The organism is Bacillus sp. AFS029637 (assembly GCF_002584985.1).
In the GTDB taxonomy this organism is placed as follows: Bacteria; Bacillota; Bacilli; order Bacillales; family Bacillaceae_G; genus Bacillus_A.
In genome coordinates, this window is sequence record NZ_NUPZ01000039.1 from 1 (window position 1) to 47,673 (window position 47,673).

Sequence of the window (47,673 nt, forward strand, 5' to 3'; positions counted from 1 at the left end):
CCTATAGCAATTGAACAGTTGAAAAAAGAAAAAAGCTCTGCATTATGCAGGCTTTCTTTACGATTTCACCGCTAAATTATTCATAAAATTTTCTATAGAATTCGCCTGAAATATACGTAAATGAGGAGATTGAACGTCGTAATGTTTGTCAGTAATTATAAGGATTGAAGGAAAGAATTTAGAACCTTTCGGTTGCCAGGATTCATTATGCCATTCTTGGCTATGGAAATATAACTCATATCTGTTTATCTTATCTTGCATTATCTTTTTACTATAAACCGAATTTTGAACTTCAATAAAAAATGGGGATCTACGCCATATAGTAAAAGCATCTGGCTCCATATATTCTTTCCCATACTTTGGTTCAACTTTGAATAGTTTAGGATTTTCATAATGAACGAGTTGTTTGTATACGTCCACAATACCAAGGAAATGAGGAATTTTTTGACTTGTCTTTCTGATAGAACTTGGCTGCGGAAAATAAATGTATGGGTGCTGCAATACGTTAGCATCAACATGGCCGTCTCTTCTTAATCGTTTCATAACCGTATTACAGCAAGTTACCGCATTCTTTAAGCCTTGAAAATGCAAGTCAATAATATCGTCACGGGACATGCATCTAAATCGATTCAAATCATTCAAAATTCCTTTATCTCTACTCTTCATCATCTAACACCCCAAATAACGGAATTTCTTCTTGCGATGAATTCTGGAGTATTTTCTCCTCTTTAGACATGCGATATGTTTCAACAATTTGTTTCGCCTTACCTAATTCCAAATAAGGAGCTTGCACTTTCTTTAATCCATTTCGTTTTAAAATCATTTGACCTGATTGCTCTAAATGCTCTGAACCAGGAGTACCCATGATATTACTATTAATTGCACTATCACATTTAAAGCCGATTCTTACGGTCATATTGAGCTTTAACTTACCATCTAACACTTTTGCATCTGGCCTCTGCATACTAAGCATAAGAAAGACTCCAAGTGATCGGCCGACTGCTGAAATCTTTTCAATCGTAGTCATACACTCTGTTTCATCTTTAAGCATAGCAACTTCATCGATAGCAAGTAGAATATATGGTTCTTGATGATTAGGATTTAATTTGTTGTACGCATCAATATGATCAACTTCATATTCTTCCATAAGTTTTCTTCTTTCTCTGATTTCCTTCCATAACTTTTGAAGCATTATTTTCATTTCGATTTCTTCCATACAAACTTCTTTTACATGCTTCACTCTACGCAAAAAATGAAATTCAGAGTTTTTTAGGTCACCAAGATATAAATGCAACTTTTCAGGAGACATATATTGAATGAGTGTAGATAGTACAACACGTACCATACTACTTTTTCCACTTCCCGTTTCTCCTGCTATTAATAAGTGTGGTGTATTGGAATCAACCATATCGTACGTAATCGTTTTTCCGAATTGATCCCGGCCAACCACAACAGGAAGACGGTATTCTTTTAATAATGGCTGCCATTCTTTATAACAGTAATTGTATGGTTTTAGTCCAGCATCTGAACTGAATACATGTAGTACAAACTTTTTCACATCCCCTTCAATCATAATATTCCGTCCTAATATTTGCTGAAAACAAAACCACTTCTTTTCAATCTTCTGTGGATCTAATCCGTTTGGGATGGTAAAAACATACCTCACGCTTTCTGCTGAAGAAGAAACATTATGTACCTTTGGATAAATAGGCACTTTTCCCCCACGGGTTTGATGTTCCGTATATAAACCTGCTTTTCCGAACACCTCCATAAGCTGATTCCTTAACTTTTGCGTACGAAGCCACTCCTTTATAATCCCCATTACTCCCTTCCCTCCTTAAAACATGATTACGATACGAACAAATACATATCCAATCAAGCAAACTCCACCAATTCGCGTTCCGTGATAAATACCTTCGCTTACAAATTTAGCTGCTGATATATAGTCATGTCGCACCAAGTATTTTTCTAACATGACTGCTCCGATTAAAATCGTTCCCATAACTCCTAATGCAATGTAAGTATGTAATACCTGATCCGACATATGAAGGAATGCAAAAGGACTTAATGAATTGTATTTACGGATTTTCTGTTTTTTATCTTTGTATGACCGATTCATAAACTCGCGAAAAGGAATTGTTTCTTTACTAGCACGCATTTAAATGCCCCCTTTATTAACAGAATGAACAAACTAGATGAAATATAGGGTTTATACGCTTATTACCTTGATAGCATTACTTTGCTAGTTAACATGGTAGATACTTTGCTAGTACACAGGCTAGTTTATTTGGTATCTACTTTGATAATAAGTTTGCTAGGTACTTTGATAGCAACCTTGATACATCATATTGCGTGGGGCTTGTACATTATTAACACTTTTGTTTAAAAAAAATGAGCTTTGGCAAAGCTAGAATTACACAAGTATAAAAGAATGGGAGTGTAAAAGGTGTTCGGATTAGGAAAACCTTTATCAAAGTTCGGAAAATTTCTTAGGAAGAATGAAATTACTCAAACAGAATTAAAAGAATGGAGCGGAGTAAACCAGAATACAATTAGCCGCATTACACGATCTAATGAGAATAGGCCATCATTAGGTAATGGCCAAAAGATAATTAGAGCTTTAAAAAGAAAAGGATACCGTGTAGACTTTGAAGATTTTTGGATGTGATAATTCGCACGATAAATATTAATATATCAACAACACACTTCAATGAAAACCATTTTCGAAAATGAACATACCCTAGTACAAAATTCTTGATTTCTTAAAAGAAGGTATTGGAGTTTATTTTTTGTATATACATAATCATTCCATAAAAAAAGACAAATAGATGCCTATGGGCATCTATTTGTCTAAAAACGACTACTTATAATTATTTTACTTCTACAGTATAATTCCCTGTTCCACCGCCATATTTATATACACTTAAGTAATCAATGGATTGGTGCCTCTAATCAACAATTCACTAAAATATTCAATGGTGCGAGACCAAAAACTTTTATTTACATAATTACCTTAAACATCATATAGAACCAAGTTTATCTTATCTATACTATAATAGCTTAGTCCCTCACAACAAGAGAGGATAACATTTACATTTCTCTTATTTATTTTACCACTTGAACAGATACTGGTTTCCAACCCTGATTCTCTACCCAATCAATATCAACCTTATATTTTTTATTACTTTGCTTATCTCGTACATTACCGTAGGCTTTATTATTACCATTATTCCCAATAAAATCAAAAATCAATTGACTCTCTGGAACATCAACAGCATATGAAATTGCTTTTTTCATCTCATTCCAATCTACTGTTCCTTCTTTAAATTTCATTGCAGGTTTTGCTCCTTGCTCTGTACCAATTGGCTTCCAAGAAGGATTAGTTTGAGAACCCTTTTCTTGAGATATCGTTTTTTCTCCCTCTTTATTTTCATTTTCGTTCGTTTTTACAGGTTCTTCTACTTTTTGTTTCTCTTCTAAATGTGCTGTTTCTTTATCTCCGTTTTTCTTTTCTTCTATCTTTACCGCTTCTTTATCTTCATTTTTCTTTTCCTCTACCTTTGCCGCTTCTTTATCTTCATTTTTCTTTTCTTCTACCTTTGCCGCTTCTTTATCTTCGTTTTTCTTTTCTTCTATCTTTGTTGCTTTCTTTTCTTGAGCAATTGCTTTCTTTGGTGTATCAGAAGTGAAAAACAGCTGATATGTCACTATGCCAACTGTTACTAATACCACACTAAATGCGATATTAAATATCCCCTTATTACGACGATTTTGTTCTTTTGCTTGAAACCTGCTTCCTTGTCCCATTTTTCAAACCTCCGTGTTTATTTTCGCCACTAATCTTTACGTATTCTTCCTAAGAATCTTAATATTTTTATTAAATAATAAAAATGAACTACACTTCCCATGCAGAATTCCATATAAAAATAATAAAATTCATGCTTTTTCAAGTATCTGACATATGTTATTCAAAAATAGTTTAATAAATTAAAGATTGATAAGTTGCTGTACTTAAGTATACTTTTTAACAATTAAGCCTCTTCTTCACCGATTTATAATTTCTAAAATCAAATGCCCTCTTTAGTTGGCGCTTTCCAATGGATATGCCGTGAAATTAAAAGAGATTTTACCTCATTTGCCCTCTTTTCAGAATAGCTTTCGCTACTAGGGAATTCTATTATTCCTAATCTAACCTTTAATTCGCTTTCATGACAAAACGAATCTTTATGGAGTTCCCTTATCTTTTGTATAAAGCGCCTTTATTTTTTTCTATATAGAGCATTTTTTCTTTACTTATAACCTTCTTAAAAGCTTCTTCTCTACTGTAAAAGTCATTTAGACTATACAATCCATACCATTTAATATGTAATGTCTCTATTAATTCCACCTCTTTTTCCAGACAATACTATTATTTCTGAATATTTTATTTATTATGAATACACATTCCCGCTTACTTGAATTAAAAATTGCGCTTTTCTATAATACATTTTATTGTTAATAACTTCAATAATGAATATGTACATCTGTAGCATTGAATGGATGCAAAAAACATAGAAATTTTATCTTTCTACGTTTTTCCTAACTTCAGATTATTTTACTATTTAAAAATCTTCCTTCCATTTCACTTTGTGATCGAATTCAAAGTTTTCTATCTCCAAATACCTTACGGGATCTTACTAGAAATGTTGGTTTTGTACAACGTACCAGTAAGTACCAAGCAGAAGATCGATCTAGCAGCTTTATGTGTTTGGGTGAGCCAAAATGTAGCCTTTAAGGAACTTACACTGGATCTTTAGAAAAAAGAAAAATCTTATGTGAAATTAAACTTATATAAGCTTAGCTTGAATCCAAATGTTAGCATAGCAACTATTGTTAACAATAGTAACGGCCAAAAGGTAATTAGAGCTTTGAAAAGAAAAGGATACTGTGTAGACTTTGAAGATTTTTGGATGTATGAATCAGCTCGATAAATCGGGCTGATTTTTTTTTGAGAAATTTATCATTCTTTTTGATTTTTTCAACACTTGTCTCTCTTTTATAAATAAAAGGAAAACACAGAAAGGATTTTTTAATGCAGATTAAATTCAATACTAACGGGAAGAAAATCGAATTCCATGCAGAAGTAAACAAGCCAAAGTTTAAACTGAAACAAAAACACTGGTTAATGTTACTGTGGGGGGGCGAAATTACAACGATGATATCTCGTATCTTCTTTTAAGAAAAGACCAACTAATTAAGTTTTATTTTTTTATAAAAACCCCTTCATAAGAGAACGTATATCCGTGTATAGTAAGAACAGATGTTCTTATCGTTAAGGAGGCGTAAAGGTGTATGACTACTCAATTTTGCCGAATCGAATTGTTTTATGTGTAGATCTTCGAAGCTTTTATGCTTCAGTTAGTTGCATCAAGATGGGATTAGACCCACTACATACCAAATTAGCTGTAGTAGGAGATGTGAACAGAAATGGTTCTATTGTTTTGGCTGCAACACCACCATTAAAGGCATTAGGTGTTAAGAAAATGGCAAGGTTGTACGAAATACCACGGCGTAAAGACATTCTTGTGGTAAACCCAATCATGGGAACTTATATAAAATGCTCCAATTACATAACAAAATTAGCTTTGCAATACGTTCCTATTGAGGACTTCCACCAATACAGCATCGATGAATTTTTTATGGACATTACGGATAGTATCCATTTATTCGCTCAAGATCCATACGAATTTGCTATGCAATTCAAACGTGAAATATATGAACACACACGAATTGAATGTAACATCGGCATTGCTCCTAACCCACTATTGAGTAAGGTCGCTTTAGATATTGAAGCAAAGAAGAACAAAAACGGGATTGCTTGTTGGAAGTACAAGGATGTACCTACAAAGCTATGGAGCATACGACCACTTAATAAATTTTGGGGGATTTCTCACAAAACCGAAGAAAAGTTAAATAGAAAAGGGATACATTCCATCGAAGATTTAGCCAACTATCCCCTTAAATACTTAAAACAAAGCTTCGGTAAGATCGGTGAGGAATTGCACTTACATAGTCACGGAATTGACTTTAGTCGCATTTCAGAAAAATATGTTCCTGCCACAACTTCTATTGGAAAAAGCCAAATTCTAATGCGTGACTACACAATAGAAGAATTTCCGATTATTCTACTGGAACATATTGAAGAAGTTTGTTATCGACTTAGAAGACAAAACAAACTTGCTCAAACCGTTCATTTTTCTGTCGGTTATAGCAAGAGTTATACAGGCGGCATTAGAAAAACACATACTTTAAGCCGTCCGACTAACTTAACAATGGATATTTATAAAATTTGTACATACTTTTTACATCAACAGTATACTGGTGAACCCATACGCAGCGTAAACATCTCTTTAACAAACTTACTTCAAGAAGGAGAAGAACAAATTTCTCTTTTTGATCATGTCGCGCAACGAGAACAAGAAGTGAAGTTAACAAAAGTAATGGATGAAATACGCACAAGGTTTGGGAAGAACAGTATTTTACGAGGGATTTCCTACACGCATAGCGCTACAGCTAGACACAGAAACACACTAATTGGAGGACACAAATCATGAGTAACGCCAATATACCAAAAGGAAGAGAAATGGTGAAATTCACTCCGTTTGCAGCAATGCCTGAACAGTTTGCTGGTATTCGTGAAATCATCAAAGAGAAAAACAAAGTAACTCGGCCGATCTTAACAGATGAAGAAAAAGAACTAATTGGGAACATGTTGTTATGTTCCTTATTATCTGAAAAAGAAATACTAATTACATATTATGAAGATGGTTATTTACTTTCTAGCTACATGACTGTTGTTGGTATTGATCAGCAAAATAGTGCTGTCATATGTACCGATGCTTTTCGTAATAAGATGACACTACGATTTTCTAATATAATAGACATAAAATAGAATAGATTTAAGTGATCAGGTTTGAATTGTTATAAAGGGGTGTATAAAATGCAAGGGAATCAGATAAGAAAGAATACAGCAAGAGCAGTGATTGATAATAATATAAATAACTATCCCTATTTAAATATACCTATGATTATCAACGAAAAAGATGGAATGGTTTACGAAGTTCTAAACGCTGGTTTTCATAATAATGATGCAATAGGAATGATAACAACGGACGGTTTCGCTACTACTAGGGTAAATACACCGATTGTATCAGTAAAAAACAATGATGGTAGCATTCAATTATACCGTTTACCTTTAGAACTTGAATATTGGGTACTTTCTTGTATGCTTGCTGCTTCAACAGGGAAAAATCCATTCCCATGTAAAGTTGCTTTTGGAATCATTGACACTAAATTTCATGTGGAATTTAGATGAAAATTAACCGGTTCACTATACGTAAGGAACCGGTCGCTCAATTTATTACTTTTTCATTGAATCCCTATCTAGATTAGTAAGGTTTGTTTTTTCTTTAAGTTCCATACATAATCCCTTGTTAATGTGATATTCCACTTTGTGTTGTAGTCAGTAATCCTCTTGTTTTCAAACTCCCATCCCCATATATATATCCTAACTATATAAAAAGCCTCAAAAAACTTTGTTTTTTGAGGCTCGGATAATTGTTTAGTATAGACGTTTCAATACTTGTTTCATTTCTGGTTTGATGTTAATACTTGAACGGTTTTCTTTTGCTTTTTGTTCCGCTTCTTCTACGTTAGATGCATGCCCTAATTCTACTAATAATCCAGTTGCAACTGTACCTGTACGATTACGTCCACCGGAACAATGGAAAAATACTCTCTTATCTTGTTCAACAGCTTCTTTGACCGCTGCAATTGCAGTTTTTACTGACTCATCTTGTCCCTCTACACCTTCTACAATCGGACAAGCATGACGTGTAGTTTCTGCTGGAAATCCTTCTGGTTTTTCTCCGTCGGCACGTAAATCAAATACCTCAGTGATTCCATGCTTTTTTACAGCTTCTTGTATCGCGTCCACTCCACCAATATATACTTTTCCTTTTACGAGTTCGTGATAGTTAGTCATGTTTGTTAGTCTCCTTCAATTATTATTTAGCAACAATTCGATCCGCCACTTATTACAAGGCCTGCACCTTGTTGATCTTCTACATAGTCTAGTGTCAATGTATTTACAAGTTCAACAACCTTTGGATCCATAGCAACTTGAATACCGTTTACTGTTTCTGTGACATCATTTTCTTGTGCTTCTCCTAAATTAATACCGTAGCTAGGGCCACAGCATCCAGCACCATCAAATGTAAAACGTAATGTTGTAACACCGTTTTCTTTCATAGCAGTTTCAATAAACTCTTTTGCTTTATCTGTAATATTCATTTTCATTTCTCCCCTTCATAGTAACTAATTAAAAATGTATTATTTTACTAAATCTTTAAGTTTCTCATACCCTACAATATCTTCCGATTGCCAAGGGATGATAACACAGCTATTTTGCGATTCCTTTTGTACCGCTTGAATCCACTGTATTTCAGACTGCGCTCTTCCTCTTAACACTAAATCGGTTGTATGTGTTGCATAAAAGCTTTGATTAATTACCCACCATTTTGGATAAATTTCTGCACGTTTTAAATCCTCTTGTAGACGACTTGCTTCATGAACTGGTGTCGCTTCCGCTAACGTTACAATTACAACACTTGTTTCCTCTGGATTACGAAGACGTGGTAGTAAGTTTTTTACAGACTGTGGTACTTCACCTGAAGATCTTGCAATTTCTTTATGATACGTTTGTGCCGCGTCCAACAACAATAACGTATGACCCGTTGGCGCTGTATCAATAACTACAATTTCATCATTTGCTCTTTCAACAATATCCGCTAAAGCACGGAAGACTGCGATTTCTTCTGTACAAGGAGAACGTAAATCTTCTTCTAAATACGCTAACCCTTCTTCATCTACTGTATCTTTCGCCTGCTCAATAACTTCCTTACGGTAGTTTTCTACTTCTAGTTTTGGATCAATACGACTTATCGTAATATTCCCTTGTTCGCCATGCATAACATAATCAATATGTGCCGCTGGATCCGTTGTAGTTAAATGTACATGATGTCCTTTTTCAGCAAGACCAACTGCAATTGCAGAAGCCACAGTTGTCTTTCCTACTCCACCTTTACCCATTGTGAAAATAACTTTTTTTCCCGTTTCAGAGAGATTTGTAATCAATGCTTGAAGAGAAGGCATCGAAATATCTTGTTTTTCTTCATCCAAGATTAAAATATTTTCCATTGGTTTAACAAGTTTTCTCATATTCTCTATCCCAGTAACATTAAACGGTACTAATGGGATTTCGTAAGTTGGAAGGCTTTTTAATTCTTCCGCCATGTTTTCTAAAGCGTGCGAGTGTCTTGTAAACAATGCTTTAGAGACAGCATCATTTTGCATGTGATTTGTAAGGATACCATTCACCAGTAGGTATTGATTACTAACTCCAATTTCTTTTAACTCTTTGGCTGCACGTTCCGCTTCTTGCAATGGAGAACTATCTGGTCGTGTGACAAGCAATAACATTGTTTGTTTTGGATTAGATAGTGCTTGAACCGTTTGACTATATAACTCTTTTTTATCTCCAAGGCCTGCTAATGGTCCTAAACAAGAAGCTCCATGCGTACTTTCTTCTAGGAAACCACTCCAAGCCGTAGGAAGTTGAAGAAGACGTAACGTATGACCTGTTGGCGCTGTATCAAATATAATGTGATCGAATTTCGATGTTAATTCTTTATTTGTAAGTAACGTAGAGAATTCATCAAATGCAGCCATTTCTACTGTACAAGCTCCAGATAATTGTTCTTCCATTGTCGCAATAACCGTATCAGGTAATTTCCCGCGATATGGACCAACAACACGCTCTTTATATTCATGAGCCGCTGTTTCTGGATCTAAGTTAGCCACTTGTAGATTCGGAACATTAGGAATGACTTTTGGTTTATTGGTTAGTTCTATTTCAAATACATCTTGCAAATTAGAAGCGGGGTCAGTACTAATTAACAAAACACGTTTCCCCATATCAGCTAACGTAATGGCTGTTGCACATGCAGTAGATGTTTTTCCTACTCCGCCTTTTCCAGTAAAGAATAAAAATGGTGTAAATGTCATTGTGCTTGGATTAAATAGGTTTGTCATTGCCTTTCACTTCTTTCTCTATTTTTTTACGTTTAAATTTAAACGTATCTTTGGCTTCTGACTTAACTCTTCTTCCGTTATATTCGTTAATTGTGCTAATTCTTCATTTGTTAAATGAACTCTTTCTTTTACTATTATTCCATCTACTAAAGTAACAGGTAACACATCTGGTCCTTTGTCCATTAATAACTGACTAATGACACTGTTATTAGCAAAAGCGTCTGGTTCACTCGCAAGATTATAACGAGTAACATTCATACCTTTATTCTTCAAATTGTTAATTGCTACTGAAACACGAATTAACTCCGGGTCAACACTCGGTCCACAAACTCCTGTAGAACAACACATTGCAGGATCAAAAATTTCAATTTTTTTCATCTCTGATTTCTCCCCTTCTTTATAAAAAAAGCCGAGAAAGAATTCTCGGCCTATTTTGTTTTCAATTATTCTCCTGTTTCAGCATACTTTTTAATGCGTGCGCCAATTTCATCACGAACTCTTTGGAATACAGACCACTCTTGACCAGCTGGATCATCAAATCCCCAGTGAACTCGTTTTACATGCGGTGGTGTTGTCGGACATACATCATTTGCGTGACCACAAAGTGTTACAACAAGATCCGCTTTGTCTAAAATGTCGCGATCAATAATATCAGATGTTTGATCCGTGATATCAATGTCTACTTCATTCATTGCTTTAATCGCATTTGGATTTACTCCGTGCGCCTCAATACCAGCAGAAAGTACATTCCATTTGTCACCTAAATATTTTTTACCCCAAGCTTCTGCCATTTGGCTACGACAAGAGTTTCCTGTGCATAAGAAATAAATTGTTTTTTTGTTTTCCATGATAATTCCACCTTTTTACGAATAGTTATTTTGGTTGTGTTTGAAAGTATTTACGCTGGAACCAAAGCGCAACATTTACAAGTGCAATCATAACTGGTACCTCTACTAAAGGTCCGATAACTGCAGCAAACGCTGCACCAGACTGGATTCCAAATACACCTACAGCTACAGCAATCGCTAATTCAAAGTTGTTACTTCCAGCTGTAAATGCTAATGTTGTTGATACCCCATAACTTGCACCGATTTTTTTGCCCATAAAGAAGGAGACAAAAAACATGATTACAAAATAAATGAGTAATGGAATCGCAATACGTACAACATCAAATGGTACGCTAACAATCACTTCTCCTTTTAGAGAGAACATCACAATGATTGTAAATAGTAATGCGATTAAAGTAATTGGACTAATCTTTGGAATGAATACTTTTTCATACCATTCTCGTCCTTTCGTTTTTACAAAAATCAAGCGTGTTAGCATTCCTGCAATGAATGGAATTCCTAAATATATAAACACTGATTTTGCAACCTCTGCCATTGTTATATCTACAACAGCTCCTTCAATTCCTAACCATTCTGGAATGACTGTTACAAACACATACGCGTATACTGAGAAAAATAACATTTGGAATACAGAGTTAAAAGCAACTAACCCTGCTGCATATTCTGTATCACCTTTTGCTAAGTCATTCCAAACGATAACCATCGCAATACAACGCGCTAAACCTATCATGATTAAGCCCACCATATATTCTGGCTTATCCTGTAAAAATATAATTGCTAAGGCAAACATAAGAATAGGACCAATAATCCAGTTTTGTACAAGTGATAATACCAATACTTTTACATCTTTAAAAACGCGCCCCATCTCTTCGTAGCGTACTTTAGCGAGCGGTGGGTACATCATTAAAATTAAGCCAATCGCAAGCGGGATAGAAGTTGTTCCTACCTGTAGACTATTCATTCCATCAACGAATCCAGGTGATAGATATCCAACTCCAATCCCTACTGCCATTGCAAGAAAAATCCAAAGGGTTAGATATCGATCTAGGAAAGATAGACGTTTTTTCCCCGTGTTGCTCATCCTCCTCACTTCCCTTTCTAACTATTTATTAACAACCACACCGGAGTGTAGGATTGCTCTTCTCAATTTGTTTAATTTTCTCTGTTTGGTCTGGTACATGTGCTAAAATATCTTCTAAAAGCGTGTATAAATCACTTGCTTGATTTAAAGAATAATAAATCCACTGACCTCTACGCTCTTCCTGCACTAAACCTAAATCCTTTAACTTTCGAAGATGCTGACTGATAGAAGGTTGGCTCATATCAAATACTTCGAGAAGCTCACATACACAGCATTCACGTTGTTTAAGAATTGATACAATTGTTAGCCTTGTTTTGTCTCCTAATAGTTTCAGTAATTGGGATGCTCTTGTTACCTCTACAACTGTTTTTTCCATATCTACACCTACCTTGTTATAATTACATAAGCATATGCTTATATGTTGTGTAAAAATAAAGTGAATTATTCTTTTAAGTTACTTTATTCTCTCTTTCAAAATAAGTATATAACTATCTGCTTATATGTTCAACTGAAAACTCTCACCTTTACAGAATCTTTACATTGGATTTCCTTATTTAAAATTTGTACTCTTTTTCTTATCCCAAAAGATATAAATGATAAATCCTATAGGTCCTGTTAAAAAAATAAAAATTAACCATATCAGAAAGTGTTGCTTACTAATTTTATTTTTCCGATATTCGAGCGTGACATATGAACACATGTAAATTATTAACAGATACATACCTACAATTAACAATTGATCCAACAAACCTATCCCTCCATTCTTTTTAATAAATAATTATTAACCCTTTTTAAAATCATAACATAAGTAAATAATTATATGTCTATATAATTGGCGTTATATCTTATAAATCCCCTGCCAAATCCACTAAGAGTTTATATTACCATTACCTATGAGAGTTATTCCCCCTATAAAACTAAGGGATATGACGTATATTATTTAGTTGAAGTTCTAACATACGAAACTGTAAACAATTGCATTATAAAGGTATTTACTCATCGCATCTAATGTGTAAATACCTTTACCATTTAAAATTCAGATACAACTTTATTTATTCTACAGATAATAATTTTTCCATGATCATCACATCTACATGCTCGCCGTCCATTATTCCCTGCTTTTCAAACACTCCTACTTCACGATAACCCATTTTACGATATAAACCTTGACCTAGATTATTAAAAGAAAAAGTGAACAAAACAAATTTATAGAATTCATTTTGCTGTCCGGTCTTTTCTAAAGCCAAAAGTAATTTTTGCCCCAAACCTTTTCCACGATATTCTCTCTTTATGTATATAGATAGCTCCCCTACACCTCGATAAGCACAACGATGACTATATGGATTAATGGAAGCCCAACCGACAATATGAGAATTCTCTTCCATGACAATTACCGAATATCTTTTTTCTCGTTGAAATAGCCATTCCATCACATATTTATCTGTTTTTATTTCTGTCTCTAAGGTCGCAATACGATCCTCAATACCCTCATTATAAATAGTCATAATTTCTTGTACATCTTGTTCGGTTGCTTTTCTAATCTCCATACCTATCTCTCCCTTATACCCCTTATTCACCTTATATTTTTAAGTAGCTTATTAACTTTCTCACAACAAATTCAGCATCTGACCCAACTCCTCTTAATGTCGCAGAAGAAAACGAACGCTGACCTTCCAAGCCAACATAATACACCCCTCGGACTTCTGTACTTACACCAGCTATTTGTAAAGGTTTCCCTTCTGAGTCCAGTGCTCCAATAGCATTGAAGTAAGAGAGATTAGGATGATAGCCTGTTGCAAAAATGACCGTATCAATTGGCTCCTTCTTCCCATCCGGCCAAACTACACCATCGGCGTAAAAAGATGTAAACATAGGCTTTTGATCTGGATTCCCCCTAGCTAATCGGTCCTTGTAATCACCTAAATCGATGACTCCGCCTGAACTCGGTGCGGTTTTTCCAAATCTCCAAAATGGAAAGGTATCTATGCCTAATACCTTAAGCCAAAAATGTAAATCCTTCCCCCACACTTTTTGTTTCATGAGTTGAACAGGCTTTCGTACAGCTAAAGATACTCTACTTACATCGGCCAGTTCAAGCGCAATTTGGACAGCTGAATTTCTCCGCCCCACCACCACTACTCTTTGATTGATATAATGATTCGGGCTCCGATACATAGCGGAATGTATAATATTCCCCTTGAATTTCTCTTGATCCTTTATTATCGGATTAAACGGACTGTGGAAAGAGCCAGTTGCATTTATAATAGTTCTAGTCAGAAATGTCTTTCCAGAGACTGTTTGAACTTTAAATATTTCATCTTCTCTTTCTACAGATACAACTCGCTGATTTTTCATTACTGGCAGTTGGAATTTTTTCGCGTAATTTTGCAAGTAATCAATTACTGCATTTCTCGTAGGGTACTCATTGGGATGTGCTGGGAATTTCAATCCAGGTAACGATGAAAAGCGTGCTGGAGAAAACAATTTCAGACTATCATAATAGTTAGGCCAAGATCCTGCTGCCTGCTCACTCGCTTCTAATATTAAAAATTGTAATCCCTTTTTTTGAAGGTGATAACCAGATGCAAGACCAGCTTGCCCTCCTCCGATTACAATGGAATCTAATATTTCTTTCATCTATATCCCACCTTTTAATTTTATTTGTATTTTACAACTAATAAAAAAGGAATTATTTCTCTGAGAACTTACAGCATACATTGAATTCGATATCAATGCGCTCAATGATAAAACGATGGCAATCTCTAAATTCATTAATATATAAGAAGATTTCATATGAATATTCATTTACTTATCAATCAATCGTCCATGCTGCATAAGCCTCTTTAAAATGCATTTAATTAAGTTGTTTCAATTCTTGATAAGCTTCAAGGAAATTCTGATAAGTTTCTTCTCCTAAACTATTAACTTGGAGTCCAAAAATACTTTGAAAAAGATAATCTTTTGCTTTTTCAACGTTACATTGGTGGGCATTCATTATTAATCGCATATAGGATAAAAAATAACTCTTTTTCAAAGTACCTGCATGATTAATAATCATTTCATTGTGTTCCCCTTTCAAATTTGATTATTCTATAAGGAAACGTAAAATAAATTACGTCTCCTTACAGGTACTTTCTTTAACAACACGAATCTGTTCCACAACCTGAATCATTGACTTTATTAGGTGTTAAATTTACGCTACAAACACCAGTCTCCGGCAAATCAAGTTCAACTTTTTCTGCTGATTCATAGTCTCCAGTAAGATATGCGACGATAGATCTAACTTGTTCATAACCTGTTGCCATTAGAAATGTCGGTGCCCTACCATAACTCTTTGAACCTACAATGTAGAAATCTTTTTCCGGTTGGCGAAGCTCTTTTTCACCATGAGGTCGAACTGTACCACAGCTATGCAAATTAGGATCAATAAGTGGCGCTAATGTTGCTACGCTTTCAGTAGCAGAATCAATAGAAGTACGTATTTCACTTATTATAGATAAGTTAGGACGGTTACCTGTATTTACAATCATCTCATGAACATCATTAATTTTTATTTCTTGTTCTTCTTGATGACCTACAATATCCATTCCATCTTTTGTTCTAACTACGTGTTGAATTTTATATGGTGTGATTACTTCCACACTCCCTTCATCAACTAATTGATGAATACGGCTACCTAAGGCACCACGTGCTTCAAGAGCATCTTTTTCCTCTCCACCATAAGCTTCTTCCGCACGTTGTTTCCTCATGATCCAAACAATATTAGTTTTTGGATTGGATTCTTTTAATGTAGCTAACTCCAATAAAGCATTGATTGCGGAATGACCACTTCCAACAACAGCTACTCGCTTATTTGCATATCGTTTTTGCTCTTTTCCTAAAATATCTGGAATTCCATAAAAAATATGTTTTTTGAGAGATTGTTCTGCTTTCAACCAAATACCATTAGAATTTGCAGGATTCGGATTTCCCCACGTACCTGAAGCATCTAATACCGCTCTAGCTTCATAAACTTGAAGTGCACCATTTTTTTCTGTATAGATCACGAATGGCATTTTTTCACGATTCGCTGTTTTCATTTTATCTGTATCTTTTCTACCTATAGATAGTACTTTAGTATTCAAGTGGATAAATGGTTTAATTTCTGGAAGGTTCGCAAGCGGCTGTAAGTATTGTTCTACAATTTCTTTCCCTGTTGGTAATGCTTTTATGTCTGGCGATTCCCAGTCATGTTGTTCAAGAAGAGCCAGAGCTTCTTTATCTACGTTATATTGCCAAGGTGAGAATAACCGTACATGGCCCCATGTAAGAATGTTTGATCCTATTTTTTCTCCAGCTTCTAATAAGATAAATGATTCACCATGTTTTGCTAAGTGTGCTGCCGCTGCCAACCCTACGGGTCCGCCCCCAATAATGACTATTGGTAACTGTTTTATTCTCTGCATATCAGTATTGTTTTGTAATGTTTGATTTTCTGTTCCGCAACACTCTTGTACTTTGAATGAAAGTTGAATAGGTTTCATGAAAAAATCCTCCTTATTTTATCTAAAATTGTAATTGTAGTTCGTTAATCGGATTCTTTAAATCAAAAAAAATTGATTTAAAAGCCAAAATGATTATTCAAGTTTAATCACTTATCAAAAAGTTATGTTAATCAAGAAAAATTGATTTAAGATATATTAAAATGCTATTTCATCCCAACCAAAGTTATGACATAGGACGAAATATACAGCATAATTGCTCAGATAATAGTGCATCTACTTCTTTTTTATTAATGTTATAGTAACTCCATGTTCCTTTTGTTTCTTTCGTAATAAGGTTCGCATCAAGTAAAAGTTTTAAATGGTACGAAAGTTTTGATTGTGGTAACTCAAGAACACCAGTTAAATCACATACACAAGTTTCTCCACGCTGACACAATTCGTACAAAACGTGTAACCTTTTTTGATCTGCCAATGCTTTAAACTTCTTTTCATACGTTTCAAAGGTTTGGGCAGTCGATTGAGTGTACAATTTAATTTCTTTCATGGTAATTTCCTTTCATCAATTTTTTTTGATATTTATAATATATACACTTTTCATTACTTTTACAACTGATAAATCAAAAAAAATTGATTTATTAGTTGTAAAAAGCATTTAGTTTATAAAGGTATAACTTTACGAATATTTTATTTTCATATATCTAAAGATAAAAGTAATCCTGGATACGTCTGTAAAGCGTTTCGAAATGTACACTTTTCTAGTATAAGATTGATTAGGAAATTATATTTCATTACAACCATAAATTCTTCGAAAAATAGTAAATTATATACCGATATAAATGCTGATTAATAAGTAATAATACTATATTCTTCTCTATTTACCTATACATATATTTTTACTAATTTATTATGATATAGACGTTGATTTAAAAGTAATTAATTAAACTACAGCATCCATCCAAGTGTTTTTATTTTGCAAAGAAAAAAGCCCTGAATAGGGCTATATGATTTCCTTCATACCGCATTGACGACATTCTCTTAAAAAGATGAAATCTTTAACAGAACTTTTGAATGAGGTATTGCCGCAATTATCACAGCGACCGCTAATTATGTTATCAAGACTTAAATTGAAAAAAGATAGATAAATAAAGGGACATAACATATTAGTCATATAAAATATGTTATGCCCTTTTTTCTTTAACTTACTCTCCTGTTAACTTTATAAAATACCCATTAAATTTTCCCCAAAATTGTTCTAATGAAAGTAGTTTTCTCTTCTGTATATTTTTGTCTATTATTTTTATTTAACTTTGCTAAATTAAGTTTGAGCCGTTGATATTCAATTCTTGCTTCATCATTATCTCTCAAGTAATCTCTGAACTTTAGCTGTTCAAGTAAATGTTTATTTCCACATTGATGCATGTGGATTTGATGGGTTCTTGGTTCACCCTTACTAAAATAGTGTCTATCAGGCAAAATATTTGTTCCTCTATACGAATATCCCAACTTCTCTAAAGGTGAGGAAGTATTTGCACCATCTTTAAAATCTTTGATTTCTATGGCTATGTCAATAATTGGTTTTGCACTTAAATGTTTTACTGATGTACTTCCTATGTGGTGAATATTCATTATATATTCCCCTATTTTATCTTGTATTTTTTCTTTCTCTGATAAAAAATTTTTATTCCATTCCTCTGTCCAAGGAACTAAGAATACCTCACCTTTTGGCAAGCCTAACATCGTATTCCCCCTTTTAACGCTAATACCGTTTTTAAAACAGTTGAAACATTATACCATATTAAAAGACTCTTTTAATACTCTGCCCGTTAGTTGAAGAAGAAATTGAGAACGTTGTTCTCCCTTATAACTTTTTGTAAACATATTAAACTATATTTTCAATATCATGTTAATAATTCTAATATATACGAGAAAGAGGATAGCATGCTCTTATATTGAACATACTATCCTCTTATTAGTTTAGTCTATTTAAATTTTATCAGGGAACTCTTTATATGTGTATATTTTACTTAGATCGTATTCTTGTTTAGGTTGTTTAGGTTCTTTATTTTCCATTTATTTCACCTGCATATCAATATAAATTAATATAACTTAACCATAATAACATGAAGTGTTCACATAGTGGATGCTTTTTTATTTTGAAAAATGATAAGGAGTGAGGATAGATGCATTTAACTAAGCTCGAAAAGGCCGCTGTTATTGGGGTAATTCTAAAGTGCTTTTTAGATATTAGATCTTGCTAATTAATATAGGACTCTATTTATATAGCAAGCTCATTAATTATTTATCGAAAATCCGCTAATTTTGAATAAAAGGGGTTTCACCACATTGCCATCAAGCTAAGAAAAGCAAATACCCCAAAATGAGAAAATTGACATCTTCAGGTGAAAATGCGAATTTTTTTTTTGGGGTATTATAAAATTCTTAAGTTTATAGGCATGTGTGTGGGACCCCTAGCAGCACAAAAAAGAGATGTGTAGGGAACCATCAGCAACCACTCCCGCAAAGGAAACTGCCATGACAATGCTTGCGTTGAATCATTCTTCTCTCATTTTAAATCTGAAATGTTTTATCTTAATTATTATCAAACAAAAGAAGAACTAACTCAAGCTATTGAAACATACATCTATCATTACAACTACAAACGATTTCAAAAAAGGCTTAACTATCGAGATTCGGTATTCAATCGGCGCTCGATAGTTAAGCCTTTTTACAGTTATCTACTTGACGGGGGGAAACCAAGTAATACTATCAGTATATCCAATTTTAGGAGATTACTTGCAAGAGCTTTAGAGTTTTTGCACCAGAACCAAAGAATGAACCAACTGAAAATATTAAGAGCGTGTTTTGATTAAACTTTTTTTAAAACACGCTCTTTTCTATGATCGTTTATCAAGGTTATTAGTATCAATTTGATCAAACTTTATTTTAAAGCAACATTTATAGGATGCAGTTCAGTTCATAATTTAAAGGTTTTTTATGTTTTTGCGATATTTCGTTTTAGATGAACTGATTTTTATTGAGGATTTATAAATTTTATTTTTTAATTAGATTTATTTTTATTCAGTTTTTAATAAGGAAATTACTCCAATCACGGTAAAAAAGCAACTTAGAAAGATACTAAGTATTATAAGATAAGAATTGTTTCCCTCTATTGTACTCAATGGATAATGCCACATACCTAAAAAAGAAGCTTGATAATAAGAAATCAAGCTGAAGAAAAATCCAGCTATCCCTATACTTAAAGAAGCAGCAATTGATTTAAACTTTATTCCTATTAATACTTGAAATGAAATTACAGGCATACTGCAAACCCATGAGATTAAACATGAACTTATAATACTGTTCCAAGGTAATGGAGTTTCTTGGAACAGTATTATATTTATAAAAATTGAACAAATACTTAGTACGATACATCCTGTTAATATAAGAAGTTTAATAAACAATAGATGATTTATATAGAAGCTAACTCGAGAAATAGGTTGTATCATTATTATTTTCCACATGTTATTAGAATAAAAAACGTTTGAAGATAGAGAAGTTAAAATGGTTAGACCTAACGGTAAAAACATGTATAACCATCCAAAGTCAGGTAACAAGTGCAAGCTTTCTTTCTGTTGTTCAAAAAATAAAATAAATAAAGTGAGTAAAGAATATATAATAGGAATAACTATAGCTAAATAAATGACAGAAGTACGTTTTGCTTTAATTAGCTCTGCATGTAACAATCTTATTGAAAGCATCAGTAATTTAAGTCCCTTCTTTAGTTAATATTTTTTAACTTACTAAAGTATGATGTTTCTAGTGTTTGCTTTCGAATATTTATACCTTTTAAAGATACTCTGTTAGATAACATTAAATTTGTAATTATGGGTATATCGGATTCTGATCCCCGTACCTCTATCAGATGCTTGTTAATTGACACTTGATAAGACATGGATTTTAAAAGGTGAATACACTCTTCTGTGTCATCAGAATGTATAGAAATAATTGTAGAGTTATTCCTCATTAGTTCGTTCATTGTTCCTTGAAAACGCAAATTACCTGATTCTATAATAGCAATATGTGTTGCAATTTGCTCTATCTCTGAAAGTTGGTGACTAGAAATAAAAACTGTATGACCAGTATTTTGTAATCGTTGAATTAAATTTCTTATTTCTAAAATGCCATTAGGATCTAAACCGTTAGTTGGTTCATCTAACACAAGTAGAGAAGGGGAGTCTAAAAGTGCAGTAGCAATACCAAGTCTTTGTTTCATTCCTAAAGAATAATGTTTAACTTTACTTTTACCTACGTCTTTTAATCCCACAGATTTCAAAGATTTGTCTATTTGCTTATATGAAAGTCCTCTTAATTTACAAATATACTTTAAATTTTCCACACCATTCAAATGTTCAAAAGCACTAGGAGTGTCGATAAATGCTCCTATCTTACCTAATAAAGGTATCTTATTTTTTTGTATGGATTCTCCAAATAATTTAATTTCCCCACTGCTAGGAGTAGAAAGACCTAATAACATCTTTATGAGAGTAGTTTTTCCTGCACCATTTGGACCTAGTAATCCAAAAATACTTCCTTGGGGAACTTGAAGATTTATTTGATCAATAATAATTTTTTTATCATACTTTTTTGATAAATTATATGTTTCTATAACATTCTTAGTCACCATTTTTTATTACTCCTTTTAATAAAAGATAGGTTGTTACCATTCTCTTTTCCGAAAAGAAAGTGAGCCACCTAATATATAAATGGTTGAAGTTATAGCAACAATTATATAAAGGCTAAATAAATCTACTCTAGGAGAAAATTGTGTGCCCTGTGGCATCATAGTATAAAAAGGTATTGTAGAAGGAAACCAGCTACCTAAGTTAGAGTGCATTCCTGTTAATAATAAATTAGGAATTATCAATCCAAGTACAATTACTAAGGAGGCACCAAAGTTTCTAATATATATAGAAATCCAGGATTGTAATGCCAACAAAGGAATAATAGCTATAATACCCCCAACTAAACTTTTAAATATGGAAAATAACGGTAACGATCCTTCTACTCCTAAAATTTGACCAACAATAAAATAACTTAGAAAGAAGAACAATTGAGTAATCACTAAAAATAAAAAAACCCATATTATTTTCGATAAATAAATATAATGTTTAGGTATAGTTGCGGTCAAAATATTTTTCCAACTATTATTATTATGTTCATAACGATATAACAAGGTCGTGAACAAACCAGCTAACAAAGGAAAGAAAAACATCGAATGGAAATTAGCTGCATAAGTATAATAACTATTCCAATTTAATGAAAAGTCTTGACCCAAGGCAATAAAAGAAATAAAGCTATTCATTAATGTTTCACAAATGATTAATAGAAAGAAAAAATACCATTGAATTTTTATTTTTTCTGAATTTAGGCTGCGTTTAAACATTTATTGACTCCCTTTTTCTTAATGAGCTTCTTGTTTAGAAAACTTTACTGCTCCTAAAATGAAAATTAATACTCCCAACAATAATCCTTTCCAAACCCAATTTATAGAATAGGGTAATAATGGAGTGGATAATGGAGGATATGACCAAGGTAAGAAATTAAGCATAACTGAAGAAGAACGTGCTAAGAATAAACTTAAAACTGCTCCAATTACCCCAATTAAAATAGGTATGGCTTGATTTTTAATGCTTAGCGACAACCATAATTGAATAGCAATAGTAGGTAGAGAAGCTAAAAACGAAAAAGATATTTGTTTCAAGAGTAAAGTCCAAATTATTTGATCAAAGCCTGCAAAGGCTGACCAGATTAAAATAGAACCTAACAGTATTAAAAGGCTTGTAATAGCTAATAAAGAAATTACTAATATGGTTTTGCTAAAAAAAATCTGGATTTTAGAAATTGGAAGTGAAAATATCTTTTTCCAGCTATTAGAATCGTGCTCATTTCCTGCAATAATTGACGATAAAAGAGTGGCTATAACCATCAGAGTAAAATGGAGAAATAAATTTAAAATGGCAACTATGAAAATGCCTTTTGATTCACTTACTTTATCGCTCCAAAAATACGATTGAACAGATACTACTATACTTAAGCCCATACTTCCAATTAAAATAGTACCTAATACAGGTATCTTCTTTAATTTTAGCCAATCTGCTAATAAAAGGTGAGATATCATAAACTTTGCCCCTTTCCGGTTAAGTTTAGAAAGATATCTTCTAATGATCTTTTTTGCTCGTTAACTTTATAAATAAGATTCTTCTCCAATACCAAAGATTCAACAATTTTGGCGATATCTTTACGGCTAATGGAGTTTACAAGAAGGCCATTAGATTTGTTATCTACTTCCCAGCCTTGATTTTTTAATTGTGCATAAGCTAATTCAGGGTTACCGACTTCAAGATAAAGTTGAGATTTATTTTTATCTTGTAAAACTTCTAATTTATTCTGAAAAACTAAATTGCCTTCATTTATAATCCCAACATGTGTAGCCATGGCGTTAATTTCACTTAGTAAATGACTAGAAACCATCACTGTAATACCAAACCGCTTAGGCATTTCAATAATTAATTCTCTTATTTCCTGTATTCCTGAAGGATCTAGACCATTAGTTGGTTCATCTAATATTAGCAACTGTGGTTCACCTATTAATGCAGAGGCAATACCTAATCGCTGTTTCATACCCAGGGAATAATGTTTGACAGGTTTCTGTGCTTCCTTAGTTAAGCGTACTAATTTCAGCACTTCATCAATTCTGCTTTTTTTTATGTCTAACATAGTAGCTATTACTTCAAGGTTTTTGTATCCACTTAAGTGTCCATAGTATGAAGGAGATTCAACTAGAGATCCAACTTTAGATAAAATAGAGGATCTATTCTTTAATAAATCGCTATTAAAAATTTCTATTTTGCCATTAGAAGGTTTAATTAAACCCAGTAGCATCTTAATAGTGGTTGTTTTACCTGCTCCATTAGGTCCTAAAAATCCGTATATACTTCCTTCAGGTACCTCTAAGTTTAAGTTGTTAACTGAATTTATTTTTCCATGCTTTTTTGTTAAGTTTCTTGTTTTAATTACATATTCATTCATTAATTTTTCACCTCGCTTATATTCTACTAAACTTAAGTAAACATAAGGTAAACACAAAACGAACAGGATACTAATAATTAATTATTGGTATCCTGTTTATTTTGTGTCTGAACAAGAATATATTTATGTTAATAGGGTAGCGCCAATATAAGTCTAATTCAGCAGACTAGACTGTGCGGTTTTTCCGTTACCATCATATTGGGGAAGAATATAAAGATATAGCAAGAAAAATAAGCTAACAAGTTTAAGGAAAACGATATAAAGTATGCTGTTCTACCATTTAACTGAGTTTTACGGATGCTAAAGAGCTACATAGCTATCGATACGCTCGTTTCCGAGGAATAAATTCTGTCCAAATACAGACTTACCTCACCATAATATGAAAAAAATAGTCCTCAACCTGANNTCAGGTTGAGGACTATTTTTCTTATTTCTATCATTTTTTCGTGTTTTTCACTCATTGAAAATTCAATTTTCAATGAGTGTTGGAAACTCTAAAAAATTCCCAAACACTCTGAGGATACTAATAATCAATTATTAGTATCCTGTAAACTAATTTTGATTAATGTACCTTCATTAATTTTACTTTTGACGCTAATTTTACCTTGCTGAGAAACGATGAAAGATTGAGCAATACTCATTCCTAAACCACTGCTATGGGAACGATTGAATTTAGAATTTCTATAATACTTTTCAAATAAATGTTCTAAAGTATCTTCATCCATCCCGATTCCATTATCTTTTATGTATATATTAAGGTGCTCATTGTAAGAAATACGAATTGATATGTTTGTCCCTGGAGGATTATGAACGAGTGCATTTAGTATAAGGTTAGATAATGCTCTATTCATAAGTTTCTTGTCTATTTTCATATGTAAAGAATAAATGTTTGTTTCAAAGCTTAGATTATAACCTTCTGCAAGGGGGCTGTTGGCCATATCAATTACAATATTTTCAATGAAATCTATGATATCAACATCCTTTAATGAAACAATTAAATCTCCATTCTCAGATTGAAATAAAAGATTCATATCATCAATAAGTGATTCTATATGGAGAGATTTTTCATAAATTATTTTTAATGAATTCGACTTTTCTTCCTCTGACCATTTGTAATCAGATGATAATAATAAACTAGAGTAAGCTTTAAGATAGGAAAGTGGGGTCTTTAAATCATGAGATACACCGGATAACCATTCTTTTTTAGATTGATCTAATTGCTGTTGCAACTTTTGGTTCTGCTCTAAAGTATGGGCTAGTTTTTCCACATGACTTTCCAACTCTTCAAAGTATGGAGTTGTCTTTCTCAACCATTTAGGCATGACTTTTTTTAAGTAAGGCATATAAGTTTTTTTGTAGGGTCTTTCTAGATTCCCTTGAGATAGACCCTTAATCCAGGAAATTAAGTAAAACATAGGCTGTATTACATACCAACTATATAAACCTGCAAATATGACGAATGCAATACCAAATATTATAGCAGCATAAATATGAAAATAAGGCGTCGATATAACAAAGTTAGTTAGTAGTTGAGCTAATATAATATAGATAAATAGCATAAAGAATGCTAATAAACCAAGGACCCTAGTGAAGTGAAAAATAAAACGAAAAAGTATTTTCAATTCTGTTGCTCCTCATTTTTTAATATTAATTTATAACCCAATCCCCGCACATTTACTAAGATAGAGGGCTTTTTAGGATCTGCTTCTATCTTCTTTCTCAATCTAGAAATATGAATCACCACTGTTTTTTCATCACCAATGTAAAAATCCCCCCAAACTTGTTGATATAATTGTCGAACGCTAAATATACGATTAGGATGGTTACATAAAAAAATTAGGAGCTCAAATTCTTTAGCAGGACATTCAATATGGGTTTTACCAACAAGAATTTGACCGGATTCTTCCAATACTTGAACATTATTGTTTAGGTTAAATCTTTTTTCTTCAGAGTTTTTTGGTTTATTTGCTATAAACTCTTGTCTTCTTAAGTTTGCTTTTACTCGTGCAATTACTTCTAAAGAATTAAAAGGCTTTGTTATGTAATCGTCGCCTCCAATAGTTAATCCCATAATCTTATCCATGTCAGTTCCTTTAGCAGTTAGAAATATAATAGGTGCATTTATTAGAGTTCTCATTTGTCTACATACTTCTAAACCGTCTATATCAGGTAGCATAATGTCTAAAATAATAAGATCGAAAGAGTGCTCTTTAATTTTATTTAGAGCTTTTACCCCAGTTGTAGCTGTATGTATATTTTGAAAACCATCCTTTCTTAGTGCTAACTCTAGTACATCTAATAGACCTTTTTCATCGTCAACTAATAGTAAGGAATAATTCATAATGCCCCTTCTTTCCTAAAAATAATAATATATCCTACTGATATTATATCGAACAAACAAAAAAAGCACTTATTTTTTAATAAGTACCTTAATACAGATTTCTATTCAATTTAATTAGTTAAGTAAATATAAGTTTTTATTTACTTCGTGTTTACTTTCATTTGGCATAATAACGTGTAGGAACATAGTTAAAGTTAATTGTTAGCTATAGAAAGTGGTGTATATTGAAAAATTTATCTTTTATAAACATACACGCAGCTTTATACACAAACGAATTTTACCTTATTTAGTATATGAGGTAAAAGAACAAGCTCTTTTTTGGCCGAAAAAGAGCTTGTTCTTAAGATTATTAATCTTTTAATTAACTACACTTTAAAGAGCACCAATTTTCTGTAATTCGGCAAAGTGTTTGACAAGTACCTGGAGTACAAATAATTCCACTACGTGGTTCTACTCCACCTTGTTCTTCTAAGTTTGAGCTAACTTGAACATCTAAATCGAATAATTTGTTATTTTCAATTTTAAATTCTCCATTCTCGACTGTGATTATTTTTTGAAATGCACCTCACAAAAAAATATACATAAAAAATTTGAGTTTGTATATAGTTTTTTTTACAAAAAGAAGAAAAAATATAAAAAGCTTGAAAAAATGTAAATGTATGGTATATTTATTAATTTATTCTATTTTTATGTTAGTAAAATTTAAATTTTATTTCGTTCTAGAGAAAAATATCTACATAAAGAAAACAAAAACACTTCAAAGGTTATATATACAAAGAAAACAAAAAACACTTCAAAGGCTATTATTCTATCCGAAAAATTTTTGAGTTATTTTGGTATAATTGATAAATAATGTATCAATTTACAAGAAATACTATACATTCATTTGCATAAGTGTTTATAATGAGAAGGGTTTTTGTTTATTTTGATAATTAGATAAAACTAATTACAAGTAGGAGGAGTGAGATAGATGATCACTAAGGAAGATGATTTAAAAAATACGAGTTTAACTACAGAATCATCAATTTTTTGTGCATTAGATTTTTTTATGATTAGAACGCCTCTATTGCCTATTGAAGTTTATAAAGAATGTTTTGATTTAGTAGGAAAGCAAGATATAGAGCAATATGAAATGGGAATAGAAAATTTACAAGAACTTTCAAGTAATCCAGTTATTCGAGAAACAATAGCTGTAGCAAGTAACGCTTTACATAGTTCATTAGACAATATTAATTTGAGCACTAATAACAAAAAGAAAAGACAAACGATTGACTCATTTTCACGTTATTTAAATAGAATGACTACAAGGCCAACTCCTTATGGTATTTTTTCAGGTGTATCACATGGTAAGTTTCATAACTTAGGGAACATATCCTTAGAAGGGGTTAATCAGTTTAAAAAACGTGCTAGAGCAGACATGGAATGGTTATTAAAATTGGTTGAGGTTTTAGAAAAGTCAGAAGAAATAATGGATGATCTTTATATAACGACAAATACTTCAGCTTACAAAAATGGAAATCGTTTAAAAATACCTTATCACACAGGTTATGGTCAACAGTTAACCCAAGAAAACGCTTTCGTTATCAATTATCATTCGATTAGTTATACTCCTGTGGTAAAACAAGTACTTGAAATTGCTAAAGAAAGATTAGTATTTAAAGATTTAATTAAAGAAGTAAGTAACTTATATCCTGATACTAGCAAAGCTATAATATACAAATTTGTAAAACAGTTATTGAACGAAGAATTTTTAATAAGTGAGCTTCGCCCACCGTTCATGTGTACGAATCCTTTTAATCATGTTCTAAACATACTTTTAAGGGTGGATAAGAATTCCAATTTTACAACTGAATTAGTTGAGATTAAAGAATACATAGAGCAATATAACGCGTTATCTATTGGTACGGGTGAAAACTTATTAAAGTTAATAAATCATAAAATGAACAGTATTGTTCAAGTTAAGAACCCATTACAAGTCGATTTAGTAATTAAAGAAAAAAACAATACTTTAACATATGAGATTAAAGAAAATGTTGAAAAAGCAGCAGAATTACTTTGGAAGCTATCTCCTCCGGTTATCGGATTTAGTCATTTGAGTCAATATCGAAATGAATTTTTAGAAAAATATGGACCGTACAGAGAGGTTCCTATACTTGATTTGCTAGATGAAGATATTGGATTAGGAGCACCTGCGACTTATAAATATCCTAAGAGCCCTTATAGTTACAATGAGCCAATTTCAGATTTTCAAAAAAATCGGGAAAAATTTTTAAATAAATGGATTATGGAAGCGGTTAATAAAGGGGAAATGGAAATTGAGATTGATCATAATAGGCTAAAAGATATTGAAGATAATGAAGTAGATGATGAAAAGGCTCCTCTTTCCATGGAATTATACTTCTCTATTCTTTCCAGAAGTAAAGATGCGCTAAATAAAGGCGATTATAAAATGATATTAAGCCCTAATCCTGGATCTGAAGGCGCTGGAAAGACATTTGGGAGATTTATTGATCTCTTTGATACTGAAGTAACTGAAAAAATGAATTCTATTCATAATTTGGAACAAGAAATTGAAGAAGACGCAATTTTTGCTGAAATAGTGTATTTGCCTCCAGCTGGTAGAAATTCTAATGTTGCGTTAACCGAGAATATTCGTCCCTATGAGATAGTTATTGGAACAAATTCATCTAAGGGGGCAAATCATACAATACCTTTGTCTGATATAGTAGTCGGCGCTACTTTTGATAGCTTTTATTTAAAATCTAAATCCTTAAATAAAAAAATTATCCCGACAAATAATCATATGCTTAACTACCTTACTGCACCAAATGTTTGTCGTTTCTTAGCTGAGATAGGATTAGAGGGAAGAAAGAGATGGATGTCTTTTGATTGGGGAAATTTAGGGGATTTACCTGTACTACCGAGAATTAAATCAGGAAATATAATAATCTCTCCTGCTGAATGGAAAATTAATCAGGATACATTTGATAAACAGGACATTAATGAAACTCATAAATGGAATAATTTAATAAACATATGGAGAGATAAATGGAAAGTCTCTAAGTATGTTTTTCTTACAGTTGGAGATAATAGATTGCTGCTAGATTTAGATAATCCTCTTCATTTGGAAATTATCAGGAAAGATTATACGAAACTGACTAGTGGTCAAAGCCTTCGTTTGATAGAAGTAGATGATGATATTTTGGACAGCTGGGTAACTAGTGAACAGGGGACATATCTTGTTGAATGTGTTTTTCCGTTAGTAAAAAAGCATAATGAACACTTATCTAATGTGATAGATGCTCCTAGAGAAGATATAAATAAAACCATTATTGGGGATGAAAGATTAAAATTCCCAGGGAGTGAATGGCTCTATGTGAAATTGTATGGAATGGGTCAACGGCAAGAAGAGTTTATTAGTAAATCCCTGAAGGAATTTGTTCATTCTGCTCAGAAAGAAGGATGGTTGGATTCATGGTTTTTTATAAGGTATGCAGATCCTAAGCATCATTTAAGAATTCGATTCAAGGGTGACCCTCATCTTATACAAACAAAAGGTTTAATTGCTTTTTATAAATGGTCGCAACAATTAAGAGAAGAAGGCATGTTATCTAACCTAACCATTGATACTTATGACCCTGAGATTGAAAGGTATGGAGGAGATAAGTTAATTTTAGAAGCTGAAAATCTCTTTTTTGCAGATAGTTCCTTAATTTCGAATTTAATCGAATTAAAACGTTGGAAAAAAATTGATTTAGATGAAGAAGTATTGGGAGTTATTAATGTTATAAGTATATTTGAAGGCCTAGGGTTCACTTTTGAGAAAACATTAAACTGGCTAAACGACAGCTTAAATTATAAGGAATATCTAGTAGAATTTCGAGAAAAAAGGAGTATTCTCCTTAAAGTAGCTAATTCACATGAAGAATGGAAAAGTTTAAGAGAAGAACCTAATGGTTTAACAATTTATAATTTATTTTTAAAAAGAAACTATTATCTTGAGAAATATTCGAGAGAAATCGAAGAGGAAAAAAGTAAAGGGAAGTTAACGAATGATTATGATGACATAGTGGGAAGTGTAATTCATATGAGCCTGAACCGTCTAATTGGTGTAAATAGAGAAAAAGAAAAGAAAATTATGGCTTTAGCAAGGCACACACTCCATAACTTAAGATATCTAAGGAGAAAACAATAAATGAGCAAAGTAGATAAGGAATCATTAGAAACCTTAAGCATCTTAAATGTCTGGCGTTCTTTTCGTTTTTGGCCTCAAGTATTTGGCCTACTTTGGGGGACGCAAAAATTTTATTTACTCATTATATTAATCACTACTGGCTTACAGGGAATTACTCCAGCAATAATTCTTATATGTACCCAAAATATAGTGAATAGTGTAATAAAGGCTCAAGCAACCAATAGTTTTGACGATGTAATATTCTACTTTTTGTTGTTAATAAGTATAGGTTTTATGAATGAAGTTATCTCGTTGATAAAAAATTACTTCCATAAATTGTTTGAAAGCCTATTATCTAACAGAGTGAATATTTTAATTATGGAAAAGACCATTAACTTATCTCTGACGGAATTTGAAAATGCTGATGTTCAGGATCAGCTAAAAAGATCCCAAAGCGAAGCTAATTATAGACCTTATCAAATTTTCATGGAAATACTCTCAATAATTAGTGGCGTTATTATGCTTTTTTCAACAGCATCTATTCTCCTTTCTTGGAGATGGACAACAACTATATTATTAATTGTTGTTCCGATTACATCGTTTATTTCATTATTACGTATTGGAAAACAAGAATACCAATTACAGTATAATAGAGCGCCTAAATATAGACAGTCTTGGTATTTAACATTTCTTGTTACTAAAGATAGTAGCTTTAAAGAAATTAAAATTTATAAATTAGGTCAATATCTTTTAACAAGATATAGAGAACTATTTAATTTGTTCTATCAAGAAAATAAATCTCTTGTTAGACGTAGAACTAACATTTCTTTTTTCTTTAAATTATTGAATCAAGTAGTAGTAGCGTATGTTATATTTTTAATCTTGCATGATACGTATACAAAACAAATCAATATAGGTCAACTAGTGGGTATGATACAGGCTGTTATGATGACACAGGCAAATGCTCAAGGTGCAGTACAATATATCTTGTCATTTTGTCAAAATAACTTATATATGCAACAGTTATTTACTTTTCTAAGTCTCGATTCCAGCGATAAATTGGCAAGAAGCTTACACAGTAAAGAAATAATAGAAAACAACTCCTTGGATAGTATAGAACAAATAAGGCTAAGAAATTTAAGTTTCTGTTACCCAAACAGTAAGAAGCTAGCTCTAGATACAATTGACTTAGAACTTAATAGGGGAGAAACTGTAGCTATTGTCGGTAAAAATGGCTCTGGTAAGTCAACGCTAGTTAAATTAATGGCTCAGCTTTATCAAGATTATCAGGGAGATATTCTAATTAATGGGAAATCAATAGTATCTTATCCAGAAGATCAGTTTTTACAAAAAATAGGGGTCGTATTTCAAGATTTTGTTCATTACGAAATGTCTGTTAGAGAAAACATTGGATTTGGAAATCTTATGAATGTGAACAATTCAGATGAGGTTTTAAAGGCAGCTGAGAGAGCAGGTATAAAAGATTTAGTAAACCAATTACCATCTAAACTAGATACACAACTTGGTAAGTTATTCAAAGATGGACATCAACTGTCGGGAGGGCAATGGCAAAGAGTTGCTGTGGCTAGGGCTTTTATGAGAAACGCAGATGTATATATTCTGGATGAGCCTAGTTCTTTTTTAGATCCTGAAGCTGAAATAGAAGTGTTTGATAAATTCAGAAAACTAGTCGAAAATAAAATAGGAATTTTCATATCCCATCGTTTTTCCTCTGTATCTTTTGCAGATAAAATTATCGTAATGGATAATGGAAGAATTGTAGAATCAGGTACTCATCATGAATTGATGAAATTAGATGGACAATATGCGAAGTTATATAGACTTCAGATGTCAAATTTCGCTAAAGAAGAAAATTTAGTATCTAATCATTAAAAGGAGCAAATAAATGAAAAAAACAACTCTTAAGAATAATTGGAAGCCTATTGAAGATGAGAATTTATCATATAAGATTTCTACATTAACTTTAGCATTATCTAGATTATTACAAGATCCTAAAAAATCAAAAGAACATGGATTAGATAAAAAAAATATTGTTAGAGTAGAAAATCATGAGTTATTGCCTTGGCAAGATCTAAGCCTCTCACATGGCTATCCTGGAATTTGCTTATTAATGGGTGAGCTAGATAGAAGTTTTCCAGAAATGAACTGGGATATTACAGGCCACGAATATATGAAGGCTATTCAAAAATCGCTTAATGAAGACACAATCACAAGTCTTTCGCTATGGGGAGGAATATCTGGCATTATAATGGGGGCAAATGGGTTATCTAAAGGTGGCACCAGATATCAAAATATGATAAATACCTTGCATACCTTTTTCCTAAATAATTATTCGAATCTGTTAGAGGAATCATTTGCTCAAATTAATGATGGGGTATCAATGAAAAATTATGATGCCATTCAAGGGTGGAGTGGTATTGGAAGGTATCTGTTAGAGTTTCAAGAGAATCCTAAGATAAAACAAGCATTGTTAGAAGTTTTAGAATATCTAGTTAAAGTTAGTGAGCATAAGTATATAAATGGACAATATGTTCCTGGATGGTATATACCTGTGGATAAGCTATTATTAGATTCTGATAAATTTAGTTACCCTCAAGGAAATTTTAATTGTGGATTATCACATGGTATACCTGGAGTTTTAGCATTACTTTCTTTAACCCAAAAAAAGGGGATTGAAGTTCCTGGTCAAGTACAAGCTATAGAAAATATTGCTAAATGGTTATTAAAGTGGACTGCATATGATGAGTATGGAGTTTATTGGCCAAATTGTATTAGTTGGGAAGAACATGTAAATGGAGTATTAAAAGGTAAATCGACACATAGAGATGGATGGTGTTACGGGTCACCGGGTGTTGCTCGCTCTTTATGGTTAGCAGCAGATGCTTTAGGTAAAGACCATTGGAAAGAAAAAGCTATAGAATCTTATATAGCAACTTTTAAAAGACCATCTAGTACAAGATTGCTTGACTCTCCTACGTTCTGTCATGGTATTGCAGGTCTCTTATACATGACACAATGTATGTGGGTAGATACAGGAGTTAAAGAATTAAAAAAGTTAAGAGATGAACTTGTGGAAGAGGTAATTTCCTTATATGATTCAACCGCTCCCCTAGGATACTACGATTGTATACATGAAAATAACCAAATACGCTATGTAACAAAAGTAGGTCTATTAGAAGGCACGACTGGAATTGTCTTATCTCTACTTAGTACAATTCAAACAGAGAGACCAGATTGGGACTCGGTGTTTTTATTAAATTAAAACAATTAATATAATTAACATCAAATTAAAATATGAATTTATTTGCATTGTGGCTATAAGAAGCTGGTCATCTACATACAGTAGGTAATCAGCTTCTTTTTATTGTGAAATAGACTTTTTCAGTTGTATTTTTGAAATAAAGGTTGTATTTTAATCAAACTTTTTTCAAAACGGTTAAACTTTGTTTTAAACGGTACGACTTTGTTATAAACAGTTAAACTTTATTTCAAATCAATATCTACATTTATACAAAAATATTATTTAACGAAAGAGAAATGAGAGATTTAATGGGATCTCTCATTCCCTTTTCAGCATTTTTAAAAATGTATTCACAAAAACGGCTTCTTATTTTCGCTTACACAATGAAATAGCAGCTTACAGAATACAATTGTATTAGAAATGATAAAGTCTTTAAATACAAAGGGATAACAGGCTTACATGTAATTGGCGTAGCACCAACAAAACACGAATTCCGTACGCTAAGAGATAAATCAACTTTTATAAGTGATACTTTTTTGAGTCATAGATGATACCTCATGAGAAGAGTCTATAGTGCTATGTAAATTAAGATGAATTTCTGCGTAACACTATAGACTTTAAATAGAATTATTTAACCTTTTGGATTTCTAACTATAATACTGCACCTTAACACTTACCAATTTTAATAAACCTGGTAAAAAAAAAGAAAGCCCCTAATACATAATCTATTCTTCTTCAATATATGGATCACCATTAAAAATTAACCATCTTTTTTCAATAGAACCCCCCTCAAAAATTCATTAATTCATAACATTGTTTTCTCCCATATCATGAATGAATGAATTAATAAATATCTATTATTCTTTCTTTTCTTGCTCCTCTAACTCTTCAAATTGCAAGTTTATGGGTTCTATAGGTAAACATTCACAATCATTTGTTTTCAAATTTACTAAAGGCATCTTTTTATCTAGTTCTTCCAACTGTAAATGAGTAACCCATATACAACCTTCTCCAAACAATAAAATACCAGTGGCAATCTCAACCGCGTTTTCTTCTACATCCAATATGATAGAATGAGGCTTCCAATTTTCCGTATGTTTTATTGGACGATTTTTCATATTATCCATAGCAAGCAGTTCTGCATTCCCCCCCGTAATCCCCATCCATAATCCAGCCCGCTCCTTTACATCTTCTGTTTTTATAACAGCAGTTAAACGTAATCGTTTTCCACGATATCGATCAGCATTGATTGTGCACATTAAAGTTCCAAATTCCTTATGAGTAACATTTTCTTTAGATTTGAGATAAATTGATGTTTCTCCTTGAAAAATGTGATAATCCACTCCATTTTCATATTTTTCTGGGCAACTACCAGTTAATAATCCATCTTTTATAAGATCTTTTTGCATACCTTCCTCTTCCCTTCTGTTTATAAATTTTTTATCTAGTTTCTTCTCGACACTATAAATTACTTTTTTGAAAAAATTAGTTTTAATCATTATTTCTATTTTTTAAATCTATCATATATAACTTATTCGTTTTTGATTTAAATTGCGGTTCTATTGCAAAGTGTTTAAAACTAAGCTAAACTTTTGCAAAACAGAGTGAGGGGAATCATAAATGAGATATTTTAAAGGGAAGCAATTCAAAAAAGATATTATTTTGGTAGCCGTTGGCTACTATTGTCGTTTTTCTTTAAGTTATCGCGATGTCTCTGAAATTTTGAAAGAATGTGGTGTTTTAGTTCATCCAACAACTATTATGCGCTGGGTGGTTCTGTTGCAAAGTTTGAAAAAAGCATAAACTATAAAATATTAATATTTTTCTCCCCCAATTTTCATTTCCCTATTAAAGATACAATCGAACTACTCACCACCTAACAATTCTGTGTTTTTTTGAAGTGGGAGTGTTCTTTCCTATTTTGAATAAACAAGATGCATTTTTCAATACTTTCACTAAAACTGCAACTATTTGTAACGTGTACAATTTTACGCATCACCGCTTCAAAAGGTACACCTTTTGATGTAGATACATATCTCTGAAAAACATCGCTTCAAAACATTAAAAACTTCATATTTGAAGTACTTCTATAAAATAAATACCTTTTGAAGCGGTTATGAAGCTCGTGAGAAAATACTTCTAGATGAACAAGCTAAAAAAAATAGCTCATGCACGAGAGGAAGGTATTAAACAAGGGAAAACCCAATTAATTCGTGGTATGCATAAAAATGGAATGCCATTAGAAGTTATTGCAAAATTCACTGGTCTCAGTACAGAAGAAATACGAAAATTACTATAATAATTATATATCATGGCAAAAAATCGTAAGCGAAAACAAGTTTCTTCTATTTGTTCTAGAAGAAGCATTTTTAATTTGTTGTGGATAAAACAGTCTTCTAATGATATTTGCCCTTTTGTAATAGAAATGCTTTTTAGAATGTATTTATTAGCAATCCAGCTCTCATCAATACCATATGAGAAGTGATATGACTCTTCACCTTTTACTTTGCCAAATCGCTTTATTAGAAGCTCTTTAGGTGTTTTTGCAACATCCTTCAAGGAAAATAGTCCCATTCCATGCAACACCTCTTCACTAGCCGTTCCGATTCCCTATAACTTTTTAGAAACATTCTCGAATGTCCACATAGCAATCCTAGAGTTTGAATGTTTAATTTCCACGTCTAGAGCAATTTTTTAAAGAAACAAATCTGGTCCAATTCCAATAGATGCTGTTATGCCAGTTGTGTCATATATTTCTCTTTGGATCCTTTTAGCAATTATCATTGGATCACGTCCGAAAAGATGAGCTGTTTGTTGCATGGCTAGAAAGCACTCATCTACTGAGTAAACGTGTAGATCCTCTAATGCTACATACTTCGTGTAACTTTCTGTGATCTAATCTGAGATTTCAACATATCTTCTCATTGTTGCATTTACCACAATTATATTTGGATCTCTTGGTATTTCGTATAATCTGGTTGCTGTAGAAATCCCTAATTTTTTCAGCTCAGGAGTCGCAGCCAACACAATAGACCCGTTTCTATCCATATCCCCAACGACAGCTAATTTTACTTTCAGTGGATCTAAACCCCTCATAACACATGCATAACTGGCAAAAAATCATTTGATTTATCCATTTTGAGTAATCAAACATCGTTTTACCCTCCAAAAACAGAACGTTTATTCTCATTACAAACCTATTGCCTTGCGTTATATAACCATTTAGAAAATATTTATTTATTATCATTATGGTACGTGAAATTACATACATATATTTCTTCAATATTCGACCACTGAACAATATAGTATCTCTTAATTTATTAAACTCGTTTTCTTTACTCCATGAATTAAGAAAAGCCTAAACCCTTGTGTACCAATGGATTTAAGCTTTTTATTTTGTAAGAATGCACTTTGCAACAAGTTGCCATTAGGATAGTGTATCAGCAACTTGTAGCTATTACTATGAATGCTAGATTCCTCAAAATTATTCCATATTTTTTGATTTTATTTATATTATTCTATGCTTTGTTTCAAATTATAATTCCATATTTATGAACAAAGGTTTAGTTTTATGGAATATTGTACAAGCTATAAGTACGATATTCTTTATTTAGGAGGAATTCCTTATGTTTGGTCTAGGAAAAAAAAGAACTCCATTTGGTGACTATTTAGATCGTAGAGGAATTAAACAACAGTGGTTAGTGCAAAAAACTGGATTAAGTAAATCATTAATAAGTGATTTAGCGAATAAAAAGGATCGTGTTCCCACTTTAACATCCGCAACTAAAATCATTAAAACACTAAGAAAATTTGATAACCGCATTGATTATCATGATTTTTGGGATATCAATATTTAAGATTCCTAGAATATGTGGTCCATCACGAACGTTCTCATAAACACATTTTGTTTTGTAGCATATTGTTCTAATTTGGATTGCCGATAGTCTGATAATGTGAAAAAGTTAATTACCGGAACAATAGCATTCTGTCTTTTATAGATATCTGTTAGATGGCCATATAACTGTATTTTATGTTCATTTGCCTTCATATGTTGCATACGATCTATTTCAACAAAATGGGGTACATTATCCTCAAAATACGTGGCGTCAGGAATAATCTCATACCGTTGACCATTGATTGAAAAATCGATAGATCTTTCTGTTTTCCATTCTGGAAATCCAAGCCACATCCAACTCTCGTTTTGCATTAATATGTGCTGTAATTGGCTACTTTTCTTTACTTCTTTTGTAATGCCTAATAAATCCCGTCCCTTTTTATTTAAATAATATACGAGTTCACGAGCCATTTTTGTAATGTGAAAATACGAGGGCATATCCTTTAATACACGATTTGCATTTCGAATGCTCCCTAGACAATGGATAGCTTGTAGTTGCCTCCTAGTTAAAAAATCTAACTTACCCAAAGTGGATAAAATCTCGATTTGTCTCGCTTTCTGTTTGAGTGTTTGATGCCTCATGTTGCTTCACCACCTTATATTGCTTTAGCAACTCCTACATATCTGTATCCTTTAAATAAGGTACCTGGATTTCCTCTGTACGATCTGTTTTAAACAATGCTCTTCCTGGAAGAGAAGGCAAATCCTCTAACCCTGATTCATCCAAAGCAACTTGTGAAGCGACCGTCGTTGGTAATCGAAAGCCTATTTTCGCATCAGCATTTTGTTTGATCTGTCTTGGCAATGTATCAGAGGTTGGATATTGCGTACAAAATATGAGCCGGAATCCTAAACCACCTCCGATTCTTGCGATTTCAGATAACATCTCTTGGCACAAAAATAATACATCACGTTGTTTTTTAGGTAATCCTTGTGTAGGACAAAGATTTGCTCCTTCATCTACTATGATGAAACATCGCTCTTTTATGGATGTATCTATGATATTAGTAAAGTAGGACTTCTTCATTACTTCAATCTGTTTGACCATTTTCTCACGTACTTTAGCCAACATTTCTAACGCCTGTTTCGGATTTTCAGCTACTTCTACAACTTGGGATAGCTCTTTGTAAGGACTAAATTCTAACCCTTCTTTCAGATCGATAATAAAAAAATTAACGTGTTGAGATTGTTGCAAAATTAAACTAGTCATCACATTTTTTAAGAATACTGTCTTTCCAAAACGAGTCATTCCACTTACACACATATGAGGTGTTTTCTCAAAGTCATGATATACATATTTATCTAACGCTTTCCCCACCATAACGCTCCATGTATGCTCTTTTAATAGATCCTTAGACCAATTCCACATTTCAGGTATTTGTTGGCTAAATACTCGAATATGAAGCTCTCTTTGGTGAAACGATATTTTAACAGGTTTATATAGACCTTCTTCTAATACTTCAGCTAACTTTTGGATAAGTTGACTAGGTACACCAAGTGGTAACTTGTAAACATAATTCATACTTATATCATCTTTCATTTCTTTTATAAAAATGGGGTATTGTAATTCACCTTTATGTTGAACACATATCTTTGCAATTTCAAAAAACGTTGCAATTTTTTTCTTATCACTCATTCCATTACTTTGATAAAAATAAGCGACAGTTATAAAGGTTGCTGGAATTAATAAAAGCGACAACATTCTCTCCATACCTCCTTAAGGTAGTTGAGCCTGTATGGAAGCCTATAAAAAGCTGTTTAAGATGCGCTATTATAATCACTTTCAACTACCAGATGTAATACTAACGTAGAAACACATCTAGTATATCCATTAGAACGTACCAAACACTCCCAATCAACAAGCATTTAAGACCTGCACGTAGCAACCAACCTGGAAGATAAAGCCCTTTCTTCTTCAGCAATTTTACTCCTAAAACTGAAGCTCCGGTCACGCCATATACAATCCCTAGCTCTCCAATGATTGTCATGTTTATCTCATCCTTTCGGTTTGATAGATAAATTCCCCTTACGATCTCTATAAAGTTGATAATCATCCAGTAGCTCACTCCATGACAATGCATGTTCTTCGCCGTATAACTCCTCTTCAATCTTTTGACTTAAATAATAGTAACCTCGGTATTGTTGGTTCAGGTATACTTCGTGACGTAACATATGCTCTTGTATAGCGCATATGTTTTCTTCATTCTTATTAGCTTTGTACATTTGATTCAATGTTCGAGAAGAATATAGATAAGGTGTACTATACAGTATTTGATATTGACTCATATGTCTTCACCATCCATATAGAATTCTAGATACACTAAATACATATGATAATGATACGGATTTTCGAATTTGTCCCTAAAAAAATACGTCATTCCAAAATAGGAATGACGTTCGACAAAAATCTTAAATTCTTTGAAACTGTGCTAATAACAAGAAAACGACCCTTTCTTTACGCCGTCACAAGCAGAAAAAGAATGGTTTTCGTAAAAATAAATGATAATTGATAGCCACCACTTGACGGTAGCAGTTATCAAAAGAAGAGCACATGTTGGTAATATGCTGCTCTTTTTTTTGATTGTATGATTTTTTTTAAGTGGTTCGAAAATAAAATTTAAAATTGTAAATTAATCTTTTCAATCATTTTAATAACAATGTAATTGAAGAGTAGTTAATAAAATCTAATATAAATATATATCTTATATATATTAAAAATATAAAGATAAAACTTATATAGGACTGGCAAATGTACGTATATCCTTACTCTAACAAAGCCTCTTAACATTTCATAGCGTAAAAAATCATAAAAAGTAGAATTTAACAATGGAAAATTAGGTATTATTATGGTTTAAAATCTACAAATAATCATAAATGGAATTTAGTATTCCTACATAAAAAATGAAACAATTTGATACATTATTAAACATATTTATTCAATCGTAAAATTTCATATCAATTCAATGAATCTCCACAATCTTATTATAGTTACCCACAAAAGATTCACATTATGTGTTATTTAATCAACAGTATCCTAATTTCACACATAACTCACATTAATATTGATGATTTTTGATAGATGAAGGCATATAAGCCATTTATATCAATGATAATGGCACTAAATTATTCACATTATGTGTTATTTATCTACTTATCCACGAAAATTAATTTTTTTCTTATGATTTCTTGTAGATATTTGAATGTATATAGACAGCTTATAACATGTTTTTATGGAAGTATGTGTGGAAATGTAGATAGGTACTATACTATTTTTGTATATGATTGCATAAAAAAAGACTCTATTTTGAATAGAATCGAGTAAAGTTACTTATTGTGAAGAATGAGTAAAATTCTTTTAAATAAACGTATCAACACGAATAGCCCTCTATCTTGAATTTTTTTCAAAAATAGAGAGCTGATTATGATTAGTTCGTTTTCATTGCTGTCAGTACTTGCTCAGCCGTTGTTACGGGGATACCAGCGCGTATTAACTGTTCAAAGGCACGCATAAATGTAATTAAATTAAAGTTATCTGGTACTTCAATAACGCGAAGCTTTTCTTTCGGTAATCTATCTATCTTCTCAATGAACAATTCCCGAACATCACTAGCAATAGAGCGTTCTTTATGTCCTCTTACCTTTAAGAGTTCACGTATTTCTATTTCTAAAGCCATATAAGCGTTTAGGTTTGTACCTTGTTCATAAGCGTACTTTCTAAACAACGTTTCTTCTTGATACTTTAGATAGTTGCGGTGATAAGATTCCTCTGTAACAGGTACAGCAAATTTGTAGTTTAGTAACTCATACGTTTTGCGGAACAACTTTTTGATGTTTCTCAGAGAGTACATAGAGAAATGCAATCCGAAATCAAATACAGCTTGTTCTTTTTGTTCTTTTGGAACATGTTGTGTAATCAGAGGATAAATACCCTCTTTAGCTGCGGTATCAAGAATTTGATATTGTGATGTTTGATTTAATAATTTTTTCAGTGTATATACTAATTTGCTTGGATATTCTTCATTACGATCTATCATGTCACGTAAGCTATGAATTACGCTTCGAATTTGTCGATGGCATGTATATTTAAGTACATGGATAAACTTGTTCATGTCTTGTGTAAATTCACCAATATTCATTTCTTGTAGTACGGATTCGATAAAACGAGCTTTACGAGCATAAGTAAGCTTTGGTGTGAATGGATCGCGATACTGTACTTCTCCTGTTTCTTTTGCACATAAGAAATCCGTATGTAAGGATAGATATAGAGTCGTATATCTTTTTTTATTCTTAACCCCTTTTTGTAATTTACAAATTTTAAATAGTGGAGTCCCTGTACATGGTAATGCAGTTGTTAATTCTGTCATAACCGCGCGGATTTGATGTGGATATTTTTTATGTAAAAAGCGGTACATCCCACCAAAATGAGTTTTATTCCCTTTTTCATCTTGTTTGTCTAAGGAACGTTTTAGTGTAGTTTCACTGTGCTGTTGCATAGCAATATCTAAGAATAGCTTCTTAGATGCAACTGATAGCTCAAAGAAAGCTTTCGTAAATACCACCGGGCTAATATAAACATATGCATTCGCCTTTTCAGTTTCTTCATTCATAAAATGAGTTAATTTAATTGTATATCGACCATCTAATTCATTTTCAATCGTAATAATGTTATGTATACTTAATTTCTTTAATGCAATATAGAATTGAGAATGCTGTATGTAAGCAAATTCTTCTTTATATAGTTTGTAATCTTCCCACATCATATGTATTGTTACATTTGGAATGACTCCATTCGTGTAACATTTTTTATGTAGATATAAGAAGACTTCCAAATCTGCGTTTGTAAGGCCATATAATTTATGCTTTCTTCCCATTGTTTCCGAAATAGCAGATAGTGTACGACGTGAAAAAGATGGTTTAGCCTGTGCTACGAAGCCATCCACATCGGCAATACGCTCCTCATATGTCATTTGATTAACAATATCCTCAAGGTATGTATCTTTATAGCTGTAGTATTTCTCTTCGAAAGTTTCAACAAGTTTTTGCCAAGACTTCAGTGTTACTAAAACTGCATTTGTAGATTGTCCATTTAGACTACGTTGATTACGAATAATAAATGATTTTCCCATCTTTTTCACCTCCTACCTATAAATTCAGAAATAAATGCCAAAACACTATAAAATATACCAATTTTGATTATACCAAATCGAAATTTGCTGAAATGCGTCCCTTTAAGAGAAAAAACAAAAAGATGAAACGCCCTTTAATCCCTTGTGTATCAAGGGGTTTCAGGATTCCAGGAAATTTTTTTATGGACATGATATGGCTATGGATTTTCATATTGCTAGAAAAGAAGTGAAATAGCAAAAAAACCTTGTAAACATGATTAAATCAACGGTTATATCGATTTTCAAAAAAATAAAAGGGACATGATATGGCTATGGATTTTCATGTTTATAATTGTGAATTAAACAGATGAACCCTTTTAAATAGTGATGTTAATGGGGTTTATCTGTAATTTTATAATTACAAAAGGAACATGAAGTGGCTAGGATAGTTTTCATGTTTGGGTAAAAAAGGGGACATCATACAGCTATGGATTTTCATGTTGCATAAATACATGAAAATAGGGTTATAAACATGTAAAGTCTTAATATAAAAAGGTTTATGGGGGTTTCTTCTGAAAAAAGGGGACATCATATAGCTATAAATTTTCATAACGAATTGTATAGGTGTAGTAGAAAAGCTTATATATCAAGCTTTAAGCATTTTTAGAAAAAAATTTCGAGTTAGTAAAAAGAGTTACATAATGTCATTTTTGTTTCATGTTTTGATGGAAAGGGACATGATATGGCTATAAATTTTCATTTTGATGAATTTGGGGTGTTCGAAGTAAAATTAATATTTTAACCCTTACATTTTTTTACTTTTACTGCTCTTTTAACGAACTTCAGCCATTCATCTCCTTCCTCTAAGCACAGCGTAGGTGGGAGATGAATGGCCCGACCTAACAAAAGTACTTCTGAGTGGTATAGCATCGTAAAATTTGTTTATAATAGAGTTATTAGAACAAACATTCGGAGGTGACGGCATAATGAAATTGAACTACAGGTTTGAAATCTATCCTACAATAGAACAACAACATACACTAGATGGATTTCCATTTGTCGTCAGCAATATAACTCCGCTTTGCTAGATAAACAACGATATTATAAACAAAACAAAAAAGACTTAACACGGTATGAATTACAAAATCAGCAAAAACTTGATAAAAAGATATATCATTTCTTAAAAGAGGTTCCTTCGCAACCTTTTCAGGAAGTGTTTGCGCGACTGGAAAAAGCCTATAAAAAGTTCTTTAAAAAGGATGCTGGCTATCCAAAAATGAAAAGTTTTAAAGGATATCGTTCTATTACTCTTACTCAATTTGGTATGTTCAAATATAAAAAGAAGGATGGTTCCTTGGGGACAAGCCGTCGTATGTGTTCTCTCACAAAAGGCGGTAAACTTCTTATCTCGAAATTAGGGGTCATTGATATCAAATGGCACCGTAAATTAGATGGCCGCGTTAAACAAGTTGTCATAAAACATCAAGGAAACCGTTGGTTTGCGACTTTTTGTGTTGAAAAACACGTAAACCAAGATTCTATTTGCGATGCAAATAAAACAACTGGTATTGATGTAGGCATCAAAAAATTTGCGGTTCTATCTAATGGAGAAGAAGTTCAGAATCCTACGTTCTTACGCAAAGAAGAGCGTAAATTAAAACGTGCGCAACGTAAACATTCAAAAATGAAAAAAGGTTCGAAGAACTGGTGCAAGCAAGTAGACAAATTACAACAAATTCATACGAAGATAGCGAATCAACGTAAGGATTTCCTGCACAAACTAAGCTTCCGATTAACCAACAGCTATGGTGTAATTTGTATAGAAGACCTAAAAATCAAAAATATGGTACGTAACCGTCACCTAGCAAAATCCATCCACGATGCAGGTTGGGGGATGTTCCGTACATTCCTCTCCTACAAGGCAAAACGAAATGGTGGATGTTTGGTAATGGTAAAACCGCACTACACGTCACAGAAATGTTCGAATTGCGGGGAAACAGTTAAGAAATCACTTTCTGTTCGTACGCACGTATGCAAACAATGTGGTACTGTACTGGATCGTGACCACAATGCAGCGATTAACATTGAAAAAGCCGGCTTAACGCAAATTGCGTATCAGCCAACATATTAAATGTATATAACATCCATATAACTGTAGGGCAAGGTCTTGTCCGAACAGTATAATCTACGCCTGTGGAGAGCGTGTAAGACCGAATCTCGTTAGAGATAGGCAATGCTTGTAGAATCAGGAAGCCCCCACTTCAAGCGGTGGGTAGTTCACATGTAAGAGGTACTTTAGAGAGATTGTGGATTTGAAATAAAGTCACGATCTTTTTTAAAATATGCTCTTTTCTCTGGTTCGTTTATTAGGGTTAATTGCATTATTTCGATTAAACTTTATTTTAAAGCTACAGTAACTATGTTTTTAAGGTGAAATTAGAGCGAGATGAATAAAATGTCGAAAATATAAGAATTTTTTGTTTTTTTGTTGATTTATGTTATTTTTAATGTTAAACTCATAACAACAAAGAAAGAGTAAACGAAAACCCTTAGCGATTAAATTATCAGAATTTTCGTTCTTTTATCGGTTTACTCCATGTGATTTACACGTTTGTGTATTGCTTTTCCACTCTTTCTTTGTTTTTCTCTATAAAAGAAAACAACCTGTTTTTATCCAATTTGTTTTCTCTTGTAAAGATGTAATTTGTTTTTTTATAACAGTTGGAACTACTATTTTAAAAATTATTGTTGTTTAGGGGGGATAGCTAATAGTTTGGACATTTAATGAAGCGTTTTTATTACAATGGAGTGGATCCAGAAAGAGGTGAAAAATAAGAAATTTGGATGTTAGTTTTTTAATTTTAGAAAAGGAAGAATAAAAATATAGTGGACATACAATTACAATAAAGGAATGCAGTATAGATCAGTATACTTGCATTCCTTTGCTATGAAATTGTATGGTGTTTGTTTAAGGAAAATAAGATATTATATATTATGCTTTGTATTGGTATTTTAATCCGTATATTTATATATTACAAATAATATTATTGAAAATTTAATAGAAAAAGAGCTAATGGATGAAAAATAGGTTATTGTATAAGTACTTATATAATTGCTATTTGGATTTTACAAATCGATTCAGTCTTGTATAATCAGTTACAGAGTGGGCTATAAGTATGCAAAATAGAGCCCATAACATGTTAACAGTGAAATGAAAGGATAGAATATTCTGACTTCATTTCTACTTTTATAAAAAGGGACATCATATAGCTAATTATTTTCAAGTTCAGATCAATAATAAATGTATATAAGGAGCAGAATTTATATGGAAGACGTTCTACAATTGTTTAGAGATGCACTATCAATAACGGAACAATTGTATAAACAAGATGAGCAATTGTGGCATAAATGGGTTTCCTATTATGTTGAGGTTGAAGCAGATCAAAGTAAAATTGTGACTTCAAAATACCTTTCTCCGTCATTTTCAATGCTTGTACAGTGGCTAGAGCAACAACAAAGAAAAGGTGTTTCTCCTCTAGATATATATAGAAATATAGATGATTACAGATTAATCATCGATGAGACAATAGGTGTCTTTATTGAACAAGAGTTTCGTAAAAATCAGACAGTTAGTAATAAAGTGCATACAGCAACAAGTGAATCAGATGCGAACATATTGAATGAAAATTATTTAGAAGTAAATAACTCCGCGGTCTATTATAAGTTAAGAGATGGAATAGCTAAAAATCAATTTGAAGAAGATGAAAACACACGGTTAAAATCTTATCCTATTGAAACAAAGGATAGTAATGGAGTGGCACAGCTTTCCTCTCATAAAGATGAAGATCTAAAGTTAACGAATACTGAAGAGACAGCAAGATGGAATACATTAGTAGATGGTGTAATGAGTAATATGGATGATCTAACTGCAGATTGTTTAGATACCATCACGATTCAATGGTTGAATGAAGCAAAATCGCCTGATGAATTTATTGATTTTTCATATGAACAAGTTTTAGAAATGTGCAGTATTTCAAAGGCTAAGGCAAATGGTGTCGAATATTATAGGGTAGAAGATAAAATTAAAGTTGCGAAGCGGATTGCGGCCCTAGCGAGTATTTTTATATATCTAAATGATGACAACGAAGTAGTCGTATTAAATGATCGTGCTGAAACAGGTAAACATTATGAAGTAAAACGCGAGGTAATTAAAAGACTATTTGTATTAGATTCCGTAGTTCTATGGAGAGATAAAAACACAAACGAATACATGGGGATAGAGTCGTGTCGAATCAAACCGGGAAGTTTCTTATCTGGATATCTATATGGATCTAATAGTACTACAGCATTATTATCAAAAAAGGCACTTGAATATAATAGTTATAGACACAAATATCATAAAAGATTAATTCGATATTTGACATGGCAATGGAGAATACGTCAAATGTTTTCTAGCTTACAAAGACCTTATTCTATAGGTGGAGATAAAGGTTTGTTAGCAGTTATGGGTATAAATCAAAAACAAAAACCTAATCGTATCCGCGAACAATTAGAAAATGTTCTTAGTGATTTAGAAAAAGAAGAAGTAATTTCTCATTGGGAATATCATAATGGTTTAGAAGAAGAAAAACTGACAAAGAAGAATTGGTTTAAAAACTATTATTCACAGTTAGGAATAGTAATATTGCCACCCAAAGAATTAATTAGTTCAATGGAAAACTTAGCGAAAAAGAAAACAATTGATACAATAGATGAGGAAAGTCATCCAGTAAAAATTGTAGAAAAACCATTAGATACGAATGAAAATGAACAACTTATCAGGGAGAGAATAGAGTTTATTCATATGAAGAAGAATATAACTATGCGAGAACTATCAATAGAGATAGGTATATCACAGCCTACTCTTTCTAGATTCTATAATAAAAAAACAAAGCGTCTCTCTAGTACGGCGAGAAGCAAATTAAACCAATGGTATAAAAGACAAATGATTATCGATAAAATGTAAGTTAAAGCTAAAAATTAGTATTAAAAAGAGTCCTAGAAATAGGACTCTTTTTAATGTAGTTATTGAATTTGCCTGTTTTAAAATACACTAATAAATATAGAAATATCCCTATTTAGAAACAGGGATATTTCTATATTAATAAGGAAATTATAGTAGTGTTATATGGTATATGCAATAGAATCAGCAATGTATATTATTTCAGTAACTTATCTAAAGCTCTCTCCTAACCCTTTATTTTTGTAACAAAGGCAACGGGAT

The 47,673-nt window shown here is 32.3% G+C and carries 39 protein-coding genes and 11 pseudogenes; 16 read left to right on the forward strand and 34 right to left on the reverse strand.

The features are described 5' to 3' along the window. Window positions 1-57: 57 nt before the first annotated feature. The 3 genes from COE49_RS20615 to COE49_RS20625 are packed head-to-tail and all read right to left on the reverse strand — an operon-like array spanning window position 58 to window position 2,158. Window positions 58-633: a replication-relaxation family protein gene (locus COE49_RS20615; RefSeq protein WP_088233225.1), complete on the reverse strand. Its 576-nt coding sequence runs from the start codon at window positions 631-633 to the stop codon at window positions 58-60. 22 nt (window positions 634-655) lie between these two features. Further along, complete coding sequence (locus COE49_RS20620) at window positions 656-1,822, reverse strand: FtsK/SpoIIIE domain-containing protein (RefSeq protein ID WP_098946037.1); 1,167 nt, start codon at window positions 1,820-1,822, stop codon at window positions 656-658. A 15-nt stretch (window positions 1,823-1,837) separates the two neighbouring features. Then, window positions 1,838-2,158, reverse strand: a complete 321-nt coding sequence (locus COE49_RS20625; RefSeq protein WP_098946038.1) for a hypothetical protein — start codon at window positions 2,156-2,158, stop codon at window positions 1,838-1,840. Between the two features lie 288 nt (window positions 2,159-2,446). Between COE49_RS20625 and COE49_RS20630 the strand changes: the two genes are divergently transcribed. After that, window positions 2,447-2,668, forward strand: coding sequence for a helix-turn-helix domain-containing protein (locus tag COE49_RS20630; RefSeq protein WP_098946039.1), 222 nt, complete (start codon window positions 2,447-2,449; stop codon window positions 2,666-2,668). A gap of 252 nt (window positions 2,669-2,920) precedes the next feature. Next, a pseudogene (locus COE49_RS28120) lies at window positions 2,921-3,007 on the forward strand (WXG100 family type VII secretion target); the annotation flags it as partial. Between the two features lie 98 nt (window positions 3,008-3,105). On the opposite strand, the gene COE49_RS20635 reads toward COE49_RS28120, so the two are convergent. Together COE49_RS20635 and COE49_RS20640 are read right to left on the reverse strand one after the other, a co-directional pair. Next, on the reverse strand, window positions 3,106-3,807 hold the full coding sequence (locus tag COE49_RS20635; protein ID WP_098946040.1) for a YrrS family protein: 702 nt from the start codon (window positions 3,805-3,807) through the stop codon (window positions 3,106-3,108). Between the two features lie 237 nt (window positions 3,808-4,044). Continuing rightward, a pseudogene (locus tag COE49_RS20640) lies at window positions 4,045-4,387 on the reverse strand (sodium:proton symporter). Between the two features lie 204 nt (window positions 4,388-4,591). On the opposite strand from COE49_RS20640, the pseudogene COE49_RS28515 reads away from it, so the two are divergent. The 4 genes and pseudogenes from COE49_RS28515 to COE49_RS20655 form a co-directional block, all read left to right on the forward strand. Continuing rightward, a pseudogene (locus COE49_RS28515) lies at window positions 4,592-4,784 on the forward strand (hypothetical protein); the annotation flags it as partial. Window positions 4,785-5,327: 543 nt separating this feature from the next. Then, window positions 5,328-6,593 carry a Y-family DNA polymerase gene (locus COE49_RS20645; RefSeq protein ID WP_098946041.1) on the forward strand — a complete coding sequence of 422 codons (1,266 nt, stop codon included), beginning with the start codon at window positions 5,328-5,330 and terminating at the stop codon, window positions 6,591-6,593. After that, window positions 6,590-6,931: a YolD-like family protein gene (locus COE49_RS20650; protein WP_098946042.1), complete on the forward strand. Its 342-nt coding sequence runs from the start codon at window positions 6,590-6,592 to the stop codon at window positions 6,929-6,931. The genes COE49_RS20645 and COE49_RS20650 overlap by 4 nt, the downstream gene beginning before the upstream one ends. Before the next feature lie 48 nt (window positions 6,932-6,979). Next, window positions 6,980-7,354: a hypothetical protein gene (locus COE49_RS20655; protein ID WP_098946043.1), complete on the forward strand. Its 375-nt coding sequence runs from the start codon at window positions 6,980-6,982 to the stop codon at window positions 7,352-7,354. Window positions 7,355-7,600: 246 nt separating this feature from the next. Here COE49_RS20655 and COE49_RS20660 read toward each other — a convergent pair whose 3' ends face one another. The 14 genes and pseudogenes from COE49_RS20660 to COE49_RS20725 all read right to left on the reverse strand — a co-directional run bounded on the left by COE49_RS20660 (window position 7,601) and on the right by COE49_RS20725 (window position 18,281). After that, window positions 7,601-8,023 (reverse strand): protein-tyrosine phosphatase family protein, encoded by a 423-nt coding sequence (locus COE49_RS20660; RefSeq protein ID WP_098946044.1) that lies wholly within the window; start codon window positions 8,021-8,023, stop codon window positions 7,601-7,603. Between the two features lie 26 nt (window positions 8,024-8,049). After that, on the reverse strand, window positions 8,050-8,331 hold the full coding sequence (locus COE49_RS20665; protein WP_098946045.1) for a HesB/IscA family protein: 282 nt from the start codon (window positions 8,329-8,331) through the stop codon (window positions 8,050-8,052). A gap of 39 nt (window positions 8,332-8,370) precedes the next feature. Next, entirely contained in the window at window positions 8,371-10,131 is a 1,761-nt protein-coding gene (gene arsA / locus COE49_RS20670; protein ID WP_098946046.1) for an arsenical pump-driving ATPase, read from the reverse strand. Window positions 10,132-10,149: 18 nt separating this feature from the next. After that, on the reverse strand, window positions 10,150-10,509 hold the full coding sequence (gene arsD, locus COE49_RS20675) for an arsenite efflux transporter metallochaperone ArsD (RefSeq protein ID WP_098946047.1): 360 nt from the start codon (window positions 10,507-10,509) through the stop codon (window positions 10,150-10,152). 65 nt (window positions 10,510-10,574) lie between these two features. Beyond that, window positions 10,575-10,979, reverse strand: coding sequence for an arsenate reductase (thioredoxin) (gene arsC / locus COE49_RS20680; RefSeq protein ID WP_088232986.1), 405 nt, complete (start codon window positions 10,977-10,979; stop codon window positions 10,575-10,577). A 25-nt stretch (window positions 10,980-11,004) separates the two neighbouring features. Beyond that, window positions 11,005-12,060, reverse strand: a complete 1,056-nt coding sequence (arsB, locus tag COE49_RS20685) for an ACR3 family arsenite efflux transporter (protein WP_048372833.1) — start codon at window positions 12,058-12,060, stop codon at window positions 11,005-11,007. 28 nt (window positions 12,061-12,088) lie between these two features. After that, a complete protein-coding gene (locus tag COE49_RS20690) occupies window positions 12,089-12,436 on the reverse strand; it encodes an ArsR/SmtB family transcription factor (protein WP_088232987.1) in 348 nt (115 codons plus the stop codon). Window positions 12,437-13,112: 676 nt separating this feature from the next. Next, window positions 13,113-13,607, reverse strand: a complete 495-nt coding sequence (locus COE49_RS20700) for an arsinothricin resistance N-acetyltransferase ArsN1 family A (RefSeq protein ID WP_088232989.1) — start codon at window positions 13,605-13,607, stop codon at window positions 13,113-13,115. Between the two features lie 31 nt (window positions 13,608-13,638). Then, entirely contained in the window at window positions 13,639-14,697 is a 1,059-nt protein-coding gene (locus tag COE49_RS20705; RefSeq protein ID WP_088232990.1) for a flavin-containing monooxygenase, read from the reverse strand. Between the two features lie 217 nt (window positions 14,698-14,914). Then, window positions 14,915-15,118: a hypothetical protein gene (locus tag COE49_RS20710; protein ID WP_088232991.1), complete on the reverse strand. Its 204-nt coding sequence runs from the start codon at window positions 15,116-15,118 to the stop codon at window positions 14,915-14,917. 79 nt (window positions 15,119-15,197) lie between these two features. Beyond that, complete coding sequence (locus COE49_RS20715) at window positions 15,198-16,583, reverse strand: FAD-dependent oxidoreductase (RefSeq protein ID WP_088232992.1); 1,386 nt, start codon at window positions 16,581-16,583, stop codon at window positions 15,198-15,200. A gap of 184 nt (window positions 16,584-16,767) precedes the next feature. Then, window positions 16,768-17,088 carry an ArsR/SmtB family transcription factor gene (locus COE49_RS20720; RefSeq protein ID WP_088232993.1) on the reverse strand — a complete coding sequence of 107 codons (321 nt, stop codon included), beginning with the start codon at window positions 17,086-17,088 and terminating at the stop codon, window positions 16,768-16,770. 453 nt (window positions 17,089-17,541) lie between these two features. Next, window positions 17,542-17,643, reverse strand: a pseudogene (locus tag COE49_RS28125) (DUF8096 family protein); the annotation flags it as partial. Window positions 17,644-17,774: 131 nt separating this feature from the next. Next, on the reverse strand, window positions 17,775-18,281 hold the full coding sequence (locus COE49_RS20725; protein ID WP_098946048.1) for a GrpB family protein: 507 nt from the start codon (window positions 18,279-18,281) through the stop codon (window positions 17,775-17,777). Between the two features lie 770 nt (window positions 18,282-19,051). Between COE49_RS20725 and COE49_RS28375 the strand changes: the two are divergent. Beyond that, window positions 19,052-19,225: pseudogene (locus tag COE49_RS28375) on the forward strand (IS3 family transposase); the annotation flags it as partial. 393 nt (window positions 19,226-19,618) lie between these two features. Here the strand turns inward: COE49_RS28375 and COE49_RS28380 are convergent. The 5 genes from COE49_RS28380 to COE49_RS20760 are packed head-to-tail and all read right to left on the reverse strand — an operon-like array spanning window position 19,619 to window position 23,633. Further along, window positions 19,619-20,302, reverse strand: coding sequence for an ABC transporter permease (locus tag COE49_RS28380; RefSeq protein ID WP_098946049.1), 684 nt, complete (start codon window positions 20,300-20,302; stop codon window positions 19,619-19,621). A 20-nt stretch (window positions 20,303-20,322) separates the two neighbouring features. Continuing rightward, on the reverse strand, window positions 20,323-21,228 hold the full coding sequence (locus tag COE49_RS20745) for an ABC transporter ATP-binding protein (protein ID WP_088232995.1): 906 nt from the start codon (window positions 21,226-21,228) through the stop codon (window positions 20,323-20,325). A gap of 33 nt (window positions 21,229-21,261) precedes the next feature. Continuing rightward, window positions 21,262-21,987 carry an ABC transporter permease gene (locus COE49_RS20750; protein ID WP_098946050.1) on the reverse strand — a complete coding sequence of 242 codons (726 nt, stop codon included), beginning with the start codon at window positions 21,985-21,987 and terminating at the stop codon, window positions 21,262-21,264. 18 nt (window positions 21,988-22,005) lie between these two features. Next, a complete protein-coding gene (locus COE49_RS20755) occupies window positions 22,006-22,722 on the reverse strand; it encodes an ABC transporter permease (RefSeq protein WP_098946051.1) in 717 nt (238 codons plus the stop codon). Beyond that, window positions 22,719-23,633, reverse strand: coding sequence for an ABC transporter ATP-binding protein (locus tag COE49_RS20760; protein ID WP_088232998.1), 915 nt, complete (start codon window positions 23,631-23,633; stop codon window positions 22,719-22,721). The genes COE49_RS20755 and COE49_RS20760 overlap by 4 nt, the downstream gene beginning before the upstream one ends. A gap of 191 nt (window positions 23,634-23,824) precedes the next feature. Here COE49_RS20760 and COE49_RS20765 point away from each other — a divergent pair. Further along, window positions 23,825-24,007, forward strand: a pseudogene (locus COE49_RS20765) (IS5/IS1182 family transposase); the annotation flags it as partial. Window positions 24,008-24,163: 156 nt separating this feature from the next. Here the strand turns inward: COE49_RS20765 and COE49_RS20770 are convergent. The 3 genes from COE49_RS20770 to COE49_RS20780 form a co-directional block, all read right to left on the reverse strand. Then, window positions 24,164-25,255, reverse strand: coding sequence for a sensor histidine kinase (locus COE49_RS20770; RefSeq protein WP_088232999.1), 1,092 nt, complete (start codon window positions 25,253-25,255; stop codon window positions 24,164-24,166). Beyond that, window positions 25,252-25,977: a response regulator transcription factor gene (locus COE49_RS20775; protein ID WP_140417514.1), complete on the reverse strand. Its 726-nt coding sequence runs from the start codon at window positions 25,975-25,977 to the stop codon at window positions 25,252-25,254. Before COE49_RS20775 ends, COE49_RS20770 begins: the two co-directional genes overlap by 4 nt. Before the next feature lie 358 nt (window positions 25,978-26,335). Next, a complete protein-coding gene (locus COE49_RS20780; protein ID WP_098946056.1) occupies window positions 26,336-26,524 on the reverse strand; it encodes a gallidermin family lantibiotic in 189 nt (62 codons plus the stop codon). A 420-nt stretch (window positions 26,525-26,944) separates the two neighbouring features. On the opposite strand from COE49_RS20780, the gene COE49_RS20785 reads away from it, so the two are divergent. The 3 genes from COE49_RS20785 to COE49_RS20795 are packed head-to-tail and all read left to right on the forward strand — an operon-like array spanning window position 26,945 to window position 33,431. Further along, window positions 26,945-30,169 (forward strand): lantibiotic dehydratase, encoded by a 3,225-nt coding sequence (locus COE49_RS20785; protein ID WP_098946052.1) that lies wholly within the window; start codon window positions 26,945-26,947, stop codon window positions 30,167-30,169. Then, window positions 30,170-32,041: an ABC transporter ATP-binding protein gene (locus COE49_RS20790; RefSeq protein WP_088233003.1), complete on the forward strand. Its 1,872-nt coding sequence runs from the start codon at window positions 30,170-30,172 to the stop codon at window positions 32,039-32,041. Window positions 32,042-32,054: 13 nt separating this feature from the next. Continuing rightward, entirely contained in the window at window positions 32,055-33,431 is a 1,377-nt protein-coding gene (locus tag COE49_RS20795; protein WP_088233004.1) for a lanthionine synthetase C family protein, read from the forward strand. A gap of 836 nt (window positions 33,432-34,267) precedes the next feature. Here COE49_RS20795 and COE49_RS20800 read toward each other — a convergent pair. Beyond that, window positions 34,268-34,819: an AraC family transcriptional regulator gene (locus tag COE49_RS20800; RefSeq protein ID WP_088233005.1), complete on the reverse strand. Its 552-nt coding sequence runs from the start codon at window positions 34,817-34,819 to the stop codon at window positions 34,268-34,270. A 211-nt stretch (window positions 34,820-35,030) separates the two neighbouring features. Here COE49_RS20800 and COE49_RS20805 point away from each other — a divergent pair. Both COE49_RS20805 and COE49_RS28130 read left to right on the forward strand, forming a co-directional pair. Continuing rightward, window positions 35,031-35,183: pseudogene (locus COE49_RS20805) on the forward strand (IS6 family transposase); the annotation flags it as partial. A 336-nt stretch (window positions 35,184-35,519) separates the two neighbouring features. Beyond that, a pseudogene (locus tag COE49_RS28130) lies at window positions 35,520-35,709 on the forward strand (Rpn family recombination-promoting nuclease/putative transposase); the annotation flags it as partial. Window positions 35,710-36,104: 395 nt separating this feature from the next. Here the strand turns inward: COE49_RS28130 and COE49_RS28520 are convergent. Continuing rightward, a pseudogene (locus COE49_RS28520) lies at window positions 36,105-36,506 on the reverse strand (Y-family DNA polymerase). Between the two features lie 530 nt (window positions 36,507-37,036). Between COE49_RS28520 and COE49_RS20820 the strand changes: the two are divergent. Beyond that, window positions 37,037-37,267, forward strand: a complete 231-nt coding sequence (locus tag COE49_RS20820) for a helix-turn-helix domain-containing protein (RefSeq protein ID WP_000467332.1) — start codon at window positions 37,037-37,039, stop codon at window positions 37,265-37,267. Window positions 37,268-37,272: 5 nt separating this feature from the next. Here COE49_RS20820 and COE49_RS20825 read toward each other — a convergent pair whose 3' ends face one another. The 5 genes and pseudogenes from COE49_RS20825 to COE49_RS20845 all read right to left on the reverse strand — a co-directional run bounded on the left by COE49_RS20825 (window position 37,273) and on the right by COE49_RS20845 (window position 42,431). Further along, window positions 37,273-37,887 (reverse strand): replication-relaxation family protein, encoded by a 615-nt coding sequence (locus tag COE49_RS20825; protein ID WP_098946053.1) that lies wholly within the window; start codon window positions 37,885-37,887, stop codon window positions 37,273-37,275. Further along, window positions 37,826-39,007 (reverse strand): annotated as a pseudogene (locus COE49_RS20830) (FtsK/SpoIIIE domain-containing protein). The gene COE49_RS20825 and the pseudogene COE49_RS20830 overlap by 62 nt, the downstream one beginning before the upstream one ends. A gap of 100 nt (window positions 39,008-39,107) precedes the next feature. Then, on the reverse strand, window positions 39,108-39,293 hold the full coding sequence (locus COE49_RS20835) for a hypothetical protein (protein ID WP_070146758.1): 186 nt from the start codon (window positions 39,291-39,293) through the stop codon (window positions 39,108-39,110). Between the two features lie 7 nt (window positions 39,294-39,300). Then, window positions 39,301-39,591: a hypothetical protein gene (locus COE49_RS20840; RefSeq protein WP_098946054.1), complete on the reverse strand. Its 291-nt coding sequence runs from the start codon at window positions 39,589-39,591 to the stop codon at window positions 39,301-39,303. Window positions 39,592-40,730: 1,139 nt separating this feature from the next. After that, entirely contained in the window at window positions 40,731-42,431 is a 1,701-nt protein-coding gene (locus tag COE49_RS20845) for a hypothetical protein (RefSeq protein ID WP_098946055.1), read from the reverse strand. 965 nt (window positions 42,432-43,396) lie between these two features. Here COE49_RS20845 and COE49_RS20855 point away from each other — a divergent pair. Together COE49_RS20855 and COE49_RS20860 are read left to right on the forward strand one after the other, a co-directional pair. Further along, a pseudogene (locus tag COE49_RS20855) lies at window positions 43,397-44,541 on the forward strand (RNA-guided endonuclease InsQ/TnpB family protein). A 1,194-nt stretch (window positions 44,542-45,735) separates the two neighbouring features. Next, a complete protein-coding gene (locus tag COE49_RS20860; RefSeq protein WP_088233010.1) occupies window positions 45,736-47,415 on the forward strand; it encodes a helix-turn-helix domain-containing protein in 1,680 nt (559 codons plus the stop codon). The last annotated feature ends 258 nt before the right edge of the window (window positions 47,416-47,673 follow it).

Coding starts and splice junctions, on each gene's coding strand:
- COE49_RS20620 (WP_098946037.1), bottom strand. CDS start 1,822: ATGGGGATTATAAAGGAGTGGCTTCGTACGCAAAAGTTAAGGAATCAG.
- COE49_RS20625 (WP_098946038.1), bottom strand. CDS start 2,158: ATGCGTGCTAGTAAAGAAACAATTCCTTTTCGCGAGTTTATGAATCGG.
- COE49_RS20635 (WP_098946040.1), bottom strand. CDS start 3,807: ATGGGACAAGGAAGCAGGTTTCAAGCAAAAGAACAAAATCGTCGTAAT.
- COE49_RS20650 (WP_098946042.1), top strand. CDS start 6,590: ATGAGTAACGCCAATATACCAAAAGGAAGAGAAATGGTGAAATTCACT.
- COE49_RS20655 (WP_098946043.1), top strand. CDS start 6,980: ATGCAAGGGAATCAGATAAGAAAGAATACAGCAAGAGCAGTGATTGAT.
- COE49_RS20660 (WP_098946044.1), bottom strand. CDS start 8,023: ATGACTAACTATCACGAACTCGTAAAAGGAAAAGTATATATTGGTGGA.
- COE49_RS20665 (WP_098946045.1), bottom strand. CDS start 8,331: ATGAATATTACAGATAAAGCAAAAGAGTTTATTGAAACTGCTATGAAA.
- arsA (WP_098946046.1), bottom strand. CDS start 10,131: ATGACAAACCTATTTAATCCAAGCACAATGACATTTACACCATTTTTA.
- arsD (WP_098946047.1), bottom strand. CDS start 10,509: ATGAAAAAAATTGAAATTTTTGATCCTGCAATGTGTTGTTCTACAGGA.
- arsC (WP_088232986.1), bottom strand. CDS start 10,979: ATGGAAAACAAAAAAACAATTTATTTCTTATGCACAGGAAACTCTTGT.
- arsB (WP_048372833.1), bottom strand. CDS start 12,060: ATGAGCAACACGGGGAAAAAACGTCTATCTTTCCTAGATCGATATCTA.
- COE49_RS20690 (WP_088232987.1), bottom strand. CDS start 12,436: ATGGAAAAAACAGTTGTAGAGGTAACAAGAGCATCCCAATTACTGAAA.
- COE49_RS20700 (WP_088232989.1), bottom strand. CDS start 13,607: ATGGAGATTAGAAAAGCAACCGAACAAGATGTACAAGAAATTATGACT.
- COE49_RS20705 (WP_088232990.1), bottom strand. CDS start 14,697: ATGAAAGAAATATTAGATTCCATTGTAATCGGAGGAGGGCAAGCTGGT.
- COE49_RS20710 (WP_088232991.1), bottom strand. CDS start 15,118: ATGATTATTAATCATGCAGGTACTTTGAAAAAGAGTTATTTTTTATCC.
- COE49_RS20715 (WP_088232992.1), bottom strand. CDS start 16,583: ATGAAACCTATTCAACTTTCATTCAAAGTACAAGAGTGTTGCGGAACA.
- COE49_RS20720 (WP_088232993.1), bottom strand. CDS start 17,088: ATGAAAGAAATTAAATTGTACACTCAATCGACTGCCCAAACCTTTGAA.
- COE49_RS20725 (WP_098946048.1), bottom strand. CDS start 18,281: ATGTTAGGCTTGCCAAAAGGTGAGGTATTCTTAGTTCCTTGGACAGAG.
- COE49_RS28380 (WP_098946049.1), bottom strand. CDS start 20,302: ATGCTTTCAATAAGATTGTTACATGCAGAGCTAATTAAAGCAAAACGT.
- COE49_RS20745 (WP_088232995.1), bottom strand. CDS start 21,228: ATGGTGACTAAGAATGTTATAGAAACATATAATTTATCAAAAAAGTAT.
- COE49_RS20750 (WP_098946050.1), bottom strand. CDS start 21,987: ATGTTTAAACGCAGCCTAAATTCAGAAAAAATAAAAATTCAATGGTAT.
- COE49_RS20755 (WP_098946051.1), bottom strand. CDS start 22,722: ATGATATCTCACCTTTTATTAGCAGATTGGCTAAAATTAAAGAAGATA.
- COE49_RS20760 (WP_088232998.1), bottom strand. CDS start 23,633: ATGAATGAATATGTAATTAAAACAAGAAACTTAACAAAAAAGCATGGA.
- COE49_RS20785 (WP_098946052.1), top strand. CDS start 26,945: ATGATCACTAAGGAAGATGATTTAAAAAATACGAGTTTAACTACAGAA.
- COE49_RS20790 (WP_088233003.1), top strand. CDS start 30,170: ATGAGCAAAGTAGATAAGGAATCATTAGAAACCTTAAGCATCTTAAAT.
- COE49_RS20795 (WP_088233004.1), top strand. CDS start 32,055: ATGAAAAAAACAACTCTTAAGAATAATTGGAAGCCTATTGAAGATGAG.
- COE49_RS20800 (WP_088233005.1), bottom strand. CDS start 34,819: ATGCAAAAAGATCTTATAAAAGATGGATTATTAACTGGTAGTTGCCCA.
- COE49_RS20820 (WP_000467332.1), top strand. CDS start 37,037: ATGTTTGGTCTAGGAAAAAAAAGAACTCCATTTGGTGACTATTTAGAT.
- COE49_RS20825 (WP_098946053.1), bottom strand. CDS start 37,887: ATGAGGCATCAAACACTCAAACAGAAAGCGAGACAAATCGAGATTTTA.
- COE49_RS20835 (WP_070146758.1), bottom strand. CDS start 39,293: ATGACAATCATTGGAGAGCTAGGGATTGTATATGGCGTGACCGGAGCT.
- COE49_RS20840 (WP_098946054.1), bottom strand. CDS start 39,591: ATGAGTCAATATCAAATACTGTATAGTACACCTTATCTATATTCTTCT.
- COE49_RS20845 (WP_098946055.1), bottom strand. CDS start 42,431: ATGGGAAAATCATTTATTATTCGTAATCAACGTAGTCTAAATGGACAA.
- COE49_RS20860 (WP_088233010.1), top strand. CDS start 45,736: ATGGAAGACGTTCTACAATTGTTTAGAGATGCACTATCAATAACGGAA.